Origin of the sequence: Alsobacter soli (assembly GCF_003004785.1) — a bacterium.
Classification (GTDB): Bacteria; Pseudomonadota; Alphaproteobacteria; order Rhizobiales; family Beijerinckiaceae; genus Alsobacter; species Alsobacter soli.
In genome coordinates this window covers 1-50,383 of sequence record NZ_PVZS01000036.1, presented here as the reverse complement: position 1 = coordinate 50,383, position 50,383 = coordinate 1, and the positions used below count along the sequence as shown (strand labels likewise).

General features: G+C 66.2%; 34 protein-coding genes and 6 pseudogenes. 16 read left to right on the top strand and 24 right to left on the bottom strand.

Going from position 1 to position 50,383, the window contains the following annotated elements; translation table 11 throughout:
* Window positions 1-718: 718 nt before the first annotated feature.
* Complete coding sequence (locus SLNSH_RS21990; protein WP_245422453.1) at window positions 719-1,753, bottom strand: extensin-like domain-containing protein; 1,035 nt, start codon at window positions 1,751-1,753, stop codon at window positions 719-721.
* A 146-nt stretch (window positions 1,754-1,899) separates the two neighbouring features.
* Between SLNSH_RS21990 and dapB the strand changes: the two genes are divergently transcribed.
* Together dapB and SLNSH_RS21980 are read left to right on the top strand one after the other, a co-directional pair.
* Window positions 1,900-2,703 carry a 4-hydroxy-tetrahydrodipicolinate reductase gene (gene dapB, locus SLNSH_RS21985; protein ID WP_106340015.1) on the top strand — a complete coding sequence of 268 codons (804 nt, stop codon included), beginning with the start codon at window positions 1,900-1,902 and terminating at the stop codon, window positions 2,701-2,703.
* 244 nt (window positions 2,704-2,947) lie between these two features.
* Complete coding sequence (locus tag SLNSH_RS21980) at window positions 2,948-4,612, top strand: L-lactate permease (RefSeq protein WP_106340023.1); 1,665 nt, start codon at window positions 2,948-2,950, stop codon at window positions 4,610-4,612.
* Window positions 4,613-4,703: 91 nt separating this feature from the next.
* Here SLNSH_RS21980 and SLNSH_RS21975 read toward each other — a convergent pair whose 3' ends face one another.
* From SLNSH_RS21975 to SLNSH_RS21960, 4 genes are read right to left on the bottom strand one after another with little or no spacing between them, the layout of a single operon-like run.
* Entirely contained in the window at window positions 4,704-4,994 is a 291-nt protein-coding gene (locus SLNSH_RS21975; RefSeq protein ID WP_106340013.1) for a hypothetical protein, read from the bottom strand.
* A 48-nt stretch (window positions 4,995-5,042) separates the two neighbouring features.
* Window positions 5,043-8,192, bottom strand: a complete 3,150-nt coding sequence (locus tag SLNSH_RS21970; protein ID WP_106340011.1) for an efflux RND transporter permease subunit — start codon at window positions 8,190-8,192, stop codon at window positions 5,043-5,045.
* On the bottom strand, window positions 8,192-9,394 hold the full coding sequence (locus SLNSH_RS21965) for an efflux RND transporter periplasmic adaptor subunit (protein WP_106340009.1): 1,203 nt from the start codon (window positions 9,392-9,394) through the stop codon (window positions 8,192-8,194). Before SLNSH_RS21965 ends, SLNSH_RS21970 begins: the two co-directional genes overlap by 1 nt.
* Window positions 9,391-10,044 (bottom strand): TetR/AcrR family transcriptional regulator, encoded by a 654-nt coding sequence (locus SLNSH_RS21960; protein WP_158266853.1) that lies wholly within the window; start codon window positions 10,042-10,044, stop codon window positions 9,391-9,393. The genes SLNSH_RS21965 and SLNSH_RS21960 overlap by 4 nt, the downstream gene beginning before the upstream one ends.
* A 271-nt stretch (window positions 10,045-10,315) precedes the next feature.
* Between SLNSH_RS21960 and SLNSH_RS21955 the strand changes: the two genes are divergently transcribed.
* Complete coding sequence (locus SLNSH_RS21955; protein WP_106340005.1) at window positions 10,316-12,547, top strand: mechanosensitive ion channel family protein; 2,232 nt, start codon at window positions 10,316-10,318, stop codon at window positions 12,545-12,547.
* A gap of 131 nt (window positions 12,548-12,678) precedes the next feature.
* The gene (locus SLNSH_RS21950) at window positions 12,679-13,038 is read left to right on the top strand and encodes a DMT family protein (protein WP_106340003.1); all 360 of its coding nucleotides are present in this window, start codon (window positions 12,679-12,681) and stop codon (window positions 13,036-13,038) included.
* Between the two features lie 36 nt (window positions 13,039-13,074).
* On the opposite strand, the gene SLNSH_RS21945 is transcribed toward SLNSH_RS21950, so the two are convergent.
* The 5 genes from SLNSH_RS21945 to SLNSH_RS21925 all read right to left on the bottom strand — a co-directional run bounded on the left by SLNSH_RS21945 (window position 13,075) and on the right by SLNSH_RS21925 (window position 18,465).
* Window positions 13,075-13,293, bottom strand: a complete 219-nt coding sequence (locus tag SLNSH_RS21945) for a hypothetical protein (RefSeq protein WP_106340001.1) — start codon at window positions 13,291-13,293, stop codon at window positions 13,075-13,077.
* 179 nt (window positions 13,294-13,472) lie between these two features.
* Window positions 13,473-15,542: an elongation factor G gene (locus tag SLNSH_RS21940; protein ID WP_106339999.1), complete on the bottom strand. Its 2,070-nt coding sequence runs from the start codon at window positions 15,540-15,542 to the stop codon at window positions 13,473-13,475.
* A 167-nt stretch (window positions 15,543-15,709) separates the two neighbouring features.
* Window positions 15,710-16,513, bottom strand: coding sequence for an ABC transporter permease (locus tag SLNSH_RS21935; protein WP_106339997.1), 804 nt, complete (start codon window positions 16,511-16,513; stop codon window positions 15,710-15,712).
* Window positions 16,510-17,274, bottom strand: a complete 765-nt coding sequence (locus SLNSH_RS21930; protein WP_106339995.1) for an ABC transporter ATP-binding protein — start codon at window positions 17,272-17,274, stop codon at window positions 16,510-16,512. The genes SLNSH_RS21935 and SLNSH_RS21930 overlap by 4 nt, the downstream gene beginning before the upstream one ends.
* Before the next feature lie 144 nt (window positions 17,275-17,418).
* Window positions 17,419-18,465, bottom strand: a complete 1,047-nt coding sequence (locus SLNSH_RS21925; RefSeq protein WP_106339993.1) for an ABC transporter substrate-binding protein — start codon at window positions 18,463-18,465, stop codon at window positions 17,419-17,421.
* Window positions 18,466-18,721: 256 nt separating this feature from the next.
* On the opposite strand from SLNSH_RS21925, the gene SLNSH_RS21920 reads away from it, so the two are divergent.
* A complete protein-coding gene (locus SLNSH_RS21920; RefSeq protein WP_158266852.1) occupies window positions 18,722-19,414 on the top strand; it encodes an outer membrane protein in 693 nt (230 codons plus the stop codon).
* Window positions 19,415-19,495: 81 nt separating this feature from the next.
* Here the strand turns inward: SLNSH_RS21920 and SLNSH_RS21915 are convergent, their stop codons facing one another.
* Complete coding sequence (locus SLNSH_RS21915) at window positions 19,496-19,984, bottom strand: DUF992 domain-containing protein (protein ID WP_196240298.1); 489 nt, start codon at window positions 19,982-19,984, stop codon at window positions 19,496-19,498.
* A 203-nt stretch (window positions 19,985-20,187) separates the two neighbouring features.
* Between SLNSH_RS21915 and uvrB the strand changes: the two genes are divergently transcribed.
* Window positions 20,188-23,004: an excinuclease ABC subunit UvrB gene (gene uvrB / locus SLNSH_RS21910; protein WP_245422452.1), complete on the top strand. Its 2,817-nt coding sequence runs from the start codon at window positions 20,188-20,190 to the stop codon at window positions 23,002-23,004.
* A gap of 241 nt (window positions 23,005-23,245) precedes the next feature.
* Window positions 23,246-23,476: a hypothetical protein gene (locus tag SLNSH_RS21905; RefSeq protein WP_106339987.1), complete on the top strand. Its 231-nt coding sequence runs from the start codon at window positions 23,246-23,248 to the stop codon at window positions 23,474-23,476.
* Here the strand turns inward: SLNSH_RS21905 and SLNSH_RS21900 are convergent.
* The 4 genes from SLNSH_RS21900 to SLNSH_RS21885 form a co-directional block, all read right to left on the bottom strand.
* Window positions 23,452-25,038, bottom strand: coding sequence for a peptide chain release factor 3 (locus SLNSH_RS21900; protein WP_196240297.1), 1,587 nt, complete (start codon window positions 25,036-25,038; stop codon window positions 23,452-23,454). The genes SLNSH_RS21905 and SLNSH_RS21900 overlap by 25 nt on opposite strands.
* Before the next feature lie 306 nt (window positions 25,039-25,344).
* Entirely contained in the window at window positions 25,345-26,379 is a 1,035-nt protein-coding gene (locus SLNSH_RS21895) for a DUF2865 domain-containing protein (RefSeq protein ID WP_158266851.1), read from the bottom strand.
* 122 nt (window positions 26,380-26,501) lie between these two features.
* Entirely contained in the window at window positions 26,502-27,188 is a 687-nt protein-coding gene (locus tag SLNSH_RS21890; RefSeq protein WP_196240296.1) for a hypothetical protein, read from the bottom strand.
* A 194-nt stretch (window positions 27,189-27,382) separates the two neighbouring features.
* Complete coding sequence (locus SLNSH_RS21885; protein WP_106340019.1) at window positions 27,383-28,930, bottom strand: acetolactate synthase large subunit; 1,548 nt, start codon at window positions 28,928-28,930, stop codon at window positions 27,383-27,385.
* 57 nt (window positions 28,931-28,987) lie between these two features.
* On the opposite strand from SLNSH_RS21885, the pseudogene mutS reads away from it, so the two are divergent.
* The 6 genes and pseudogenes from mutS to SLNSH_RS24725 form a co-directional block, all read left to right on the top strand.
* Window positions 28,988-30,496 (top strand): annotated as a pseudogene (mutS, locus tag SLNSH_RS21880) (DNA mismatch repair protein MutS); the annotation flags it as partial.
* A 764-nt stretch (window positions 30,497-31,260) separates the two neighbouring features.
* A complete protein-coding gene (locus tag SLNSH_RS21875) occupies window positions 31,261-32,376 on the top strand; it encodes a DUF262 domain-containing protein (RefSeq protein WP_106339979.1) in 1,116 nt (371 codons plus the stop codon).
* On the top strand, window positions 32,373-33,023 hold the full coding sequence (locus tag SLNSH_RS21870; RefSeq protein ID WP_106339977.1) for an MAE_28990/MAE_18760 family HEPN-like nuclease: 651 nt from the start codon (window positions 32,373-32,375) through the stop codon (window positions 33,021-33,023). Before SLNSH_RS21875 ends, SLNSH_RS21870 begins: the two co-directional genes overlap by 4 nt.
* A 134-nt stretch (window positions 33,024-33,157) precedes the next feature.
* On the top strand, window positions 33,158-35,452 hold the full coding sequence (locus SLNSH_RS21865) for an NADP-dependent malic enzyme (protein ID WP_106339975.1): 2,295 nt from the start codon (window positions 33,158-33,160) through the stop codon (window positions 35,450-35,452).
* Window positions 35,453-35,667: 215 nt separating this feature from the next.
* A pseudogene (locus tag SLNSH_RS21860) lies at window positions 35,668-36,312 on the top strand (magnesium chelatase domain-containing protein); the annotation flags it as partial.
* 93 nt (window positions 36,313-36,405) lie between these two features.
* Window positions 36,406-37,569, top strand: coding sequence for a hypothetical protein (locus SLNSH_RS24725; RefSeq protein ID WP_146140349.1), 1,164 nt, complete (start codon window positions 36,406-36,408; stop codon window positions 37,567-37,569).
* 424 nt (window positions 37,570-37,993) lie between these two features.
* Here the strand turns inward: SLNSH_RS24725 and SLNSH_RS21850 are convergent, their stop codons facing one another.
* Window positions 37,994-39,823, bottom strand: coding sequence for a recombinase family protein (locus SLNSH_RS21850; protein ID WP_106339971.1), 1,830 nt, complete (start codon window positions 39,821-39,823; stop codon window positions 37,994-37,996).
* A 660-nt stretch (window positions 39,824-40,483) separates the two neighbouring features.
* Between SLNSH_RS21850 and SLNSH_RS21845 the strand changes: the two genes are divergently transcribed.
* Window positions 40,484-41,122: a hypothetical protein gene (locus SLNSH_RS21845; protein ID WP_106339969.1), complete on the top strand. Its 639-nt coding sequence runs from the start codon at window positions 40,484-40,486 to the stop codon at window positions 41,120-41,122.
* A gap of 175 nt (window positions 41,123-41,297) precedes the next feature.
* Here the strand turns inward: SLNSH_RS21845 and SLNSH_RS21840 are convergent, their stop codons facing one another.
* Window positions 41,298-42,059 carry a type II toxin-antitoxin system PemK/MazF family toxin gene (locus tag SLNSH_RS21840; protein WP_106339967.1) on the bottom strand — a complete coding sequence of 254 codons (762 nt, stop codon included), beginning with the start codon at window positions 42,057-42,059 and terminating at the stop codon, window positions 41,298-41,300.
* Between the two features lie 232 nt (window positions 42,060-42,291).
* Here SLNSH_RS21840 and SLNSH_RS21835 point away from each other — a divergent pair, with 232 nt between their 5' ends.
* Window positions 42,292-43,209: a hypothetical protein gene (locus SLNSH_RS21835; RefSeq protein ID WP_106339965.1), complete on the top strand. Its 918-nt coding sequence runs from the start codon at window positions 42,292-42,294 to the stop codon at window positions 43,207-43,209.
* 474 nt (window positions 43,210-43,683) lie between these two features.
* Window positions 43,684-45,711 carry an AAA family ATPase gene (locus SLNSH_RS21825; RefSeq protein ID WP_106339961.1) on the top strand — a complete coding sequence of 676 codons (2,028 nt, stop codon included), beginning with the start codon at window positions 43,684-43,686 and terminating at the stop codon, window positions 45,709-45,711.
* 90 nt (window positions 45,712-45,801) lie between these two features.
* Here SLNSH_RS21825 and SLNSH_RS21820 read toward each other — a convergent pair whose 3' ends face one another.
* From SLNSH_RS21820 to SLNSH_RS21800, 7 genes and pseudogenes are all read right to left on the bottom strand, one after another.
* A complete protein-coding gene (locus SLNSH_RS21820) occupies window positions 45,802-46,623 on the bottom strand; it encodes a pPIWI-associating nuclease domain-containing protein (protein ID WP_146140348.1) in 822 nt (273 codons plus the stop codon).
* 103 nt (window positions 46,624-46,726) lie between these two features.
* Window positions 46,727-47,920, bottom strand: a complete 1,194-nt coding sequence (locus SLNSH_RS21815; protein ID WP_106339957.1) for a restriction endonuclease — start codon at window positions 47,918-47,920, stop codon at window positions 46,727-46,729.
* Between the two features lie 311 nt (window positions 47,921-48,231).
* Window positions 48,232-48,342: pseudogene (locus SLNSH_RS24720) on the bottom strand (aldehyde dehydrogenase family protein); the annotation flags it as partial.
* A gap of 98 nt (window positions 48,343-48,440) precedes the next feature.
* Complete coding sequence (locus tag SLNSH_RS25620; RefSeq protein WP_425353026.1) at window positions 48,441-48,545, bottom strand: aldehyde dehydrogenase family protein; 105 nt, start codon at window positions 48,543-48,545, stop codon at window positions 48,441-48,443.
* Between the two features lie 40 nt (window positions 48,546-48,585).
* A pseudogene (locus SLNSH_RS21810) lies at window positions 48,586-48,918 on the bottom strand (aldehyde dehydrogenase family protein); the annotation flags it as partial.
* A 5-nt stretch (window positions 48,919-48,923) separates the two neighbouring features.
* A pseudogene (locus SLNSH_RS21805) lies at window positions 48,924-49,388 on the bottom strand (aldehyde dehydrogenase family protein); the annotation flags it as partial.
* A pseudogene (locus tag SLNSH_RS21800) lies at window positions 49,385-50,383 on the bottom strand (NAD-dependent succinate-semialdehyde dehydrogenase); the annotation flags it as partial. The pseudogenes SLNSH_RS21800 and SLNSH_RS21805, both read right to left, overlap by 4 nt.

Sequence of the window (50,383 nt, the reverse complement as noted above, 5' to 3'; positions counted from 1 at the left end):
TTCGCCGACATCTCCCCCGCTGCGCGGGACAGAATTTCCCCCGTCCTTGCGAGGAGCCCACAGGGCGACGAAGCAATCCAGGGGGAATGGGCGCCATCCTCGTCACCAACGGAGAGACACCCGCGCATGGCCCCTGGATTGCTTCGTCGCTGCGCTCCTCGCAAGGACGGGGAGGGCCGGACCTCGCACCGGAACCCTCTCCCGCGCAGCGGGGGAGGGCCAGGGAGGGGGCGGCCGAGCGGCGCAAACCGCAACAATGGAGCCGTCGGCATGGCCCCTCTGTCGGCTTCGCCGACATCTCCCCCGCTGCGCGGGACAGAATTTCCCCCGTCCTTGCGAGGAGCCCACAGGGCGACGAAGCAATCCAGGGGGAATGGGCGCCATCCTCGTCACCAACGGAGAGACACCCGCGCATGGCCCCTGGATTGCTTCGTCGCTGCGCTCCTCGCAAGGACGGGGAAAGACGCCCTCGACCCACCGCCGTCATCCCGGGCGCCGAAGGCGCGGGAAGGGGATCCGGGGGGCTTGGCGCAAGTCTCTCAAGCGGCAGGCCTGGCAGGCCCGGCGTGTACGGGCTGCGCGAACCGGGCAAGCCCGGAGCGCGGCCCCTGGATCCCCTTCCCCTCCGCGGCTTCGCCGCACGGCCGGGGATGACGCCGGCGAGTGGGAGGGCGAGGTCGCCGCTTGTCGCGGGCGAGGGCCTCGCCCTTGTCTGTCCCTACCACCAGCCCTTTTTCGGCGCCGGGGCCGGTTGGGGCTCGGCGGCGAAGGGGTCGTTGTCTGGGTCGACGGTCTCGTCCATGCCCTCGCCCTCGGGCGTCATGGCGGCGCCGGGGGCGCCGAGGTTGAGGGGGCCGCCGTGGCCGCCCGGCATGGCCGGGTAGGTCGCGGGCGCCGGGGCGTAGAGGCCGCCGGTCCCGGAGGCCGGGGCGCGGGTGACCCCGCTGTTCTGCCCGTAGGCCGGCGCGGCGCCCATGGGGTAGGGCTGGGCGGCGGGCAGGCGCTGCGGGGCGGGCTCGCCGTAGCGGGGCGGTTCGCCGTAGCGAGGCGGTTCGCCGTAGCGCGGATCCGGGTAGGGGCGGGCCTGGCCGTAGGCGCCCGGCGGTCGCACGGTCATGGCGCCGCCGGCGCGGGCCAGGGCCGCGACCCGGGGCTCGAACTTGAGGACGGGCTTGCACACCCGGCGTCCGCCGGCGTGGCGGGCGAGATCGAGGTGGAAATGGTTGTCATGCTGCGGATAGCCGGGGCCGAGCACGGTGGTGAAGCGCTCGCAGGAGGCCACGAAGACCTCGCGCAGGAACTCCTGGTCAACCGGCTGGCCACGCCAGCCGCGCAGGACGCTGACCTCGCGGCCGTCGGACAGCTTGAAGGCCATCACGTCGACGGCGTTGCCGAAGGCGTGCTCGGATTTCGGGCCGCCCTGCCGGTTCATGACGCCCCGGCAGGAATACGAGCCGGCCTTCAACTCCACCACGCGGCTGCCGTAGTAGAGCTCGGCCGCGGGCTGCACGACCTCCTCCACCCAGCGGTCGATGACGGGGATGACCGGGCAGGCCCAGGTGGCCTTGCTGGACAGGGCTACGGTCCCGTCCGCCACCGCCGAGACCCGGAACGGCTGCAGCATGCCGCAGGAACCGGGGCCGGAGATCTCTCGCGCAGGCTCGACATAGGCCGAGACATGGACGGCCTTCGAGGCCAGGCAGGCTTGCTCCGCCTCGTCACGCCAGGGCGCGCGCTGCTCGTAGACGAACATGCCGCAACCCGACAACAGACCGAGGACGGCGGAGCCGACTAAAGACAGGGCTACTCCGCGTCGCATGATCGGGACAATGCGACCGGATTCTTTAAGGATGATAAAGAAGCCCGGACCCGTGTCCCCGCCGCATCAGGAATCTTCCCATGACGCTTCGCATCACGCTCGCAGGCTCCACCGGATGGGTGGGCAAGGCCCTTGTGGCCGCCATCGCCAAGGCCGAGGACATGACGCTGGTCGCCGCAGTGGCGCGCTCGGCTGCGGGCCGGGACGCCGGTGAGGCGGCGGGCCTGCCTGCGCTCGGCGTCACGGTCTCGGCCACCCTGGAGGAGGCGCTCGCGGTCCCGTCCGACGTGGTGATCGACTATACCAAGCCGGAGGCCGTGAAGGCGCATACGCTCCTGGCCCTGAAGGCCGGCCGGGCCGTGGTGATCGGGACCTCCGGCCTCGGGGCGGACGACTTCGCCGAAATCGAATCCGCGGCTGCGGTCGCCGGCAAGGGCGTGCTCGCGGCCGGCAACTTCTCGATCACGGCGACGCTGCTGAAGCGCTTCGCCCTTGAGGCGGCGCGCTACGTGCCGGACGTGGAGATCATCGACTACGCCAGCGCGGGGAAGTCCGACACGCCATCGGGCACCGGGCGGGAGCTCGCCGAGACCCTGGCCGGCGTGCGCCAGCAGGGAACGGCCAAGCCCGTCGCTGAGCTCGGCGGCATCCCGGCGACGCGCGGGGGCTCCGTGGGCGGGCCGATCCCGGTGCAGGTGCACTCGGTGCGCATGCCGTCCTTCGTGCTGTCGTGCGAGGCGGTCTTCGGCGCGCCGGACGAACGGCTGGTGATCCGCCACGACGCGGGCTCATCGGCGGCGCCCTACGTGGCCGGCACGCTGTTCGCGGCCCGCAAGGCGGTGGAGTTCACCGGGCTGAAGCGCGGGCTCGACACGCTGCTGTGACGGGACGCAGAGGACCGGAGCGCTCGATGAGGCCCGCGGGATGGGCGACAACGGGATTGGATCATTTCCACAGCGGAAAAACTGCTCGGACCAGGGTGGTTAACCGACCGTGAATGTTTGTGTCGAAATTGCGTCCGGCGCGTGTAAGCTCCTGCCTGCGCCGGGCGCGAGCGCAAGCGGTCGAATCATGCCTGGACGGAGGCGGCCCCGAGCAGCCCGGCGCCAATGAGCGGGGGAAATGGCCATGTGGTCACAAGTCTATAATCCGACCGGGAGCGCCGTGCTCTCGACGCTGCTTGCCGCCCTGCCGGTGGTGACGCTGCTCGTGCTGATCGCCTGGGGCAAGGTCGAGGCCTATGTGGCGGCCTTCATCGCCCTGCTGGTCGCCCTGGGGGTGGCCATCTTCGTGTTCACCATGCCGGCCGGCGTCGCCATCCGGGCTGCGGTCTTCGGGGCCGTGACGGGCCTCTTCCCGATCGGCTGGATCATCATCAACGTCATCTTCCTCTACCGCCTCACGGTTGAGAAAGGCTGGTTCCAGATCCTGCAGCAGTCGATCGGCGGCATCACGCCGGACCGGCGTCTGCAGCTGCTGCTGATCGCCTTCTCGTTCGGCGCCTTCTTCGAGGGCGCGTCCGGCTTCGGCACCCCGGTGGCGGTGACCGGCGCGATCCTGATGGGGCTGGGCTTCTCGCCGCTGGCGGCCTCCGGCCTGTCCCTGATCGCCAACACGGCCCCCGTCGCCTATGGCGCGCTGGGCACGCCCATCCAGGGCCTCGCCACCGTGACGGGGCTCGACCCCTACCTGCTGGGCGCCATGGTGGGCCGGCAGCTGCCGTTCTTCTCGCTGATCGTGCCGTTCTGGCTGATCTGGGCCTTCGCGGGCTTCCGCGGCATGATCCAGATCTGGCCGGCGATCCTGGTGTGCGGCGTATCCTTCGCGATCCCGCAGTACGTCGTATCCAACTTCGTAAACCCCTGGATCGTGGACATCGCCGCCGCCATCGTGTCGATGGTCTGCCTCGTCGGGTTCCTCAAGGTCTGGCAGCCATCCGAGCTTTGGCTGTCGCCCAAGCTGCGCACCCGGGACGACTCTGCGGCCACGGCGCCGCCGACCCCGGCGGTGGCCGTCGAGAACCCCACGCCCGAGCAGATCCGCATGTCGTGGGTGCCGTGGGCGATCCTGTCCGTGGTGGTCATCATCTGGGGCGGGCAGTGGTTCAAGAACATCGTCAACCCGGTCTTCACCTGGAACTACCCGGTGGAGGGCCTGCACAACATGATCCAGAAGGTGCCGCCGGTGGTCGCCAAGCCCGCCGCGGAAGGAGCCGTGTTCGCGTTCACCTGGATGTCCTTCACAGGCACCGGCATCCTGATCGCGGCGATCATCTCGGGCTTCGTGATGGGCTTCGGCCCGATCCAGCTGGTCCGGGCCTATGGCAAGACGCTGTGGGTGGTGCGCTACTCGCTGATGACCATCATGGCGATGCTCGCCATCGGCACGCTCACCCGCTACTCGGGCCTGGACGCCACCCTCGGCCTCGCCTTCGCGGCCACCGGCGTGCTCTACCCGTTCTTCGGCACGCTGCTCGGCTGGCTGGGCGTCGCCCTGACGGGATCGGACACGGCTTCGAACGTGCTGTTCGGCGGCCTGCAGAAGATCACCGCCGAGCAACTCGGCCTGTCGCCCATCCTGATGGGCGCGGCGAACTCGGCCGGCGGCGTCATGGGCAAGATGATCGACGCGCAGTCCATCGTGGTGGCCTCCACGGCGACCAACTGGTTCGGCCACGAGGGCACGATCCTGCGCTACGTCTTCTGGCACTCCATCGTGCTGGCCTGCCTCGTCGGCTGCCTGGTGATGCTGCAGGCCTATGTGTGGCCGTTCAGCGCGATGGTGATCCACTAGCGCCGAAGGCGCCGCCTCTACGGCGGCCTGGGTTAAACAAGGGCGCGCCGGTGTGGCGCGCCCTTTTTCGTTCGGGGAGCGGCCAGCCGGGTCAGCCTGGGGGCGTGCGGCGGAGGCTGGCCTGGGGGCAGGGCGTCGCTGTCGGCTGCCAGGAGGGGACGTTGATCACCATGACGCAACGGGCGATGCGGGAGCCCTCAGGCGTCCGCAGGCAAGCCGTCTCGCCGATTTCGAAAGTCCGGCCCTGGGCCCGGCAGGTGCAGGGCGGCAGGGGCGGGTCTGGCCGCCACGGCGCGAAGCGGCCCTCGGCCGCCGCCGGGGCGGCGGCGACCAGAACCAGCGCGACCGTTCCGGCCGCCCGCGAGGGACCGAACCGCAGCATCGCGGCAGCATAGCACGAGAACGTGACGGCGCCGCAGCGCCGTCGGGCTCACTCAGCTGCGAGGGGAAGGCGCGCCATGGTTTGGGCTGTAACGGGCCCGGGCGCGTGGGCCTGGACCTCCTCCGGCTCGTCCCGCGGGCCGACGAAGCGGCCGAAAGCCCAGCGGAACAGCCGGCCGACATCGTCCATCACCAGGTAGACCGCCGGGACGAAGACCAGCGACAGCAGGGTCGAGACGATCAGGCCGCCGATCACCGCGACCGCCATGGGCGAGCGGAACTCGCCGCCGTCGCCGACGCCCAGCGCGCTCGGCACCATGCCGGCCGCCATGGCGATGGTGGTCATCACGATGGGGCGGGCGCGCTTGCGGCCGGCGTCCACGATGGCGTGGACGCGGTCGACGCCCTTGCGGCGCTCCTCGATGGCGAAGTCCACCAGCATGATGGCGTTCTTGGTCACGATGCCCATCAGCATGAGGAGGCCAATGACTACCGGCATGCTGATCGGCTTGTGGGTGACCAGCAGGGCCAGCACCACACCGCCAAAGGAGAGCGGCAGGGAGAACAGGATGGTGATCGGCTGGAGGAAGCCGCCGAACAGGATCACCAGCACGCCGAACACCATCATGAGCCCGGCGCCCATGGCGGCCGCGAATCCCTGGAACACCTCGTCCATGATCTCGGCGTCGCCCGAGGTCCGGATCTGCACGCCCGGCGGCAGGTTGCGGGCCGTGGGTAGCTTCATGACCTCCTCGATCACGCCGCCCAGCGCGTCGGTGCCGTAGAGGTCGGCCTCCAGGGCGACCTTGCGGACGCGGTCGTAGCGGTCGATGGCGGTGGGGCCCTGGCCGAAGTCGATGTCCGCGATGGCGGCGAGCGGGACGGCCGCGCCCTTGGCGGTCGGAACCTTCAGGGCTTCCAGCATCGCCTGGTCGCCCCGGTAACGCTCGTCGAGCTGGACCCGGATCGGGATCTGCCGATCGCCGGCCGTGAACTTGGCGAGGTTGGCGGAGGCGTCGCCCAGGGTCGCAACCCGGATGGTCTCGGCAATCACGTCGGTGGAGACGCCGAGATCGGCCGCGAGCGCGGAGCGGGGACGGATGCGGATCTCCGGGCGGTCCAGGGCGGCGGTGGAGACCACGCCCTGCAGGGTCGGGATGCTGCGCATCTCGCTCTGGAGGCGGGCGGCGATGTCGGTGACCACCTTCGTGTCGTCGCCGGTCACCAGCAGCGAGAGGCCGCGCTGGCCGTTTTCGTTGAGGCGCCAGGCGCGGATGTCCGGGATCTGGGCGAGTTGCTGCAGCAGCTGCCGCTCGAGTTCGCGCTGGGACAGCTTGCGCTCGTCCTTGTGGACGTAGTTCACGACGAGGGTGGCCTTGCGGACCTCTCCGGCGCCCGAGGCAGGGCCGCCCTGGGGCAACCGTCCGCCGTCGACGAACACGCTCTTCACCTCCGGGGTGCGTCGCAGGAGGGCCGTGATGCGGTCGGTGACCGCGCGGGTGTCCTCCAGGCGGGAGCCGGGGGGCAGCTCGACCACGAACAGGGAGCGAGCCGTGTCCTCGCCGGGGAGGAAGCCCGAGGGTAGCAACTGCGTGCTGTAGAGCGACCCCGCGAAGAGCGCGAGGCCGATCGCCAGGGTTGCGAAGCGATGCCGCGCGGACCAGCTGACCAGGCGGGTGTAGCCGCGCATGATCGCGCCTTCCTTCGGCTCGGCATGCGCCTTGCCGCGCATGAAGTAGGCCGCCAGCATGGGGGTGAGCAGGCGCGCCACCAGCAGGGAGAAGAACACCGCGACGGCCACCGTGAGGCCGAACTGCTTGAAATACTGGCCGGCGATGCCGCCCATGAAGCTCACGGGCGCGAACACCGCCATGATGGTGAAGGTGATGGCGATCACCGCCAGGCCGATCTCGTCGGCGGCCTCCAGGGCGGCGCGATAGGCTGACTTCCCCATGTTGATGTGGCGGACGATGTTCTCGATCTCGACGATGGCGTCGTCCACCAGGATGCCGGTCACCAGCGTGATGGCGAGCAGGCTGACGAGGTTCAGCGAGAAGCCCATGGCGTCCATGGCCCAGAACGTCGGGAGCACGGACAGGGGCAGGGCGATGGCGGCCACCAGGGTGGCGCGCCAGTCGCGCAGGAAGACGAGCACCACCAGGATGGCCAGGACGGCGCCCTCCAGGAGGGTGTCCATGGCCGAATGGTAGTTGCCCAGCGTGTAGTTCACGTAGCTGTCGATCAGCGACAGCTTCACGTCCGGGCGCTTGGCCTGGAGCTGGGCGATGCGCTTGGCGACAGCCGCCGACATCTCGGCGTCGCTGGCGCCCTTGGAGCGCGAGACGGAGAAGCCGACCACCGGCTCGCCGTTGAAGCGCGCGAACGTGCGGCTCTCGGCGGCGGAGTCCGTCACCGTGCCGAGCTCGTCGAGGCGAACCTTACGGCCGCCGGGCAGGGCGATGCTGGTCGCGGCGAGATCCTCGACGCTGCCGGCGCCGGCCAGGGTGCGGATCGACTGCTCGCCCGAGCCGAGCTCGCCACGGCCGCCGGCGAGGTCCACGTGCGTGGCGCGCAACTGCCGATTGACGTCGGCGGCGGTGATCCCGAGCGACAGCAGGCGATCGGGGTTCAGGGCGACGCGGATCTCCCGGTCCACCCCGCCAATGCGCTCGACTTTGGAGACGCCCTTCACGGCCTGGAGTTCGCGGGCGACCACGTCGTCCACGTACCAGGAGAGCTCCTCCGTGGAGAGCGTCGGGGCCGAGGCCGCATAGGTCACGATCGGCAGGCCGGCGATGTCGACGCGCTGCGTGATCGGCTCGTCGATGGAGCGGGGCAGGTCGGAGCGGATCCGCGCGATCGCGTCCTTCACGTCATTGAGCGCGCGGTCGCTGTTGACCTCGAGGCGGAACTCGGCCGTCGTGGTGGACACGCCGTCGCTCACTGACGAGATGACGTGCTTAACCCCATTGATGCCCGAGATGGCGTTCTCGACCTTCTTGGTGACCTGGGTCTCCAGTTCGGCCGGGGCCGCGCCCGATTGCGTGATGGTGACCGAGACGATCGGAATGTCGACGTTGGGGAAGCGGGTGATCGGCAAAGCGCGGAAGCTGACCACGCCGAGGATCAGCATGACCACGAACAGCGCGATCGAGGGGATCGGCTTCCGGATCGCCCAGGCGGAGACGTTTAGGGTCATCACTGCGCTCCGTTCGCCTTGGGCGCGACCGTCTTGGCCGCGTCGATGACGCGGACCGCGTCGCCGTCGCGCAGGAAAGCGCCGGCGCGCGCCACCACCGCTTCGCCGTTCTGGAGGCCAGAGGCGATCTCGGCGTAACCGCCGGACACGATGCCCACCTTCACGGGCCGCACCTCGACCTTGTCGTCCCGCACGACCTGGACGGTCGCGCCGGCGTCGCCGAACACCAGCGCGGAAGTGGGCGCCGTCACGGCCTCGCGCTGCGCGACGATGATTTCACCCCGGGCGAAGGCGCCGACGCGGAGCGACGGGTCCTGGGGCAACTGGATGCGGACCTTGCCGACGCGGGTAGTGCGGTCGACCTCTGCGGGGAGCAGGCGCACCCTGCCCTGCAACTCCTTGCCGTCGCGGACCTTGACGATGGCCGGGGCCCCGGGGGCGAGGTGGGCGAGGTGCATCTCCAGCACATCGGCCTCGAGCTCGACGTCGCCATTGGCGATGATGCGGAACATGGGTTCGCCCGCCATGGCGCTGAGCCCGCCAAGCTTGACGCTGCGGCGGCTAACCACGCCTGCGGCCGGGGCCTTGATCTCGGTGCGGGCTATGCGGAGCTGCAGCTCGGTTCGCTGAGCCAGGTTCTGGGCGCGGTCGGCCTGCGCGAGCGCCAGGCCGTCCTTCGCGGCGGCGAGCCGCGCGTCCGCGGCGCGGGCCGCGGCGATGCGCTGGTCCAGCACCTCCTGGGTGACGTTGCCCCCCTTCACGAGGGCCTGGGCGCGGCCGAGCGCGGCCTGGGCCTCGACCTGGGCGGCTTCCGCCTGGACGATCTGGCTGCGGGCCTGGGCGATGGCCGCGTCCGCCCGGGCGAGGGCGGCGTCGTTCTGGGACATCTGCGCGTCCAGGGTGTCCCTGGACAGGCGGGCCAGCACCTGGCCGGCCTTCACTGTGTCGCCCTCGTCGGCGAGGAGCTGGGTGACCCGCAGGCCGTCGATCTCGGCCGAGACCAGCACCTCGTCGCGCGCGGCAAGCGTGCCTGACACCACCACGCGGTCCGTCATCTCGCGACGGGCGGCCTGGACCACGGATACGGCCGGGATGGACATGGATTGCTGCGCAGCCGCCTCGGCGGCCTGCGCCGCCGGGGCCAACGGCGCGGCGACGACGGGGGCGAGCGCGATCAGGGCGAGGGTGCGGAACACGGTCATTGCGAGGCCCCGGAGGGAGAGTGAGAGGTCTGGATGTGGCCGGCGAACAGGGCGCGGAACACCCCGAGCGCCATGGCGAGCTCGCGCTCGCCGTCGAAGTCGGGATCGAGCGCCTTGCGCTTGAAGAGGCCGTCGGCCACGGTGAACAGGACGCGTACAGCGCCGTCCGGCTCGACGGACGGCGGGATGTGACCCGCCGCCTTGCCGCGCTCGATGATCTGGAGCATCAGGCCGCGCAGGACGCCGTCCACGGCGCCGCAGCAGCTGTTCACGGCGGGATTGCGGGTCGACTCCGCCCAGATTTCGACCAGCATCACCGCCTTCTCGCGCGGGGCCACGACGAAATGCTTGCGCCCGAGCGTCTCGAGCGCGCCGAAGAAATCATCCGAGCCAATGACGGCGTTGAAATCCGCGGCGACCTCCTGGCGATCGCGCTCGGACAGGCCGGCCACGATGGCGTCCTTGGACGGGAAGTAGCGGTAAAGGTTGCCGGCGCTCATCTGCGCCTCGGCGGCCACGTCCTGCATGGTGGTGCGGTGGAATCCGGATCGGACGAAGCAGCGCTCGGCGGCATCCAGGATGCGGGCATGACGTTCGGCGGCGGGGTCGGGGGCGGCGGACATCTGGAACTCGTGAGAATGAACGTTCATTCTCATAGGCTCGTCATGACGTTTCGTCAATCTCGACGAAGAAGGCCGCGCTGCCGGATGTACTTCTCTCGTACGTGAGGCGCCTCGTCGCGGATCGCATGTGCGGGAGCTGGTCCATCCGAACGGCTGCCGCGGCGGCCAAGCTTGCCAGATCGCCATTTTCTGATGCGCGACAGGCGCACGGGTTGGATGCGCTGGTAAGGGTTTCCCGTGTAGATTGTGGTTCTATGTCAGCAGGCCCGCCCGTCCGGCGCTCCAACCGGAAGCTTGCATGCCGTTTCTCGCCGTCCTTCTCGCCCTCCTGGCGTCCGTGTGGCTGACCGCCTCGCCGCGGCCCGCGCGGGCCGCCGAGGCGACCCCGCCGATCCGGGTCATCATCGAGGTGCCGAACGACGATGCGGGACGCGCCTATGTGGCCGACAAGCTCGCCCCTCAGTTGCCTGCGCCGTCAGGAAAGTCTGAACCGACGCGGCCTAAGGCGGCCGCGTCGCCGATCTTCAAAGCAATCGCGCCGGCGACCCGGGCGCAGCCCGCCAGCGCTCCAGAGCTGCCCAAGATGCAGTCCATCCTGCCGACCAGCGCGTCCGGCGAGATGTCCTTCATGGCGGCCAATGAGCTCCAGAAGCTCCGGCAACGCGCCAGGGACCTGATCGAGGCGGCTCCGGCGGTGCCCTACGACATCGTCGCCTCCGCCGAGGGTTTCGCGGCCGCGCGGGGTTCGATCGATTGGCTGCAACTCGCGCTGGCGTCGTTTCTGCTGATCTCGGGCGGTCTGGCCGCCCAGCGCCTGGCGTGGTGGGGCAGCCGCGGGTTGCTGAGCCGCTTGCTGGAATCGCCGGGCGACACCGTGCAGGAGCGCCTGCGCCTGCACGGGATGCGGGTCTCGCTCGGCGTGTTCGTGCTCGCCGCCTTCCTGGTGGGCAGCATCGCGGCCTTCGTGCTGGTGCCCTGGCCGCCGGTGATCCGGGAGACCGTCATCCTGCTCCTGGCCTGGGTGGCCGTGATGCGGCTCGCGACCGCTCTTGGGCGCGTCGTGATCGCGCCGGGCGCCCGGCACGACTACTTCCGCGTCGTGCCGTTGAGCCAGCCGCTCGCCTGGTTCTGGTATCGCACGCTGCTGATCGTGGTCGGGCTGGTCGCGACGGCCTGGGCGAGCCTGAGCCTGATGTCCATCATGGACGTGCCGGTGACGTCCCGGCAGGCCGTCATGAGCCTTTGGATCACGGTCATCGCCCTCGCGCTGCTGGGGCGGCTCGGCGTGCGCCTGTCGATCCCGGTGGAGCCGCCACCGAGGCTCGCGGTGGTGCTGACGGCGAGCGTCATTATGATCGCCTGGGCGCTGGGCGCGCTGCACCTGCGCGTGCTGTTTTGGACGCTGATTACGCTCTGCCTTCTGCCGCTGCTCATGCGCGTGGTGCGCGCCTCCGTGCGCAACATCGTCCGGCCGGAGGAAGCCAGCGCCGAAGGGGCGACCAGCGCGATCGCGTGGGCGGTCGTGGTCGAGAAGGCCACGCGCGTTCTCCTGGTGGTGATCGGCGCCGTGATCCTGGCCAAGCTCTGGCGCATCGACATCGGCGACATCGCCATGGGCGAGTCCCTGTTCACGCGCGCGGTCCGGGCGGCCATGCGGGTCGTCATCATCATGCTGGTAGCCGACCTGGTCTGGAAGCTCGTGCGGGCGCTCATCGACGGGCGCCTCGACGAGGCGCCGGCGTCGGTTCACGACGACACGCCCGAAGGCAGGAAGCGCGCGCGCCTCAACACGTTGCTGCCGATCCTGCGCAACTTCATCTTCGCGATCCTTGTGGGCGTCGCGTTCCTGATGGTGCTGGACGCCATGGGCATCCAGATCGGCCCGCTGCTGGCGGGCGCCGGCGTGCTCGGCATCGCGGTCGGCTTCGGCGCCCAGACGCTGGTGAAGGATGTGATCTCGGGGATTTTCTACCTGCTGGACGACGCCTTCCGGGTCGGCGAGTACATCACGGCGGGCAACTACAAGGGAACGGTGGAGTCCTTCTCGCTGCGCTCCGTGAAGCTGCGGCATCACCGCGGGCCGATCACGACGGTGCCGTTCGGAGTGCTGGGCGCGGTGCAGAATCTCAGCCGCGACTGGGTGATCGACAAGTTCTCGATCGGGGTCACCTACGATACCGACCTCGACCAGGTGAAGAAGATCGTCAAGGACATCGGCAAGCAGCTTCAGGCCGACGAGGAGATGGGGCCGAACATCATCGAGCCGTTGAAGATGCAGGGCGTCGAGCAGCTCGGCGACTTCTCCATCGAGATCCGGCTCAAGATGATGACGAAGCCCGGCGAGCAGTTCGTCATTCGCCGCCAGGCCTACGGAATGCTCAAGAAGGCGTTCGAGGCCAATGGCATTCACTTCGCCTTCCCGACTGTCCAGGTGGCCGGACACAATGGCGACCAGGCGCTCGGGGCCGCCGCCCAGCGGGTGCTCGACATGCGCAACGCGGCCGTGGCGGCGGACAAGCCTGCCGCCTGATCGGGGGCGCCGGGCGGACCTCCTCAGGTTGTGAACAGGGTGGGAGGCCGTCGGCTTGATCTTTGGGCGGGTTTGAAGCGTTCTGCCGGCCTTGCCCGCTGATCGCGATCAATCTCCCCCACGAGGTCTGGATGTCCGCCGTTCCCCACTTCGCCTACCTGGCGCCTATCGTCATGCTGGTCGCCTCCAACGTGTTCATGACATTCGCATGGTACGGCCACCTGAAGTTCCCGGCTGTGTCGCTGCCGCTGGTCGTCGTGCTCAGCTGGGGAATCGCGTTCTTCGAGTATTGGCTGGCGGTGCCGGCCAACCGCATCGGCCACGAGGTCTATTCGGCGGCGCAGCTGAAGACGATCCAGGAGGTGATCACGCTGCTCGTGTTCGCCGTGTTCTCGGTGGCGGTGCTCAAGGAGCCGCTGACCTGGAACCACGCTGTCGGCTTCGCGCTCATCGCCGGCGGGGCCTTCTTCATCTTCCAGGGGCCGCTGTAGCGGGAGGGCGCCGCGGCGCCAACGCGCTGGAGCGCTTTAGCGGATCGCGGCCGCAGGCGGCAGGGCCGAGACCTGGACCGGAGCCGGGCGGCTCGCCAGAACCACCATCGTGGCAGCGCTCAGGATGGCCACAAGCCAAAGCGACAGGCGCAGCTGGCGCTGGGCCTCGAGGTGAGATCCGGTCGCGGCTCGCCCCGGGCGGGGCATGCGCAGCGGGGCGTCGAGGGAGAAGCGGGGAGCGGCGGAGCGGGGCATGGCGTTGATCCGGACGGGTCTCGTTGGCCCGGACCTATGAGGCCTGCCTGCGCCGCCGCCTGTGCGATGGCGCACATGGGGCGGCGCCGCGGCCCGTCATGGCCGGATTTGCCCGGCCATCCGCGCCCTGCGCCGCCTCGGGTGGTCCCCGGGACTCGCCCCGGGGATGACGTCTCTGGCTAGGCGTGCCGGGCCACCGCGCCGGCGCGTTTCACCACGGCCTCGGCCGGCTTTCCCGAGAGTTCGGCCAGGTGGTCGAGGGTGGCCGTAAAGGCCCCCACGCCAGACGTGGCGGAGCGCAACTCCACGATCATGTCACCCATCTCGGACTCGGGGATCAGGGCCTTGAGCACGTCCCAGCCGTCCCAGCCAGGGCGGGAGTCGTAGCCCAGGATCTGGCCGCGTCGCCCGGTGACGATGGCCGTGGCCTTGGCCATGCAGTCGGTCGGAATGGTGATCTCCACCGACTGGATGGGCTCCAGCAGCACGGGATTGCACTTGGGCAGGGCCTCGGCCATGGCGATTCGCGCCGCCTGGCGGAAGGCCATGTCGGAGGAGTCCACGGAATGGTGCGAGCCGTCCGTCAGGGTGACCCGGACATCCACCACCGGAAAGCCGAGCTCGCCCTGGTTCAGCGCCTCGCGGGCGCCGATCTCCACGGACGAGATGTACTGCCGCGGCACCACCCCGCCCACGATGCGGTCCACGAACTCGAAACCGGTCCCCCGTGGCAGGGGCTCGACCTCGATCACCACGTCGCCGAACTGGCCGTGTCCGCCCGTCTGCTTCTTGTGACGGCCGCGCACGGTCGTCTTGCCCCGGATCGTCTGGCGGTAGCCGACATGGGGCTCCCGTCGCTCGACGGTGACGCCATAGCGGCCGGCCAGGCGCTCCATGGCCACCTTCAGGTGCACCTCGCCCTGGCCGCTCATGCGTAGTTCGCCGTTCTCGGGCATGTGCTTCACGATCAGCGCCGGGTCTTCCTCCATCAGCTTGGCGAGGGCCGCGTTGAGGCGCACGTCGTCCTTCCTGTCCTGGGTGGCGATGGCGATGCTGAACACGGGCTCCGGCGGCGCCACGGACGCCACGGCGCGCGGCGGCGACTTGCCCACGCCGAAGCTGTCGCCCGTGCCGATTCCCTCCAATTTCCCAAAGGCGAGCACGTCGCCGGCCTGGGCCTCGCTCTCGCGCACGCTCGCGGGGCCGCTCAGGCGCTGCACGCCGGCCACGCGGGCCTCCGCGCCATGGGAGCCGACGACGGTGTCGCCCTCCTTGATGGAGCCGCGAAGGACGCGCGCCACGGAGAGCTTGCCGCCATGGGCGGTGTGGATGGTCTTCATCACATGCGCCAGCGGCGGGCCGTCCTCGCCCACGCCCAGCCGGTTGCGGACGGCGGCGATGCCCGGGGCCTCGTGGCGGATCGCCTTGAGCAGGCGCGTGACGCCGTTGCCGCGGTCGGCGGAGCCGAATAGCACCGGGACCGCGTGCCCCTCGCGCAGCTCCTTGCGGAGGTCGTCGAAAACCTGATCGCGGGGCGGCTCGATCTCCTCGATCAGTTCCTCCATGAGGGCGTCGTCGTAGTCGGCGAGGCGCTCCAGCATGGTGTAGCGCGCCTCCTTCTCGGCCCCGACCTCCTCGGCAGGAATGTCGACCACCTCGCTGGCGGCATGCTCGCGGTAAACGAAGGCGCGCTCGAGGGCGAGGTCGATGAAGCCGATGGCGATGCCGTTCTTCCAGATGGGGATTTGGCGCAGAAGCAACGGCGTGCGGGACGCGGGCTGGAGCAGCGAAAGCGTCTCGTGGACGCGCCGGGTGGCGGTGTCGATCTTGTTGATGAACAGGAAGCGCGGGATCCCGGCTTCCTCGAGATCGCGCAGGATCACCTGCAGGGCCGGCAGTTTCCGCTCGTCCTGCTCGCACACCACGATGGCGGCGTCGCAGGCGGGCGTGACGGCCCGCATTTCGTGCATGAATTCCACTGACCCGGGGCAATCCACGAAGGTCATGCGCTCGCCCAGGAACACGCAGCTCGCGATGTTCGGCTCGACGCCGTGGCCGTGGGCGCGCGCCTCGGCGCTGGCGTCCCCGGTGGCGCTCCCGTCCGTCACACGGCCGGCGCGCGTCACGGCGCCGGTGCGCTCCAGAATGGCTTCAAGCAGTGTGGTTTTTCCGCTCTGGAACGGCCCCACGATGGCGATGCACCGAGGGCCAGCGGCTAGTCTTCCGCCGCCGTTCTCCGATCCTGACATGGCCTGATCTCCCGTGATGGGAGGCGGGTTGGCCGAAGCGCTCCGGCCAACTGTCTCCTCGACTGTGGCCTGTTGAACAGGATCGATGCTCGACCGGGCGGGAGCCGGATGCAAGCGGAAAGCAGGTCAGGAGGGCTGTCGCGTCGCTCGTCCCGGTCCGCTCCCGGTCAGCGCCAGGCGGTCAGGCGGCGCTCGATCCAGCCGAGCAGGCCGGCGATGAAGAGCCCCAGCACCGAAAGCACGACCACGCCGCCCAGCAGGCGGTCGGACTGCATCAGGTTGCCGGCTGCCAGCACCATCGCGCCCACGCCGCGGTTAGCGCCGATCATCTCGGCGGCGACCAGCAGCACGATGGAGATGGAGGAGGCGATGCGCAGGCCCGACAGGATGCCGGGCAGGGCGCCCGGCAGCACGATCTTGCGCACGATGGACCAGGAGGACAGGCCGAAGGAGCGGCCCATGCGCACCAGCGAGCGGTCGACGGCGTCCACCGCGCCGTAGGTGGCGACCACCGTGGGAAAGAACGATCCGAAGGCGATGGTGGCGAGCTTCGAGCCCTCGCCGATGCCGAACCACAGGATGAACAGCGGCAGCAGGGCGATCTTCGGGATCGGGAACAAGGCCGAGACCACGGCGATGCCGGGCGAGCGCACCAGGGAGAACAGGCCGACGGCAAGGCCGAAGCCCACGCCCGCCGTGGCCCCGATGGCGAAGCCGCCCAGCAGGCGACCCAGCGACGCGGCGAGGTGCCCGGCCAATTCGCCGGACTTCGCCATGGCGAGGAGCGCCGCGAACACCTCGCGAGGGCTCGGCGCCATCACGGGATCGAGCCAGCCGAGGCTGGAGGCGGCCTGCCAGAAGGCGATCAGCGCGACCAGGGCCAGCGCGCCGGCGAGGCGGCGGGTGCGTGGCAGGAAAAGGTCGCCCCGGTAGGGGACGGGATGCGCTTCGGGGGCAGCCGTTTCGCTCACGCCACCAACTCCCGGTCAGCCTCGGCGGCATCTTCGCGGATCAGGTCCCAGAGCTCGCGGGCCTGTGCGGCCAGGGCGGGATCGGCCGGCCGGCGCTCCGCGCGCGGCGTCTCCAGCCGGACTTCCGCGCGGATTCGGCCGGGGCGGCGCGACAGCACAAGAATGCGGTCCGCCAGCCGGACGGCCTCGTCCAGGTTGTGGGTGACGTAGACGGTCGAGAGATCGCCCGCGGCGTGCAGCGCGACGAGATCGTCCATCAGCAGTTCGCGAGTCTGGCCGTCCAGGGCGGACAGGGGCTCGTCCATCAGCAGGATCGCAGGCCGGACCGCTAGGGCGCGGGCGATGCCGACCCGCTGCTTCATGCCGCCGGAAAGCTGGCGGGGCCAGGCTTTCGCGAAGTCCGACAGGCCGGTGCGGGCGAGGGCGTCTCGGATGATCGCATCCCGCTCGGCGGTGGGGAGGCTGTGCTCTTCCAGGGGCAGGGCGACGTTGCCCGCCACCGTGCGCCAGGGCAGCAGGGCGAAGTCCTGGAAGACGTAGGTGATCGGATTCAGCGAACGGGCGGGCGGCTCGCCCTCCGTGGCGACCGCTCCGGCGTCCGGGCGCTCCAGGCCTCCCAGGATCCTCAACAGCGTAGACTTGCCGCAACCGGAGGGGCCTACCACGGCCACGACCTCGCCGGAGGCGACCGTGAGGCTCACGTCCGCGAGGACGGGCAGGGGGCCGTAGTTGTGGCTGATCCGGGAGGCGGACAGGTTCATGGGGTATCTCTTCGCCGTCATTCCCGGCGCGTCGGGGACGCGGGGAGGGAATCGAGGAGGGCTAGGCCAGGCTGCCCTGCATTCCTTCCCCTCCGCCGCCGGCGCGGCTCCGGCCGGGGATGACGGCGTGCGTGTGTGTGGATCTTACTGCGCGTTCTGATGGCCCTGGATGAAGCCGAGATCGAGCATGGCCTTGGGGTCGATGGCGGCGTCCACGAGGCCCTGCTGCTTGTACCACTCCACCTGGCGGGTGAGATCGGCGACATCGAGCCGCGCCTGCGGGTCGACGTAGAAGGCCGAGGCTTTCACCTTGGGCACGGCGGTCGCGGCGGCCTCGCCCGGGTAGACCGACTTGGCGATGAGCGCCGCGGCCGCGTCCGTGTCCGGCGTCGTCTTGATCGCGCCGGAGGCGTCCTTCTGGAGGAAGGCGGCGTAGTAGTCGGCCGCGCCCTTCTGGTAGGCGCGGACGAACTTCTCGACCGTGGCCTTCTTGTTGGCTGCGGTGCGCGACGCCGTGAACAGGCCGCCGAACTGGTATTCGTCGAAATCCGAGTAGCGGCCCAGCAGCTTGGCGTCGCCAGAGGCGATCAGGGCCTTTGCGAGGTGCGGGGCGATGATGATGGAATCGACCTGTCCGGATTTCAGCGCCGCCATCATGTTGGGCAGGGACTGCAGCGGCTTCAGGTCGACCTTGGCGAGATCGAAGCCCTTGATGCGGGCGAGCTGGCCGATCTGGTAGTGGAACGATGACCCCACCTGGGAGATGCCCAGCGACTTGCCGGCGAACTGCCCGATGTCGGTGAATCCCTTCTCGGCGGCCGCCTTGGACGCCAGCACGAGGTTGCCCTCGTAGCCCTTCGCCTCCTTGGCCTGGGCGGCGATGATCTTGAGGGCGCCCTTTCCGGCGAGGTTGAAGAAGCCGGCCGTGAATGCGGTGACGCCGAAATCGACATCGCCGGAGACGACAGCCAGGGCGATCGGCTGGGCCGCCTCGAAGAAGGTAAGATTGACGTCGAGTCCCTCCGCCTTGAAGTAGCCCTTCTCCACCGCCAGGAAGAGCCCGCCGGAGGAGACGAACCGCAAGACGCCGACGGACACCTTTTCCTGGGCGGATGCGGGATGCGCCAGGCACAGGGCCGCAGCGGCGGCCGCCAAGGCGGACAGGATTCGGGTGCGTAGCGGCAGCGCCATGGGGTCCTCCGTCACGGCCCTCTGCGCGGCCGCGCGCGGACACTAAGCGGAATGTGGCCTCAAAGCCACGCGCTTGTCCGGGATGCTCCCTCTCGCCAGGCGCAAGACGTTAACGTCAAGCTTCAGCCGCATTTACCAACCATCGAGCTAGCCCGTTCGGATTAACCCCCCGTCAAGAATTCCAGGGGCATTTCGCCCGCGACGTGAAGGTTCCGTTCACCTTTCGCCTACCCATAGCGTTCTAAGGACTACCAAAGTGACCAAGACGATCATCGCCACCGCAGCCGCCCTGCTCGCGTCCTCCATCGTCGCGCAGGCGGCCGATCTCCCCAGCCGCAAGGCCCCGGTGGTCGCCCCCGTCGTGTACGCCCCCCTCTTCACCTGGACGGGCTTCTATGTAGGCGCGGACGCCGGTTACGGATTCGGTCGCGACAAGATCACGGCGACCGATTACACCGACATCGGCACGACGACGCTGCATCCGCGCGGCTTCGTGGCCCGCGCCCATGCCGGCTACAACTACCAGATCCAGAACTTCGTCGTGGGCGTCGAGGGTGATGTCGGCTACGCCGGCCTGACCAAGAAGAAGTCGTTCGTGGACGGCGTCCTCAAGGACGAGGCCACCTGGGACGCCTCGGCTCGTCTGCGCGCCGGCTACGCCATGAACCGGACGCTGTTCTACGTGACCGGCGGCGCCGCCTTCACCGAGAACAAGCTCACGGCCTCCTACCTGGACGGCTCGGCGGACGCGTTCAAGTCCGGCACCCGCGTCGGCTACGCGGTCGGCGCGGGCGTCGAGTACGCCTTCACCAACAACCTGCTGGCCCGGGTCGAGTACCGCTACACGGACTTCGGCTCCGAGAAGATGGATGTCCCGGCGGCTGCCGGCGTCTTGAAGTCCAAGTACGACTACAGCACCGTTACGGGCGGCGTCAGCTACAAGTTCTGATCGCTCGATCCGAGCCCTGCCTGAGAGAACCCGGCCCGCGAGGGCCGGGTTTTTATTTGTGCGGATGGCCGAAGGTCAGCCTCAGCGGGTAGGCCGCAACTCGAGGGCCGACACTCCAACGGCCAAGTTCGCGCCGACCTGGGCACCGATCGAGATCGGCTGCAGGCTGATGGTGTTGTTGTTGCCGCCGATCAGCGCATTCGCGCTCACCCCCGCGCCGGCCGTCGCCTCGGCGCTGGCGCCCCCATAGGAGCCCGCCAGGGCGCCGCGGGGCCACGCGCTCGTGGGCGCGAAGACGCCCCAGGCCAGCACGCCGCGCTCTGTCGCGCCGATGTCGAGGCCGAAACGGCGGATCGTCCCCACATAGGTCTCTCGCGGGCCGCGGCTGGGCGTGAAGGTGCAGGCCATCGTCTTGGCCGAGGTGATGATCAGGCCGAGGCTGCCCGACACGTTGCAACGCAGGGCGCCGACCTTCACGGCTGCGTCGGCCGGGGGAGCGGCCATAAGGGTCCCGGCCACGAGGCCTGCCGTCGCCAGAGCTGCGGCGCGAAGGGTGGTGCGAATAGACATTCGGGTCTTCCTTTCGGTGCGGCTGCGGACGGGCTGACAACCGCACAAGCGGCGGAAGGTTCGTTCCCGCCCCTCTAGGAGCGATGCCCGGCGGCCGGGGACCTGCGCCGCGGACGCTTGCCCACGGCCGTGTTCCGTCCCATGTTCACGGGATGTCCAAAGCCCCGAAGACTCCTGCCCGTCGCGCCGGGCCCGACCGGCCGATGAGCGCCAAGGCGCCGCGCTCGAAAGCCTCCAAGCCCGAACTGAAGCCGCTCGACGAACACCTCGCCGCGCTGCTCAATCCAGGCCTTGCGCGGGATGCGCGGCCGGGCTCCGGCTTCGCAGAGACGCCGCAGGCGGGGTACGACCCTGAGGACGTGGAGAACGTCGACCCGAAGCTGGCCGAGAAGCTCGGCCTGCCGGTGGCCGGTTCTCCGCGTGCGTCGGAGCCCGAGCCGCTGCATCCGGGCAACCGCAAGCGGGACGTGGGTCTTTCCCGCGAGGACATCCTGAAGGCCGCGCCCAAGCGCGTGCGCCAGGGGAACGTGCTGCGCGACGAGGACGACGACGACCAGGTTCGCCGCAACGGGCTGACGGGCGCCACCGCGACGGTGGACTCTCTCAAGCAGCTGCTGGAGCTGGGCGACCCGAACCTGCGGGAGAAGAAGCCCTGGGCGCCGCACCGGCCGCCGCGGCCGGAGAAGTCCGAGGGCGGCATCTCGTTCGACCTCGTGTCGCAGTTCGAGCCCCGAGGCGACCAGCCCACGGCCATCGCCGAGCTGGTGGAGGGCGTGCAGCGCCATGAACGCGACCAGGTGCTGCTGGGCGTCACCGGGTCGGGCAAGACCTTCACCATGGCGCAGGTGATCGCCCGGACCAACCGGCCGGCGCTGATCCTCGCGCCCAACAAGACGCTGGCGGCGCAGCTCTATGGCGAGTTCAAGAGCTTCTTCCCGAATAACGCGGTGGAGTACTTCGTCTCCTACTACGACTACTATCAGCCGGAGGCCTACGTCCCGCGCACCGATACCTACATTGAGAAAGAAAGCTCGATCAACGAGCAGATCGACCGCATGCGCCACGCCGCCACGCGCGCCTTGCTGGAACGCGACGACGTGATCATCGTGGCGTCCGTGTCGTGCATCTACGGCATTGGGTCGGTCGAGACCTACACGGCCATGACGTTCGGCATCAAGGTGGGCGAGCGGCTGGACCAGCGCCAGCTTCTCGCGGACCTAACAGCTCTCCAATACAAGCGCGGCCTGGGCGACTTCTCGCGCGGCACCTTCCGGGTGCGGGGCGACGTGGTGGAGATCTTCCCGGCCCACTATGAGGACCGCGCCTGGCGCATCAGCCTGTTTGGCGACGAAGTGGAGAGCATCCAGGAATTCGACCCGCTCACGGGCCAGAAGTCGGCCGAGCTGGAGTTCGTGAAGATCTACGCGAACTCGCACTACGTGACGCCCAAGCCGACGCTGCAGCAGGCGGTGAAGAGCATCAAGGAGGAGCTCAAGATCCGCCTCGACGAGCTCTACCGCATGGGCCGCCTGCTGGAGGCGCAACGGCTGGAGCAGCGCACGCTGTTCGACATCGAGATGCTGGAGGCCACCGGATCCTGCGCCGGCATCGAGAACTATTCGCGCTATCTCACCGGCCGCAAGCCGGGCGAGCCGCCGCCGACGCTGTTCGAATACCTGCCCGACAACGCCTTGGTTTTCACGGACGAGAGCCACGTCACCGTGCCGCAGATCGGCGGCATGTACCGGGGCGACTTCCGCCGCAAGGCGACGCTGGCGGAATACGGCTTCCGCCTGCCGTCCTGCATGGACAACCGGCCGCTTCGGTTCGAGGAGTGGGAAGCGATGCGGCCGCAGACCGTCCATGTCTCGGCCACACCCGGCAACTGGGAGATGGAGCGCACCGGCGGCGTATTCGTCGAGCAAGTGATCCGCCCGACGGGCCTCATCGACCCGCAGATCGACGTCCGCCCCGCGCGCGCCCAAGTGGACGACCTGCTGGGCGAAGTGCGCGAGGTCGCGGCCAAGGGCTACCGCACGCTGGTGACCGTGCTCACCAAGCGCATGGCGGAGGACCTGACGGAATACCTGCACGAGAATGGTGTGCGGGTGCGCTACATGCACTCGGACATCGACACCATCGAGCGCATCGAGATCATCCGCGACCTGCGGCTTGGGGCCTTCGACGTGCTGGTCGGCATCAACCTGCTGCGCGAGGGCCTCGACATCCCGGAGTGCGGGCTCGTCGCCATCCTGGACGCCGACAAGGAGGGCTTCCTCCGCTCGGAGACGTCGCTGATCCAGACCATCGGCCGCGCGGCCCGCAATGTGGACGGAAAGGTCGTGCTCTACGCCGACCAGATCACCGGCTCCATGGAGCGCGCCATCGCGGAGACCAATCGCCGGCGCGAGAAGCAGCAGCGCTGGAACGAGGAGAACGGCATCACGCCTGAAAGCGTGAAGCGCAACATCGGCGATATCCTGGAAAGCGTCTATGAGCGCGACCATGTCCGCGTGGACGCCGGCCCTGCCAAGGAAGGTGCGCTGGTGGGCCACAACATGAAGGCCACGCTGGCCGACCTCGAGAAGCGCATGCGCGAGGCCGCCGCCAACCTCGAGTTCGAGACCGCCGCGCGCCTGCGCGACGAGATCAAGCGCCTGCAGGCCACAGAGCTGGTGCTGGCGGCGGACCCGATGGCCACGCAGTCAGAAGTGGACGAGAAGACGGGCGGCTACGCCGGGCCCAAGAAGTACGGACGCGCCGGCAACCTGCCGCCTACGGACGGCAAGCGCGGGCGAGGAGCCGGGACAGCGGGCGACGACCGCTTCGCGGACGGCCCGCGGTTCCACGACGACACGCCCACCGACCTGCCGCCCACCCGGGCGCGCAAGCCCACGCTGGACGAGATGGGCCCGCACAACCTTGGCGGCGGCACGGGTCGGCCGCTCGGCGCCGAGGCGGCGGCTCGCAGCAAGGCGGGCCGGCCCGGTACACGGGCGTTCAGGGGGAAGAAGGGGTAGCCCGCCTTTCCTCTCCCGCCAGGCGGGAGAGGGGGACATTTGCGCCTAAGCAAATCCCCGGATGGCGCGCTCCCGCGCCATCCGTGACACTTCCGCCTCCGCACAAGACGGAGCGCGTCCCCGCCGCGCTATTTGGGCGACAGAACGCCCGTTCCCCCGCGCCTTGCCGCCTTGCGGCTTCGCCGACCCGAAGAGGCCGGCCAGGGAAACGATCGGCCCACAGAGGCCAGGGGGAAACACCATGATCCAAGCCGCCATCGTCGCCGCGTACACGGTCACAGGCCTGCTGATCGGCGTGATCAACGCCGCCAAGCCGGGCTTCACGCTCGCGATCATCGTCTTCATCGTGGCCGGAGCGGCGTTGTCGTCGCTGGTGGCCGCGCTAGCCGCCAGGATGGCCGCCCAGCCCCGGCCGTACGAAGCCGGGACCGAGATGCTCGGGGCGCCTCAGGCCGCCTTGTCGCGAACCTGATAGTCCTTGATGTCCGAGAACCGGATCGTCGGCGCCCGCTCCTCGTCGTAGCGGAGCGAGAACGGGCTCGCGGCCATGAAGACCGGGGCTCCATCGAGGTCGTCGGCGATCGACGACAGGTTCTTGCTGATGAAGCCCTCGAGGTCCTGGCGGCTGTCGGAGGTGATCCACCGGCAGATTGTGAAGCGTGTCGGCTCGTAGTCGATCGGCAGGCCGTACTCGGCCTGGAGACGCTCCTTGAGCACGTCCAGCTGCAGGGCGCCGACGACGCCCACGATGGCGCCGGAGCCGTCCTGCGGCAGGAAGAGCTGCACCACCCCTTCCTCCGCCATCTGCTGCAGGGCCTCGCGCAGCTTCTTGGCCTTCATGGCGTCCTGCAGCTTCACGCGGCGCAGGATCTCGGGCGCGAAGCTCGGGACGCCGCGGAACAGGATGTCCTCGCCCTCCGTCAGGGTGTCGCCGATGCGCAGGGTGCCGTGGTTGGGGATGCCGACCACGTCGCCCGCCCAGGCCTCGTCCGCGATGGCGCGGTTGCGGGCGAAGAAGAACTGCGGAGCGCTGAGGCTCATGGGCTTGCCGGTGCGCACCAGCTTGGCCTTCATGCCGCGGGTCAGCTTGCCCGAGCACACGCGCATGAAGGCGATGCGGTCGCGGTGGTTCGGGTCCATGTTCGCCTGGATCTTGAACACGAAGCCCGTCATGCGCGGCTCCTCGGCCTCCACGCGGCGCAGATCGGCGTCCTGCCCGCGCGGCGGCGGCGCATAGGCGGCGAGCCCGTCGATGAGGTCGCGAACGCCGAAGTTGCGCAGGGCGCTGCCGAAATAGACAGGCGTGAGGTGACCCTCCCTGAAGGGCTGCAGCTCGAAGGGCTTGCAGGCCTCGCGGGCGAGCAGGATCTCCTCCGCCCAGGCGTCGCGCTCCTCGGGGGGCAGCATCTCCAGCACGGCCGGGGAGTCCGGGCCGTTCACGGGCGTCGCCTCCTCGTCGGCGTCGAGGCGGCGCACGGTGTTCTTCGCCAGGTCGTAGGTGCCCGCGAAGCTCTTGCCGCGGCCGATCGGCCAGTTCACCGGGGCGGTGTCGAGCGCGAGGGTCTTCTCGATCTCGTCCAGCAGGTCGAAGGGATCGCGGCTCTCGCGGTCGAGCTTGTTGACGAAGGTGACGATCGGGATGTCGCGCAGGCGGCAGACTTCGAAGAGCTTGCGGGTGCGCGCCTCGATGCCCTTGGCGGCGTCGATCACCATGATGGCCGAGTCGACGGCGGTCAGCGTCCGGTATGTGTCTTCCGAGAAGTCCTCGTGGCCGGGCGTGTCCAGCAGGTTGAACACGCGGTCGTCGTACTCGAATGTCATCACCGAGGTGACCACCGAGATGCCGCGCTCCTTCTCGATGCCCATCCAGTCGGATCGGGCGCTGACGCGATTCTTCTTGGCCTTCACCTCGCCGGCGAGCTGGATCGCTCCCCCGAAGAGCAGCAGCTTCTCGGTGAGCGTGGTCTTGCCCGCGTCGGGGTGCGAGATGATGGCGAAGGTCCGCCGGCGGGCGACGGGCGATGCGTCGGTCATGAGGCCTGCGATCATGTTGAGGCGGCTCGGCCGTGTCCGGGAGCCTGCGACAGAATGGGTCAGGTCCTTTCGCCCTTGCGAAAGGCCTTCGGGGCCCCACATAGTCGCTATCGGAAACAATTGAAAGGAGGTGATCCAGTGTCTCATTGTCATACGCCGCGCCTGACGGTCTCGACCTGGATCTCCGCCGCCGCGGAGCTTTGCGCCTGACGAGGCGCATCCGGGTCCTCGTCAGGACCGGGCAGACAATGTGAAAGGCCGCCCTGCAAGGGGCGGCCTTTCTCGTTTGAGACGGGGCTGTGCGGACTATTGCTGCGTCTGGGCGACCGCGCCGGTTTCCAGTTGCGATGTCGCCGACGTGGCGGCCTGCGGCTGCTCCGGCGCGGTGTTCATGCGGGCTGGGGCGAACATCTCGGGCGCGATCACCCGGACACTGCGCTGGGCCTGGGCGTCGGACCCGTTCACGGGGGCGTCGTTGGTCGCCGTGGCCTTGGCGGGCGTCACCACGATATCGGCAGGCTCCTCCGCCGGCTCACGGCCGGGAGCCTTGCGCCCCTTGTGGCCGGACTTGCCGTTCACGGCCTGGGACATCTGGGCCGCCAGCTTAGCGTCCACCACGATGTCAGAGCCCCGGCGGGCGATCATGGACTCGGCGCGGGCCAAGGCCTGGGACCAGGTCTGGTCCGCTTTCTTGCAGGCGCAGCTGTCGCTGACGCCGGTGCGATATTTCAGGGCGTTGGGCAGTGACATGTAGGACTGGCCGCGGTTGGACACGGCCTCCTGGATGGCGCCGCCCTCCTGCATGCGATAGACGGCCGTCTCGGCGCCCGGGCACAGGGCCTGGCACATCTCCTCCGTGTCGCCGTCCTCGGGACGGTTCGCCAGGGGGAAGAAGAAGCCGTCGCAGGTGCGCACGCACACGAGCTTGCGCCCACCGCGCGGGGTGTAGCCTCCGGAAGATGCGGAGCTCGAGGCGCGTTCGCTCTCGCCGCAGGCCTGGGCGATTGCCGCGCGAAGGTGCGCCTTGCGGGCGCGGTTCTCGTCGCCGCCGCCCGCCGCCAGTTGCGATTGCAGGCTGCGCATCCGCGCGACGATGCCGCTGCAGGCCGGCGGCGGCCCGAAGAACAGGAAGCCGCCATTGGCGCAGCCCATCTGCTGGTAGGCGTAGGACAGGCGGGCGATTTCCTGCCGCGCCGCCGATGAGCCTCCCCCCGAGCCGAGGCTCCGGTATTCGGCTTTGAGGGCTTCGCAGGACTGCGCGTAGGCCGAGCCGGCGAGGGCCGTCAGGGCGAGACACGCGCCGAAGATCTTCCCGAGAACCGGGCGGAGGCAGGTCATCATCATGGCGATCCCAACCACCAGAAAGGTGTGAAGTTCCTGACAAATATTCCTGTCCGCGCGTGGAACTCCCGGCGAAATCCGTTCAGGGTTGACGAGCCCTGAACGGATGCGCCGTCAGCGGCTTAGCGGCGGAAGTGGCCGAAGTGCGCGCCGCCGAAGCGACCGCCTCCGAAGTGCCCAACGCGCATGCCGCCGAAGTGCGGATGGCCGCCGAAGCCGCCGACCCGCATGCCCCCGAAGGGCCGACCGCCGAAGTGGGCGACTCGCGGGCCGCCCCAGCCACCCCAGCGATGACCCCAGCCGCCCCAGCGGTGGCCCCAGCCCCACGGGCGGCCGCCCCAATAGGCGTGACGGCGATAACCGTAGCGGTAGTAGGGGTAGCCATAGCCGTAGCCGTAGTAGGCGGGGTAGCCGTAGCCCCACCCGTAAGACGGATAATAATCGTCATAGTAGTTGTCGTAGGCGGCGTTCGCCGCGATGGCCCCGGCGATCAGGCCGAAGGCGCCCAGGGCGGCCGCGGCGCCTGCGCCGTTGTAGTAGCGGCGATGTCCGTACCGGTAGTAGTGGCGATGGCCATGGCGATAGTAGCCATAGCGATGGTGGTGGTAATGCCGGTGGTAAACGTGCCGGTGGCCCCGGTAGGCCACCTCCGTCGTCAGCCCTCCGCCGGCCAATGTCGCGGCCGATGCAACCGGGATGGGGGCGGCGGTCGCGCTCGTGGCCGACAGGCCGCCAAGGCCAACCGCGAGCGCGCCCGCGGCGGCCAACGCCTTTAAGGAAAGGCTTCGCTTCAACGTCGAGAAGGTCATGGCGTCCTCCTGTGACGGCCTTCGGGGCGCACTGGAGACGATGAGCGGCGCGAAGACCGAGCTTTGGCAAGCCAACGCTTGGAGACAGCGCCCGTTCCGGCTGCGACGATCCGCGCCGTTAACGTTGAAGTTACCAATTTCGCCCGCGCAGGATGTTGCGCGGGCTCAGATCAGAACCGCCTCCGCTTGTTGTTTCAGATCACCGCCTCGATGAGGAAGGGACCCTTGCGCGAGAGCGCGCCACGGAAGAGCTTCTCGAACTCATCCATCGTCTCGGCGCGGCCGCCTTCGACGCCCATTCCCTTGGCCATGGTGACCCAGTCCAGATAGGGCTCGTCCAGGTTGAGCATCCGCGCCGCGTTGCGACCGAACGTGTTCACGCCGACATTGCGCATCTCGCCGTGCAGGATGGCGTAGGAGCGGTTCGCGAAAACGACGGTGACCACGTCCAGGTTCTCGCGGGCCTGCGTCCAGAGGCCCTGCACCGTGTACATGCCGCTCCCGTCCGCCTGGAGGCCGATGACCTTGCGGTCCGGGCAGGCCACGGCGGCGCCGGTGGCCATCGGAATCCCGATGCCGATGGAGCCTCCTGTGATCTGCAGATAGTCGTGCGGGGCCGAATGCTCGGAGATGCCGAAGAACTTGCGGCCGGAACTCACGGCCTCGTCGCAGACGATGGCGTTCTCGGGCAGCAGCTTGGCCACCGCATAGCCAACGGAGTCCGCCGTGAGCTTTCCTGAGGGCAGGGCGTCCGTCAGGCCGCCGGGCTGGACGAGGCGCGGCGGCTCCTTGGCGCCAACCTCGTCGGCGATCCAGGCGAGGGCTTGAACGAGATCATCGCCCGGCTTCGCCAGGGTCAGCACCTGGCAATTGTCGCGGATCAGGCGGCCGGGCTTGCCCGGATAAGCGAAGAAGGCGACCGGGATCTGCGTGCCGAGCAGCACGAGAACATCGATGTCGCCCAGGTGACGGACGCCCTCGTCCACCGGGTAGGGCACCTTGTCGACCGGCACGCGGCCGACGCCATGCTCGATGCGATTGATGGATTGGGGGGTAAGCAGGCGCATGCCGGTGCGGGCGGCGATACGACCCGCGATCATGAGGCCCTCCGTGCGCAGGGCCTTGCCGGTCATCAGCATGGCGACGCGCTTGCCGGAGCGCAGGGCCTCCACAGTCTGGCGGATCGCATCCGCGTCGACATGCGGAAGGGCGGGCAATGGCGTGCGCTCGACGGGAGCGGGCGCGAGGTCGCCCCAGGCCGCGTCGCCGGGCAGCGTCATCACGGCCACTCCCGGCATGGTCATGGCGGCGACGTAGGCCTGGGCGGTGGTGGGCGCGATGTCCTCGGGCCTCTTCGTTTCGGCGTACCAGTGGGACATGGGCTTCGCCAGGCTGGCGATGTCGCTGGTGAGCGGAGCGTCGTTGGCCAGGTGGTAGGTCGCGTGGTCGCCTACCACGTTGATGATCGGGGTGCGGGCGCGCCGGGCGTTGTGCAGGTTGGCCAACCCATTGGCGAGGCCGGGGCCGAGATGCAGCAGGGTGGCGGCGGGCTTGTCGGCCATGCGGCCATAGCCGTCGGCCGCGCCGGTCACGACGCCTTCGAAGAGGCCCAGCACGCAGCGCATGCGCGGCTTGCGGTCGAGCGCCGCCACGAAGTGCATCTCGGACGTGCCCGGATTGGCGAAGCACACGTCCACGTCATTGGCGAGCAACACGTCGCACAGCCTGTCGGCGCCGTTCATGAGGAAGTCTCGTGGGGTTGGAGAAGTGATGCGGGTCTCGTCGCCATTGACTTTNCGCCCCTGCTCCCGGGCGAGCTCGCGGCCGCGGCCGCCACGCTCGCGGGCCTGGACGACGCGCTCGAGCGCGCGCTCGCCGCCTGCCTGGACGCGGACCTGCCCCTGAGCAAGCGCGACGGCGGCTTCGTGCGCGCGGGCTACGACGGCGCGCTCGACGACGCGCGCGCGCTGCGCGACGAGAGCCGGCGCGTCATCGCGGGCCTGCAGGCGCGCTACGCGGAGGAGACCGGAACCCGCACGCTCCGGGTGAAGCATAACAATTTCCTGGGCTATTTCGTGGAGGTCCCCCAGGCGGCCGGCGAGGCCATGCTGAAGCCGCCGCTGAACGAGCGCTACGTCCACCGCCAGACCATGCAGGGCGCCATGCGCTTCTCCACGGCCGAGCTGTCGGACCTGGAGAGCCGCATCGCCTCCGCGGGCGAGCGGGCGCTCGCGGTCGAGCTTGGCCATTTCGAGCGCCTCGCCCGCGAGGCGGTGGCGGCCGCCCCCGTGGTGAAGGCCGCCGCGGACGCGATCGCCCAGGTGGACGTCGCCACCGCCCTGGCGGAGGTGGCCGACAGCGGCGGCTGGGTGCGCCCCCTGGTGGACGACAGCCTCGCCTTCACGGTGGAGCGCGGGCGCCACCCCGTGGTGGAGGCGGCGCTGAAGCGCGACGGCCACCCCTTCGTGGCCAACGACGCCGACCTCTCCGCCCCGCCCGGCGGGCTCGGGGGCCGCATCGCGCTGATCACCGGCCCCAACATGGCCGGCAAGTCGACCTACCTGCGCCAGAACGCGCTGATCGCGGTGCTCGCCCAGATGGGCGCCTTCGTGCCCGCCGCCCGCGCCCATATCGGCGTGGTGGACCGGCTGTTCTCCCGCGTCGGCGCGGCCGACGACCTCGCCCGCGGCCGCTCCACCTTCATGGTGGAGATGATCGAGGCCGCCGCCATCCTCAACCAGGCGACCCCGCGCTCGCTGGTGATCCTGGACGAGATCGGCCGCGGCACCGCCACCTTCGACGGCCTCTCCATCGCGTGGGCGACCATCGAGCACCTGCATGAGGCGAACCGCTGCCGCTCGCTGTTCGCCACGCACTTCCACGAGCTGACCGCGCTGGCCCGCCGGCTGCCGCGCCTGCTCAACCTCACCGTGCGGGTGACGGAGTGGCAGGGCGACGTGGTGTTCCTCCACGAGGTCGCGCCCGGCGCGGCGGACCGGAGCTACGGCATCCAGGTCGCCAAGCTCGCCGGCCTGCCGCGGGCCGTGGTGGACCGCGCCAAGGTGATCCTGGACGAGCTCGAGGCCTCCGAGCGCCAGGCCCCGGTGGAGCGCATGGTGGACGACCTCCCCCTCTTCGCCGCCGCCCGCCCGTCCGGCGGCCTCGCCGAAGCGCCGGCGTCGGCCCCGGCCCCTGCCCCCGGCCCCGACCCGCTGCGCGAGGCCCTCGACGCCATCGACCCGGACGAACTTACCCCCCGCGAAGCGCTCGACGCCCTCTACCGCCTCAAGGCCGCCCGGGCCGAGTGAGGCCGCGCTCGCCGCCCCCGCCTTGGCGGGAGAGCGGGACGGAGCACGACGGGCGCTCGGACCGCAAAAGGCGTTCGCGGCGCCCACCCTCCCCTTGAGGGGGAGGGTCGGCCCGCAGGGCCGGGGTGGGGTGAACGCCGGGCCTGGAGCGCCAGGCCGGGAGTCCCCCGTCAGCCGCGCCCTCGCCGGGCGCGGCGCCACCCCACCCCGCCGGGCTGCGCCCGTCGACCCTCCCCCTCGGAGGGGAGGGTGCGCCTTCGGCGCTTGGCGTGCGCGTGCTTGGCTATGCGCGACGGCCTCTCGGATCGCGGGAGGCAGGCGCGCCGCCCACCCTCCCCTTGAGGGGGAGGGTCGGCCCGTAGGGCCGGGGTGGGGTGAACGCCGGGCCTGTAGCGCGAGCTTCCAAGCCTCCCGCAAGCCGAACCCGCCCTCGCCGGGCGCCGGTCACCCCACCCCGCCGGGCTTCGCCCGTCGACCCTCGGGTCAAGCCCGAGGGCAGGTTCCTCCCCCTCCGAGGGGAGGGTGGCGCCTGCGGCGCTGGGGCACGCACGGGACGCCACGCCGCCCCATGAGGCGCGCTCCCACCCTCCCCTTGTGGGGGAGGGTCGGCCCGCAGGGCCGGGGTGGGGTGATGCCGAGCGTGGAGCGTGACGTTTCAGAAATGAGGATTCCGTCTGCGATGCTGCCCCTAGTCTGGACTCGTGTCTAAAGTGCGCCGTAACTTGTTACGGAATAAATGGCTGAACAGGACGTGAGAAGCGACGATGTTGGCTAACGAAATCGAGAGCGCCCAAAGGCTCGTGCGCACAGACGCCTATCAGATGTCGATTGGCGAAATCGTGAGCATGTACGAAAATCAAGAGATAGCAATCGACCCGGAATTCCAGCGTCTGTTCCGTTGGGACATATCTCAGAAATCAAAACTGATTGAATCGTTACTTCTTGGCATACCCCTGCCGTCAATTTTCGTTTTTGAAAAGGAGGACGGCACGTGGGAACTCGTAGATGGGCTTCAACGACTTTCAACGGTCCTAGAGTTCATGGGAAAGTTGCGCGAACCTGACGGGACTTTCAAAGTTCCGTCCATTTTAGAGGCAACGAAGTACCTCCCTTCTTTGCATAATGTAGTCTGGGAGAGATCAGAGAATATCACAGGGATCGAGTTGGACGAGCAAGTGCCTTTGGACAAGACTCAGCAACTTGCAATCAGGCGGGGTCGGCTCGGTGTCGAAATTCTTAAGAGACCAAGTGACGAGCGGACTAAATACGATCTGTTCCAAAGGTTGAATGCCGGAGGAACGCAGGCGAATGCACAAGAGCTAAGAAATTGCATTATATTGATGGTGAATGCCAGCTATTATAGGGCGATTAGATCGGCTGCTGATGACCCGCACTTCAAGGCGATGTTGAGCATCTCCGAAGAGCAGGAAGAACGGCAGCGTCACGTCGAGATGGCCGTTCGGTTCCTTGTTCATGCAAAGGTTCCATACGACGGCCTACTCGATGTAGAAGAGTACATCGACGAGGGTATCGTAAGCCTTGCAAAAGAAGGTTCAAATGACGAAGACGTTCGCCTGGTAAAGTCTACATTCAGCTTGCTGCACGAGGTAGCCGGAGGCAATGCCTTGCGTCGTTTTCAAAATGGAAACTATATCGGCAAGGTAGGCCTAGTTGGGTTAGAGGGCATTGCCGTCGGAGTTGCGAAGAATCTTGGCGCGATCGAGGCATTAGGGTTCCAAGATGCCCGAGATTTCGTTGCCGAAAAAATGAGAGAATTCTGGGTTCAACCTCAGGCTGCGAATTTTACTTCGCCAGGGCTTCGAGGCACGGTACGCATTCAGCGTACGGTGAAGTTTGGGGAAGCTTGGTTCCGCCCATGAGTAAACCCTTTACAGACGCAGATTTCATAAGGCAGGTAACTGAAGATAGAAATTGGAGAATTCGCGAGATATCAGATCTAAAAGTAGCAGCCAAAAGAGCTGACACGGGGCTGCAGCGAGTTTTGTTGCGGGCGCTAGTAGCTATTTGCTACGCGCACTGGGAGGGCCACGTAAAATTGGCGGCGCGAAAGTACATGGAACATGTGGCGCTACGAAAATTTCAGTACAAGGCATTGGATAGGCAGTTTCTCAAGAATTATTTTCTACCTCGCTTGGGCGCAATTTCTAGTTCTAAGATTAACGTGGAAGATCGGTGTGTCTTATTAGACGAAATATTAAACGCTTCAGAAAAACGGTTCAGCAAAGTAAACGATGATTTAATCAACACTAAATCAAATTTAAATTCGGAAGTTCTTCAAGAAATTTGCCTTGTGGTCGGAATTGAATTCATTGGGTTTGTCGAGAGAACCTCTTTCATCGACATATTTCTTCTGAAGCGAAGAAATGAGGTTGCGCATGGCGAAGAGGTGTTTGTATCCATAGCTGATCTAGATGAGCTTGCCTCAAACACCATCGCCCTGATGCGAATGTTCAGCGATGCACTAGAAAATCATGTCGTCCAACAGACTTATAAGCTGCGCGCGTAGCGAGCCGCGATCGGACTGCCATTGCCCCCCGGCCCCCACCGACCCCCGCCCAACGTCTCACGCCCGTCCCGCTTGAGTCCCGTCGCACCGGTTCGTAAGTTGGCGCCCTACCTCCTTCCGACCGGACCGGGGCCATGACAAGCAACGACAACAACCTGAGGAAACGCACGCGGCCCACCTTCACGGACCAGGAGGCGCTGACGTTCCATTCGCGGGGGCGGCCCGGGAAGCTGGAGGTGGTGGCGACCAAGCCGATGACCACCCAGCGGGACCTGTCGCTCGCCTATTCGCCCGGCGTCGCCGTGCCGGTGCTGGCGATCGCGGAGGATCCGTCCAAGGCCTACGACCTCACCGTGAAGGGCAACCTCGTCGGGGTGATCTCCAACGGCACGGCCATCCTGGGGCTCGGCAACCGCGGGGCGCAGGCGTCCAAGCCCGTGATGGAAGGCAAGGCGGTGCTGTTCAAGCGCTTCGCCGACGTGGACGCCTTCGACCTGGAGGTCGGCACGGAGGACCCGGAGGAGTTCATCAACGCGGTGCGCTTCCTCGGCCCCACCTTCGGGGGCATCAATCTGGAGGACATCAAGGCCCCCGAGTGCTTCATCATCGAGGCGCGCCTGCGAGAGCTGATGGAGATCCCGGTCTTCCACGACGACCAGCACGGCACCGCCATCATCGCGGCGGCGGGCATCCTCAACGCGCTGGAGCTGACCGGGCGCGACATCAGCAGGACGAAGCTCGTGTGCAACGGCGCCGGGGCGGCCGGCATCGCGTCCCTGGAGATCCTCAAGGCGCTCGGCTTCCGGGACGAGAACGTCATCCTGTGCGACACCAAGGGCGTGGTGTTCAAGGGCCGCACCGAGGGCATGAACCAGTGGAAGTCGGCCCACGCCACGGACACGCCGGCGCGCACGCTTGAAGAGGCCATCGCCGGGGCGGATGTGTTCTTCGGGCTTTCCGTGAAAGGCGCGGTGACGCGCGAGATGGTGAAGGCCATGGCGGCCAACCCCATCATCTTCGCCATGGCGAACCCGGACCCGGAGATCACGCCCGAGGACGCCTATGCGGTGCGCGACGACGTGATCATGGCCACCGGCCGGTCGGACTACCCGAACCAGATCAACAACGTGCTGGGCTTCCCCTACATCTTCCGCGGCGCGCTGGACGTGCGGGCGAAGAGCATCAACATGGAGATGAAGATCGCCGCCGCGAAGGCGCTGGCGAAGCTCGCCCAGGAGGACGTGCCGGACGAGGTGGCCGCCGCCTACCAGGGGGCGCGGCCGCGCTTCGGGCGCGACTACATCATCCCGGCGCCGTTCGACCCGCGGCTCATCTCCACGGTGCCGCCCGCGGTGGCGCAGGCGGCCATGGACACGGGCGTGGCGCAGCGGCCCATCGTGGACATGGGCGCCTACAAGGCGCAGCTCTCGGCCCGGCGCGACCCCGTGGCCGGCGCCCTGCAGCGCACGGTGGAGCGCGTGCGGCGCTACCCGAAGCGCGTGGTCTTCGCCGAGGGCGAGGAGGAGCAGGTGATCCGCGCCGCCGTGAGCTTCGTCGGCCAGGGGCTCGGCACGGCCATCCTGGTGGGGCGCGAGGAGCGCATCCGCGAGACGGCGGCGGGGCTCGGCATGGCGCTGGACAACCGCGAGGGGATCGAGATCCACAACGCCAGGCTGTCGCAACGCAACGCGGCCTACGCGTCCTACCTGTATGACCGGCTGCAGCGGAAGGGCTACCTGTTCCGCGACTGCCAGCGGATGATCAACCAGGACCGCAACCACTTCGCCGCCGCCATGGTGGCGCTGGGGGACGCGGACGCCATGGTGACGGGCGTGACCCGCAACTTCTCCGTGGCGCTGGACGACGTGCGGCACGTGATCGACCCCAAGCCCGGGCACCGGGTGATCGGCGTGTCGCTGGTGCTGGCGCGCGGCCGCACCGTGCTGGTGGCGGACACCGCCATCACGGAGATGCCGGACGCCAAGGACCTGGCCGAGATCGCGGTGGAGGCGGCCGGCGTGGCGCGGCGGCTCGGCTACGAGCCGCGGGTGGCGCTGCTGGCCTTCTCGTCGTTCGGGCATCCGCCGGGCGAGCGCTCGGCGCGCGTGCAGGAGGCGGTGCGCATCCTGGACGGGCGGCGGGTCGACTTCGAGTATGACGGCGAGATGGCGGCCGACGTGGCGCTCGACAAGGAGCTGATGGCGCAATACCCGTTCTGCCGCCTGTCGGACGCCGCCAACGTGCTGGTGATGCCGGCCTTCCACTCCGCCTCCATCAGCACCAAGATGATGCAGACCCTGGGCGGCTCCACGGTGATCGGCCCGCTGCTGGTGGGCCTCGACCGGGCGGTGCAGATCGTGCCGCTGGGCGCCAAGGACACGGACATCGTCAACATGGCGGCGCTGGCGGCGTTCAACGTCGGCGGGTGAGGCGGGCGGCCGCTCCGCATCGCGAGCCCTTCCCGGCCCCCCGGGGAGGGCTTTTCGTTTGAGGCCGCCCCCGAAGGGCGGATGCAACCGCATGCACGCCGGGGTCGGTTGCCGCGGGACGGGCTTCGGCTAGGGTCGGGGCGTTTTCCTGCGGCCTTTCCCTTGCGGCATTTCATGACGTCTCCATTCGCCGCCCCGGCCCGGGGCGCCCTGCCATGGTGACCCGCGTCGCCACCGTCGCGTTCGAGGGCATCGAGGCCCGGCCGGTCGACGTGCAGGTGCAGATCATGCCGGGCAACGTGGTGTTCACCATCGTGGGCCTGCCCGACAAGGCCGTGGGCGAGAGCCGCGAGCGGGTGCGCTCGGCCCTGGTGGCGTCCGGCCTGGCGCTGCCCTCCAAGCGCATCACCGTGAACCTCGCGCCCGCGGACCTGCCCAAGGAGGGCAGCCACTACGACCTGCCGGTGGCGCTCGCCGTGATGGCGGCCATCGGGGCGATCCCGTCCGACGCGCTGGACGGGTTCACGGTGCTGGGCGAGCTGGCGCTGGACGGCGCGATCACGCCGGTGTCGGGCGTGCTGCCGGCCGCCATCGCGGCCAACGAGCGCGACATGGGGCTGATCTGCCCCTCCGAGTGCGGCCCGGAGGCGGCCTGGGCGTCGGGCGACATGACCATCCTGGCGCCGCGGTCGCTGATCCAGCTGGCGAACCACTTCCGGGGCACGCAGGTGCTGTCGCCGCCCGCGCCGGCGGTGAAGCAGCCGGGCGGGCCGGTCCCGGACCTGCGCGACATCAAGGGCCAGGAAAGCGCCAAGCGGGCGCTGGAGATCGCGGCGGCCGGGGGGCACAACCTCCTTATAATGTAGTCAGTTGAACCTTGTGTGGCATGATCAATTAGGCACAATATCGAGAAGTGATGGACTCCGGCGCTCGCCCCCTGCGAGGAGAAGCGAGTGTCATTCAAGTCTGTCCTGCTCACCGGCGCGGCATTGGCTGCAGCATCTACCGTTCAAAATTCAGCAGCTGCCGCCCAGGAGTGCTCGCCCCTGTATGGCCTGCCCGCCGTGCAGCGGATCGTGACGGAGCACGTCGAACGCGTCTTCGCCGCCCGACGCCAGCAACCTGGCCTGCCCTACGACGTCGCCCGGAACGTGGATGTCCTGTCTGGGCGGATCGCCAAGGCGCTCACGACCTCTTACGTCCGCAGTTTCCTGGCTCAGGGGCGAGCTGAGGAGCGGCAGGCGCGAGCGACGGATGCAGTGTTGGCCTTTGGCCTTGACGCGCTGACCCGATGTTTTCCGCAGTATCGCCCCGTGTACGAGCAGCTGATCGCTCCTGGACCAAAGCCTAAAGCTGCAGAGGCGCAAGGGACAAAGCAGCCTCGCTACGAGCAGCCCAGCGCACCGGATCTGACGACGCCCGAGTTCGCGAGAGATCGTATTGTCGCCATGCCAGAAGCACGGCAAATCTGGGCAGCGCAACAGGGGCCCGGGGGCGGCCAAAGACAAGAGTCCATTTCGCGGGAGGCTGGCGACGGGAGAGTGGCGACCGGCCAAGCTGCGCCGACTCATGCGGATGCTGATCAGGCCCGCAAAGACGCCGCCGCGACATTCAAGGCGCGCCAGGACGAGCCGGTGGTCGTGCTGCGGACAGCTTACCTGCAATACGTTACGGCCCAGGCATGCTACGAGGTTCGCAAGTCGCTGGCGTACCAATTCGTGAGCGAGCCCGACCTGTCCGAGACCAGGGCCGCGGTGAAGCAGATCGAAACCGCTTTGAAGAGCAAGCTGGAAGGCGATCCGAACGCCATCTGGAACGAGGTGGCCGCCGACTTTGGAGCGCCCAGGCTCTATGTCTATTTCGATGCCGACCTGATCAAGGCCGCGGAGGGGAACGTGCTGCTGTCAGCTGCCCTCAAGGTGGCGCGAGATCAGCATCTCGAAACCTTCACAGGCAGCACGGGCACAGAGCGCCTTGAAAGCTTCCGATTGGCTCTTCAAGACCCGCGCAGCAAGTTCGACGAACTGAAGGCCAAGTGCCTGGACGCCGTGCAGGGCATAAGGAAAGCATTGGCGAAACTGACTCCGGCCACCGCTGGACCCAAGAAGGATTTCTGACCAGGACCGCCTTGGTGGCCCATTGTCGGCCCTGACCGCCTGGTAAGTCGCCGCCGCAGGCGGCGAGTGGCCGTAGGCCACGTTATTGGATCGTAAGGAAGGTTTTGGTTTTTCCTTACACTTCTCCCGTTTAGGGAAAAGTGGGTCGGCTTTCCGACACCATGAATGCGCGTTCCACCTGAGTGGCGAGGGGGGTTGTCCGGTCGCCTCGTACGCGCAGCTTCTACAACGGGAGCCAAATCCGAAGCCTTCATGGCGACATTCGGGCTGGCCGGCGGTTGCTTTTTCTCAGAGCCGCCATCCTGCAAGGGGGTACGTGCCGTGGTGCCTTGCTTCAAATCCACCGCACGGGAGCATTTCCGAATTCTGACCGCGGCGGCGTTCAAACCGTGCCGCGGGCTCGACGGAACTGAGGTCAGAGCTCCTATGTCTTGCTATCTATACTGGGCGCGTCCGACAGTGAGCCTGCACTGGCCCCATCCGCGTTAGCCCAGGCAATCGGGCGGTCCACATCGCTCGTCCCCCCTGCGTCGATGGTGTGCCAGATCCCCTTCTCCAGCTTGATGTTCTTCACCCCTGTCGTGTCGTCCGGGTAAAGCACCTGCAGCGTTCCGTCCTTGAAGACGATCGTCAGATAGCGACGACGTGCGGACTCGCTAGCCAGATCCTTGCTGATCAGAGCCAGGGCTGATCGCATCGGCTCTGATTGGGCCTCAGCCAAAGCGCTCGCATCCCTCAGGGTCGCTCTATCCAGCGGCTCCTTCCCTGCGGCGTAGACGTCCAAGGCAGCCATCAGGCCTTTCATGCGGGCGGCCAGCTGAGCCCGCAGCTTGTAGGTCTCCTCGTCATCTCTTTTGCCGAGCCGACCAATTAGGCTCTGAATCTGTTCGCGGCTTTCGTAAAACCGGCTCTCCTCGCCGTCCAACTTGTCGCGGGATGCCGCGGCTGTGCTCAGCTCCTGATCGAGTTCAGACACACGACGGTCGGCTCGCTCGTACCCTGACTTTGCGTGGTCAGACGCACTATCGAGATAAAGATTGAAAGCTCGATCCCGCCGCTGTTGCGCCTCTAAGATTTGGCCTTGAAGGGAGCTGATCCGCGCGTCGAGCTGGGCTCGGTGGGACCTTTCATCCGCTCCGCTGGCCAATTGAGCCAGATCGAGGCGATGCACGTATTGAAGCACAGCCGCTTCGAAATCCTCGTAACGCCAGGCGGTGCGCTCGCACCCCAAGCCCCGGCGGGCCTTGTCGCACATCAGGTAGGTGCCGCCTTTGGGGCCCTGACCTTTGTTGACGAAGTGCAACTTCCCTCCGCAATAGCCGCATCTAGCTAATCCTGAGAACAAGTTGCTGATGTGCGCGCCGCGGCGACCTCCTCCCCCGAGCCTGCGTGACTCACGCGCGCTTTTCACGCGATAAAAAAGCTCGTCGTCGACTATCCGCGGGAAATAGTCCGCGATGGGTGGGCCTTCGGGAACGCGTTCACCCTCCACGAACCTATGCGGCTGGAATTCGCCCAAAACGGCTCTGTTGTTCAGAATTTTGTTAACGCTTGATATCTGCCATCCCGCGTCACTACGGAAGGGAGGCACCCCACCCTCGTTCAGGCGGTTGGCGATGGTGTAGCTACCAATACCGGCTGCGCTGTCATCGAAGATGCGACGAATAACGTCCACCCGATCGCCAAGAATGTCGAACTTGCCTGCCGCATTCAGCCGCAGCCAGGCTGGACATTGGCCGGTCAGCTTCCGGCTCGATATGTTCTTGCGCTTGTTCGACCACGCCGAGCTTAGGCGCGTGCTCTTGAGAGACGATTCTTCATTAGAACGGCTCATCACCATAATCGAATACATGATCATGGTTAGTTCCGCACCAGCATGGTACTCGTGCTTGTCGACAAGCGTGACTATAATAATTCCCGCGTTCAAGATCTCAATGAAAAGTGTCAGCGACGCAAATACGTCCTGGCGCGAAAGCCGATCGAGCGACTCCACTAGCAGGTACGAGCCCTTTTCGATCTTTCCTTCTCTTACCGCGGTCAGGAACTCGCCTAGAACGCCCTTTCTGAGATTGGCACCTTTGAAGGCCGAGATGCCAATGTCCTCCATGCGCCCGTCCATCAGGTCGAGGTTATGCTCTTCGGCATATCGCGTGGAGAGCTCCAATTGCCGCCTTCGGCTATCGCCACGCAACTGGATGTCGGTAGACATTCGAAGATAGGAGTACGCGCGAGGCCGACGTGCAGTGGTGCTCATAGGCTCATATTAAACAGCGTATATCGCCTGGTACAATCAATTGAACACAATAGCTCGAAGTCGTGCCCACCACGTGACGATAATATCACTCAGCGTCGGACGGGTACACGGCTCAAAGCGCCTCCTGAGCAGATGAAGACCGCATGGACCCCGATAGGCACGCGGCTCATCGTGCACCCGTTAAGGCACGCTCCGCGTGCAGGGGCGGTCGGGACAGAAGGGACAGTAGGCAACTAAACATATCGCCAGAACTGCCCTGAGCCCGCTTGCCGCCACGATGCTGCGGCGTCAGATCCCATTGCGGGACAGTAGGGACAGTAGGGACAGGCTTGCTGCAAACTATCTTGCAATGCCTCACGTACGACCTACCATGCCCCCCATTTCGAACACGCGCCCGCCTGCGCGCGACGCGAAAGCAAAAAACTTTAAAATAAATGATCCTTTACTTTGCTGTCCTGCTTTGCTATGTCTTTGTGGCTCGATAAGGCAGTAAAGTAGGCGTTCGAAATTCTCGCCTGAGCCCTCCCTTCCAGCCCCGCTCTTCTGGTCGCCTCGCACGAGGCGAGCCATTTGTCATTCTATTCTCCCGGATCTCAGATGTTCCAGCTTTCAAATCCTGGCTCCGTCCCTGGCCTCCCGACTTACGCACATGAGGTGCTCTTGTGGGCGAACTGGCTTCTCACGCAGCCAGGCACCTGCCGCCACTACCTCGTCACGCTGACGTTCGATCGCTATCACGACCGGCGTTTCGCTCTGGACGCCCCTGCGGACCTCCTTCCTGACCGCGTCGTCAAGGCCGACGTCCTCGCCGGCGCGACCCGCAAGCTGTCACCGGAAGAGGCTGTCAAGGCGATGTGCTCGGACGTGCAGCGGTGGTACCTGCGCGTCCTCTCCGACCTGCTAGGCGGTCGCTATGCCGATTACCCTGAGCTGCAGCCCCGCACCGTTGGCTGGATCGACGAACCCGCGGTCAAGCACGCGTCCGCCGGTCGCGCGGCTCGAATGCCTGGCGAGGAGTTTCCTCACGTGCACTTTGTGATGGCCGTTAGGGAAGACGTTGCACCTCGCGGGCTCGCCCTGGCGGACGCTTTCGAGGTCGCCCATCGCGACGGACGTCTGGCCATCCATTGGCATCGGCTCAATGCGGCTGGCGGGCTGCATTTGACAGAGGCGTACGATGTGCCTGGCGCCCTGGACTACGCGTCTAAGACTGCCAAGCGAAACGCGGCATACCGCGAGCACATGCTCCTGCTGCCGTTTGCGACGCCGGGGCGACCCGACGCCGACCAGCGGCACTGATTACGGCACCTGCTGGCACCCTCGCGCCAGTCAGGGTACTCAAAGCGAAAAGGCCCCACCTCGCGGCAGGGCCTTTCTGTTTGGGGGGGAAACCCGTAGGTAACCCCCAACCCTAAGACCTTTCGGACGTAGGGTCGGCTGAAAGGACGCTCTCGCATCCCCAGCAAGTGACGCATCATATGTTCGACGCGTGGTCGCCTGTCAATCCCCCGAGCCCCAGATGGTTGCGCACTAGCGCTCGAACTGAACTCAGATCCTGGGCAGAAAGCGAAGGCACCTCCGCCCTGTGGCGGATGTTGATCTGCCAAAGCCTTTGGATTCCTACAGTGTAGACGTGATCGCAGCAGGCCCAAACAGGGTTCGAAGAATGAAAGAAGGGATAGGCTCCCGGTTCGAATTTGTGGAAATGAGGGTCTTCCCGATCTCGGGGTGGCGTCATGCTTACGGGCACGACGGTGCAGCGGCCCGGCGAGCTCGAGGTCGACGAGACAATGATGGCGCGCCGTTCCTTCTGCATCTCCGGCCTGGACAGGTGAGTGAAATCGCACATGACCACACGGCCTGCACGAGGAGGATGCTTGAATAGCCGGCGGGTCTCGTTTCGCCTCATCGCCACAACGGCTGGATCCAATGCGGCCAAGAACGCTTCGGCTGCGAGGACCGGGATACCAGCCCTAACGAGCCTCGTTTTAATGGCGGTCTGGTCGTAGTGGGCCTTGTGCTTCTCGTTCGCGTAACAGTGGCGCACAACGACGGCGAACGCGTCGGCCTTGGCCTCATCACGGCAGCCGTCGAAAATTCCGTCACCCACTCTCGCTTCGTGGTACTGAGCCCCTGGCGTCTTGGCCTGCTCTACTGCAGCGGCGACGGCCTGAGCAAACTCCTCACGAAAATCAAGCGACTTCAGGCAATTGTAAATTCTGAACGCGTGCGGCATGTTGCTTACATGATGTTTGTTTTCCGATTAGAGCAGACTACCCGCTTGATCAAGCGCTGAATGCGCGCTGGACGGACCGCCATAATCGCGGCTGGATGCAGCAAGCATTCGGGGAAGCGGTTAATCGAGCCATTCAGTGGCCAAAGGGCCCCAGAGCTTGAGCACTCTTGCTTGTCGTGCCAGGCGTTTACGTGCATAAGGACCGCCTCTGGTACGATCCTTCGGAGGAGGCGTGGCTAGCGTCGTGCAGCAATGGAATCCCGATGACTGGGAAACCTTTGCGCTGTCATTGCTCCAGGCCAGGCATGGCAGCCTGAACGTGCACAAAATCCCAGCCACACACGCTGGGGATTTCGGCATAGACTACTACTCCACGTCAGACTCGGTCATCTATCAGTGCTATTGCGTCGAAGAGCCTATCGATATCGACGTTCGGGCTAGCCGCCAAAAATCAAAGATCACGACCGACCTTAAAAAGATTGTTGACCGAGCTGCAGACGTTTCAAGAATCTTTCATGGCGTGCCGGTCCGCACATGGGTTCTCTTGGTCCCCGTCCACGATAGCAAAGAGGTTAATCTTCACTGCGCTAAAAAAACGGAGGACTTAAGAAAGCTAGGGTGCAGCCATCTGGACCAAGAGTTTGAGGTGTGCGTGCATGATCAAGGCTCGTTTCCTGGAGCGGCCTTGGCTGCAGCCATGTCGGCGCTGACAAACATATCTCTAAATGTGCAGCCACCTACGCAACAGGAATTGGATGAGTGGCAGGCGGGCTCCCCCGATCTTCTCGCGAATGCGACTGCTAAGCTTTCCAAGCGAATGGCACCTGGCACTGTACAGGATGTTGTTGTAGGCGGCGTCGAGCTGTTCCTAAGGAGCAACGCTCTCATCGACGCACTTCGCGTGAGCGCGCCTGATCTTCACGAGAAAGTGGCCTCTGCGATTTCCAGCCGTGCTCGCCGGCTGAGCTATGTCGGCCCTCAAGGCGGGCCTGTTCCCAACAACATCATGAACACCGAATTGGAAACGCTAATCGCCGCGATCAAGGGTGCCGCCCCGACGCTTTCGTCGGCCAACGCGGAGGATATCGCACTGGGCACGCTTTCGGAGTGGATAATGCGTTGCCCCCTGGATTTTCCAAATGCGTGCTGACAACCCCTTTCGAGAGGCCATCGCAGGCGCGACTTTCTCGTTCACTGCTCGACCTGAGCCGATTGCTGGCGATCTTAGAATGTCTTGGGGTATAGGGGTTCTTTTGCTCAGCCTGTTATACTGCCGCGGAAAAAAAGGTAGTTTTCAGAAACTGCAGTTCCTTGCGCATGCAGTTCGCACTCCAGAAGGCCGAGAAGACGTACGATCTTTGTTGGGCGGACGGATACGGAGTAACGAGATCTCAGTGCGTGTTGAGCCTTGGCTCAACCGGGCCGTTTCCTATGCCCACGCCCTTGGCCTCGTGGACGTCGCCAAAGGGAGGTCGGTTTCACTAACCGAAGCCGGGCAAAAACTCGCCCGTACTCTAGACGCAGATACAGAGATTTTCCGCGAAGAGCGCAAGTTCTTGGCGGAGGTGGGAAGGCAATTGACCGAGGCGCAGCTAGATAGAGTTTGGCGCATGGAGGACGTCCAATGACACTTCGCTTGCGGCACTTGCGCCTACGCGCGGTTACTCCTGTCGGCCCTTACGGAACGGACATCACCTTCTCCGCCGGCCTGAACGTGATTTGGGCGGACAACACGAAAGGTAAGTCGACCTGCATGCAGGGCATGCTCTACGCGTTGGGCATGGAAAAAATGCTCAGCCCGCGTCGCGAGGTACCCCTCCCACATGCAATGACAACGTTTCTGAAGTCAGATGACGAAACCGTCCAACCGGTTTTGGAGTCGATCGTATCGCTAGAGATGCAAAACGGCAGTGGCCGCATCATCACGGTACACCGCCCGGTAAAAAAGCAAGGCATCGACAATCGGATCGTGATGGTCGATTTCGGCCCGACTCTTACCGAACCTGAATTGATTGCAGAGCGGCGGCAGTTTTTCGTTTCAGATGCCGGCGCAGCCCAAAGAGAGGCTGGATTTCACCGCTTCCTCGAAGACTTCATCGGTTGGAATCTGCCATCCGTCCGTCGCTACGACGGCCCCGAGTGCAAGCTCTATATAGAAACAATATTTCCGCTATTTTGGGTTGAGCAAAAGGTCGGGTGGTCTGCAATCCCCGCTGCAATTCCTACCTACTTCAGAATTCGCGAAGTGCACAAACGGGCCGTTGAATTCCTGATGGATCTTGATGTTCCGCGACTTGAGCTGGAACGTCAAAGGCTCCAAGAGCGACTCGACCAAAATACTAGGGAGTGGCGTACCATCTGGGACGAAGTTGACCATCATGCACGTCTGAATTTTGCTAAGATAGATGGCCTCCCCGCTCATCCTACGCTCACGGCTGATGAAATACGCCGGAGTCGCGTGTTGATTGATGATCAGGGCGGTTTAAAGCCATTAGGAATAGTGCTTGAGCAACTCCGTAAGCGCATAGCAGACCTAAGCGACGAACCCATTCCGGCAGTGAGCGGAGTAGCAGCCCATTTGGAGCACGAGCTTACGGCTCTCAACAAGCAGGTCGAGGCATTGAACCGCTCGCGGATCGAGGTCCACAAAGCCAAGCAGCTGAAGGAGGCTGACGTCGTCTCTCTTCAGAGGCGGATCGAAACACTCACCTATGATCTTCACAAAAACCAGGACGTGCAGAAGCTCCAGCGTTACTCTGGCTCTGATGCCAACTTAACACCTCATCGGTGCCCGACCTGTGAACAGGCCCTGGTCGACTCCCTGCTGTCTCAGCTAGTCATTGACGCCGTGATGCCAATTGACGAGAACATTGAGTACATCAGATCACAACTTAGAATGTTTGAAAATATCCTCGCGCGCGAGAACGGCGAAGTCGAAAGGCTCCTGCAAAAATTGGCGCAGACAGAACGCGCATTGTCCGAGCTCTACAGCCGCATCCGCGTCGTCCGGGCCGATCTTGTCGCGCCCACCAGTAGCCCGTCAGCAGCTGCAATTGAAGAGAGAGTGCGCGCTGAAGCTCGGGTCCGCGATCTTGAGGCGATTCAGTCGGGTCTCGACGATGCAGTTGAAAAGTTGACTTCTTTGGCGTCAAAGCGGGTAGAGTTGCTTGCGCTATACGAGGCTTTTCCCAAGGACAGAATGAGCCAATTGGATAAACGCAAGCTGGACGCGTTGACCTCCTTGCTTCAGCGGCGAGCTCAGGAGTTTGGATTTTCGACCTTCGATCCTAATGAGCTGACGATCGACGAGGACAGCTACAGGCCGCAGAAAGAAGGCTACGAAATCGGTTTTGAGACATCCGCGAGCGATGCTATTCGGCTAAAATGGGCTTATCAGCTGGCCCTTATGGAACTCGACCAACAACTTCCCACCAATCATCCTGGTGTGTTGGTTCTCGACGAACCCCGCCAACAATCCTCCTCCCGTGTTAGTTTTGGAAAACTCTTGGAGCGAGCAGCGGCTCATCAAACCACCAATCAGCAGGTTATAGTTTCGACCAGCGAGGACCTCGACACACTCACTGAGATAGTTTCTCAGATCGAAGCGTCAACTACGATCCTGCCTGGGTACGCGCTGAAGCCGATCGCCTGACCGCCCGAGCGGCAGCCGTTATCGTGATGCATTTTTTGAATCAAATATGCCGCCCCTGGGCACCCTCACGAGCGGTGTAAAGGCCGCGGCTCACTCATAGAAGCTGCTGTTATCAACGGTCGGAATTCCTGGCGTGAGCCGGTGAATGTCCGCCGTTGATGCTGTGAGCTGCAATCTAAATGGGTACTTGTGAGCTAAGGTGACACCATCGGCGCGTTTAAAATCTGATTTCGAACCGTAGTTTAGGGTCACGTAGACGGTTCCCTCTGTTTCGAGGCTCACCATCTCCGCAGTAACTTTTTTGATGCGCACCACCTCGGTAACGACGTCGTCGACGAACGTGTGAGATGACAGTTCATCCAGCTCTTCGACAACGGTCTCAGTGAGTGCGGCAAGCGCCTCGTCATTGACCTCTTCGGCGACGACTTCTGCGATCTCTGACCGACATGCAGACAGCGTTTGATAGAAGCACAGCACAGCCTCTAGTGCTTCCTTCATAAAGCTGATCACGTCGGAGTCCTCAGTGATCCGCGTCCCCGGCCGAACGTGGGTTAGCCTATTAAGGTTCTCAAACATCTTTGAAAGTCGGGTATGGGTGGCATCCAGGTCCACCCCTAGGCGGGCAATCAGATCATCCGGTAGTCCACCCTGTGTTGCGTAAATCATGCGCTGGCGGCGCGTGGCTTTGGGCTCAGATTCACGCCCCTCCGCCTCCCGTTTAGCCTTGAGGTTAGGGTCCTCACGGAACCAGGAGCACCGCCGCACCTGCTCGTCAGGAGCGGCCTCATGAAGCACATAGCCCACGAGCTCGCGCAGCCCTGCTGCAAAGAGGTTGGTCCGGATCGGATTACCCGCGTCCCAAGCCACGCGGATCGAGCCGTTCAGGACATGAACGGCAAACTCGTCCGGCAAGTGGGGGCGGAGCTGCTCAGTAAGGGTCAGAATATGCGATGTTAACATGGCTCATACTTGCCGTTGGCTAGCGGGCGTAACTCAGTTGGATTGTCGGGATAGGTCAGCAGGGTTGAAGTGTCGGCAACGGGTAGGCTGCGGCCAGCCAATCCCGAACTGCGGCCGGCGAGGCGAGCGCCTTCTTCTCGATGATAAGCCCGGCAAGGTCGCCGCCAGAGCAGACAATGATCGGATGAGCGTCCTCGACGATTTCCTTGTACGGCTGATCGCCCAAGTAACTCGTCGTAACAAGAATTCCGAATTGGCGATGTCGTAGGCGCGATATCAATCGTGACATCACCTCGACGCCCAGGCCCGAGGAGGGCTTGTAGCACTTAGCTTCCATGGCAAAGTCGACGGTGACACAATTTTGGTGCTGGCCGATACGGTATCGGCCGACAGCGTCGCGGCCTCCGTCACGACTGGGGCGCGAAACGTCGATCGAAGTTACATTTGGGTCCATATACTTCACGATGTCTGCAGCGAAGTGCTCGAACGCATGCGGAACAGGACTGAAGTGAGCATGAACCACCTCGGCAATACTCCGACGCGTTTCGTCCCCAAGCTGCTGAGCCTTGGTGCGGATCCGGCTCACTCGTTCAGCACGTAAAGGTCTGGCCTTACCGGTCCGCACCCATTCGCGCCATATCGAGGGGCATGCGCTACCAAGGCGATTGCCTGACTGAAGCTCAGTGAGCCAGCCACGTGGCACCACATCAAGATTCAAAACGGTGAATGTCGCCTTGTAATTCTGAAAGCGCTGACCTTCGGCAAGCTTCCAGACCGCGATCAAGTCGCTGGACGGGTCGAGATGGGCGGCACCTGGGACGGCGAGCCCCTTGAAGATTGCGTCGCGGCCCTCACCCTTGGCGAAGATGAGGAAAGGGGGAACGAGCGCTCGGTCCGCTTCGTCGCCGTGGGCGAGCTGGAAAGCCCGGCGTAGAATCTGGTTACCGCCACGGCCAGAGCGGCGATCGTGGAGCTCGTACCCTGGCTTGCGGTTGTCGCCATAGTAGGTGAAAAGGCCAGCCTCCTCGTCCAAGCCATCCGGCCAATCTGCCTCGGCCATCGTGCTGTAGAGGACGACGAGCTTCGGGACGGAGTTTGGACCACAGTACCGAAATCCGCCCTGGTTGCCAGTGCCAGTTAGCCTGGCCAAAGGCTCGCCTGCGACGTTCTTGATCAGCCGATCGCTCTCGTAAATGGCGTCGATGACCAGGTCAGCACTAGCAAGTTCAAGGAACGAGTATCTCTTCATGTGCAAAGCTTAGCCGGGGCCGGTGATTCCGACCAGCAAGGCAGCAGTGCGCCAGACCAAGGCAGCCCTCAGCGGCACGTGGCAGTCCATTGCAGGAGCGGAAGCGGCCCTTGGCGCGCCGTGGGGCAATGGCCCGCATTGGGTGGATAGCCGACTCATTCGCCGGGCCGTCTCAACTCCGCCTTGCGCCATGTGCCGACGTTGGATAGCCGCCCGGAACCGGACATGCACGGGCCGTGCAGTGGTAGGCGCGGCTCTCGCCCGTGAGAAAGGCGGCCTGATCTATCGCGCAACGTTGCCTTGAATCTCTGTTACAGCCCGATGCAGCCGTACTTGATGTTCAGGTAGTCATCGAGTCCGTATTTCGAGCCCTCTCGGCCGATGCCCGACTCCTTGACCCCGCCGAAGGGCGCCACCTCGGTGNCCGCGGAGGGGAAGGGGATCCAGGGGCAGCTTGGCGCCCAGTCACCTGGATCCCCTTCCCGGCGCTTCGCGCCGCCGGGGATGACGGTGGAGAGTGTCAGAGGCCGATGCAGCCGTACTTGATGTTGAGGTAGTCCTCGAGCCCGTACTTGGAGCCTTCGCGGCCCAGACCAGATTCCTTGACTCCGCCAAAGGGCGCCACCTCGGTCNGATCTATCGCGCAACGTTGCCTTGAATCTCTGTTACAGCCCGATGCAGCCGTACTTGATGTTCAGGTAGTCATCGAGTCCGTATTTCGAGCCCTCTCGGCCGATGCCCGACTCCTTGACCCCGCCGAAGGGCGCCACCTCGGTGGTGATCACGCCGGCGTTGATGCCCACCTGCCCGTACTGCAGTCCCTCCATGACCCGGAACGCGCGGCCGAGGTCGCGGGTGTAGGCGTAGGCGGCGAGGCCGAACTCGGTGTCGTTGGCCATGGCGATCGCCTGCTCCTCCGTGTCGAAGCGGAACAGGGGTGCGAGCGGGCCGAAGGTCTCCTCCTTGGCGACCTTCATGGCCGGCGTCACGTCCGCCACAANGTGATCACGCCGGCGTTGATGCCCACCTGCCCGTACTGCAGGCCCTCCATGACCCGGAACGCGCGGCCGAGGTCGCGGGTGTAGGCGTAGGCGGCGAGGCCGAACTCGGTGTCGTTGGCCATGGCGATCGCCTCCTCCTCCTTGTCGAAGCGGAACAGGGGCGCGAGCGGGCCGAAGGTCTCCTCCTTGGCGACCTTCATGGCCGGCGTCACGTCCGCCACGATGGTGGGCTCGAAGAAGGCGTGGCCGAGCGCATGGCGCTTGCCGCCCGTGACCACGCGTCCGCCCTTGGCGAGCACGTCGGCGATGTGCTCCTCGACCTTCTCCACCGCCTTCTTGTCGATCAGCGGGCCCTGGGTGACGCCGGGCTCCAGGCCGTTGCCGACCTTCAGGTCGCGGACCGCGCCGGCGAACTTCTCGGCGAAGGCGTCGTAGACGCCGGCTTGCACGTAGAAGCGGTTGGCGCACNCGCCTGCTCCTCCGTGTCGAAGCGGAACAGGGGTGCGAGCGGGCCGAAGGTCTCCTCCTTGGCGACCTTCATGGCCGGCGTCACGTCCGCCACAATGGTGGGCTCGAAGAAGGAATGGCCCAGCGCGTGGCGCTTGCCGCCCGTGACCACGCGGCCGCCCTTGGCGAGCACGTCGGCGATGTGCTCCTCCACCTTCTCGACCGCCTTCCCGTCGATCAGCGGGCCCTGGGTGACGCCGGGCTCCAGGCCGTTGCCGACCTTCAGGTCGCGCACGGCGCGGGCGAACTTGTCGGCGAAGGCGTCGTAGACGCCGGACTGCACGTAGAAGCGGTTGGCGCAGACGCAGGTCTGGCCGGAGTTGCGGTACTTGGACGCGATGGCGCCCTCCACGGCGGCGTCGAGGTCGGCGTCGTCGAAGACGAGGAATGGGGCGTTGCCGCCGAGCTCCATGGACACCNCCACGGCGGCGTCGAGGTCGGCGTCGTCGAAGACCAGGAAGGGGGCGTTGCCGCCGAGCTCCATTGACACGCGCTTCATGGTGCCGGCGGCCTGGGACATCAGCAGCTTGCCGACCTCCGTGGAGCCCGTGAAGGTGACCTTCTTGACGATCGGGTTGGACGTCATCTCGCCGCCGATCTCGCGGGCGGAGCCGGTGAGGATGTTGATGACGCCGGCCGGGATGCCGGCCTCCTCGGCCAGCAGGCCCCAGGCGATGGCGGAGTAGGGCGTCTGGGTGGCGGGCTTGGTGACGACGGTGCAGCCGGCCGCCAGCGCCGCGCCGAGCTTGCGCGACAGCATGCTGGACGGGAAGTTCCAGGGCGTGATGGCGGCGACGACGCCGACCGGCTCCTTGGTGACCAGGATGCGCCGGTTGGCCCAGGGCGACGGGATGGTGTCGCCATAGACGCGCCGCGCCTCCTCGGCGAACCACAGCACATAGGCGGCGCTGATGCCGACCTCGCCGCGGGCCTCGGCCAGCGACTTGCCCTGCTC

Coding starts and splice junctions, on each gene's coding strand:
- SLNSH_RS21825 (WP_106339961.1), top strand. CDS start 43,684: ATGACACTTCGCTTGCGGCACTTGCGCCTACGCGCGGTTACTCCTGTC.
- SLNSH_RS21960 (WP_158266853.1), bottom strand. CDS start 10,044: ATGAACGTTCATTCTCACGAGTTCCAGATGTCCGCCGCCCCCGACCCC.
- SLNSH_RS21930 (WP_106339995.1), bottom strand. CDS start 17,274: ATGAACCTGTCCGCCTCCCGGATCAGCCACAACTACGGCCCCCTGCCC.
- SLNSH_RS21915 (WP_196240298.1), bottom strand. CDS start 19,984: ATGTCTATTCGCACCACCCTTCGCGCCGCAGCTCTGGCGACGGCAGGC.
- SLNSH_RS21945 (WP_106340001.1), bottom strand. CDS start 13,293: ATGCCCCGCTCCGCCGCTCCCCGCTTCTCCCTCGACGCCCCGCTGCGC.
- SLNSH_RS21970 (WP_106340011.1), bottom strand. CDS start 8,192: ATGACCCTAAACGTCTCCGCCTGGGCGATCCGGAAGCCGATCCCCTCG.
- SLNSH_RS21925 (WP_106339993.1), bottom strand. CDS start 18,465: ATGGCGCTGCCGCTACGCACCCGAATCCTGTCCGCCTTGGCGGCCGCC.
- SLNSH_RS21950 (WP_106340003.1), top strand. CDS start 12,679: ATGTCCGCCGTTCCCCACTTCGCCTACCTGGCGCCTATCGTCATGCTG.
- SLNSH_RS21940 (WP_106339999.1), bottom strand. CDS start 15,542: ATGTCAGGATCGGAGAACGGCGGCGGAAGACTAGCCGCTGGCCCTCGG.
- SLNSH_RS21955 (WP_106340005.1), top strand. CDS start 10,316: ATGCCGTTTCTCGCCGTCCTTCTCGCCCTCCTGGCGTCCGTGTGGCTG.
- dapB (WP_106340015.1), top strand. CDS start 1,900: ATGACGCTTCGCATCACGCTCGCAGGCTCCACCGGATGGGTGGGCAAG.
- uvrB (WP_245422452.1), top strand. CDS start 20,188: ATGAGCGCCAAGGCGCCGCGCTCGAAAGCCTCCAAGCCCGAACTGAAG.
- SLNSH_RS21850 (WP_106339971.1), bottom strand. CDS start 39,823: ATGAGCACCACTGCACGTCGGCCTCGCGCGTACTCCTATCTTCGAATG.
- SLNSH_RS21890 (WP_196240296.1), bottom strand. CDS start 27,188: ATGACCTTCTCGACGTTGAAGCGAAGCCTTTCCTTAAAGGCGTTGGCC.
- SLNSH_RS21840 (WP_106339967.1), bottom strand. CDS start 42,059: ATGCCGCACGCGTTCAGAATTTACAATTGCCTGAAGTCGCTTGATTTT.
- SLNSH_RS21975 (WP_106340013.1), bottom strand. CDS start 4,994: ATGCTGCGGTTCGGTCCCTCGCGGGCGGCCGGAACGGTCGCGCTGGTT.
- SLNSH_RS21815 (WP_106339957.1), bottom strand. CDS start 47,920: ATGAAGAGATACTCGTTCCTTGAACTTGCTAGTGCTGACCTGGTCATC.
- SLNSH_RS21900 (WP_196240297.1), bottom strand. CDS start 25,038: ATGACCGACGCATCGCCCGTCGCCCGCCGGCGGACCTTCGCCATCATC.
- SLNSH_RS21870 (WP_106339977.1), top strand. CDS start 32,373: ATGAGTAAACCCTTTACAGACGCAGATTTCATAAGGCAGGTAACTGAA.
- SLNSH_RS21895 (WP_158266851.1), bottom strand. CDS start 26,379: ATGATGACCTGCCTCCGCCCGGTTCTCGGGAAGATCTTCGGCGCGTGT.
- SLNSH_RS21875 (WP_106339979.1), top strand. CDS start 31,261: ATGTTGGCTAACGAAATCGAGAGCGCCCAAAGGCTCGTGCGCACAGAC.
- SLNSH_RS21865 (WP_106339975.1), top strand. CDS start 33,158: ATGACAAGCAACGACAACAACCTGAGGAAACGCACGCGGCCCACCTTC.
- SLNSH_RS21990 (WP_245422453.1), bottom strand. CDS start 1,753: ATGTTCGTCTACGAGCAGCGCGCGCCCTGGCGTGACGAGGCGGAGCAA.
- SLNSH_RS21905 (WP_106339987.1), top strand. CDS start 23,246: ATGATCCAAGCCGCCATCGTCGCCGCGTACACGGTCACAGGCCTGCTG.
- SLNSH_RS21965 (WP_106340009.1), bottom strand. CDS start 9,394: ATGACCGTGTTCCGCACCCTCGCCCTGATCGCGCTCGCCCCCGTCGTC.
- SLNSH_RS21980 (WP_106340023.1), top strand. CDS start 2,948: ATGTGGTCACAAGTCTATAATCCGACCGGGAGCGCCGTGCTCTCGACG.
- SLNSH_RS21885 (WP_106340019.1), bottom strand. CDS start 28,930: ATGAACGGCGCCGACAGGCTGTGCGACGTGTTGCTCGCCAATGACGTG.